Origin of the sequence: Pseudomonas sp. AF03-9 (assembly GCF_020515815.1) — a bacterium.
Lineage (GTDB): Bacteria > Pseudomonadota > Gammaproteobacteria > Pseudomonadales > Pseudomonadaceae > Aquipseudomonas.
Window position 1 is genome coordinate 221,848 of the sequence record NZ_JAHPJF010000011.1, and the last position, 44,074, is coordinate 265,921.

35 protein-coding genes are annotated in these 44,074 nt (G+C 62.9%); 22 read left to right on the forward strand and 13 right to left on the reverse strand.

The window, feature by feature from the left end; translation table 11 throughout:
• Positions 1-405: 405 nt before the first annotated feature.
• The 5 genes from LIY36_RS15080 to bglX all read right to left on the reverse strand — a co-directional run bounded on the left by LIY36_RS15080 (position 406) and on the right by bglX (position 7,767).
• Entirely contained in the window at positions 406-1,311 is a 906-nt protein-coding gene (locus LIY36_RS15080) for a hypothetical protein (RefSeq protein ID WP_226456154.1), read from the reverse strand.
• A gap of 167 nt (positions 1,312-1,478) precedes the next feature.
• Positions 1,479-3,875 (reverse strand): TonB-dependent siderophore receptor, encoded by a 2,397-nt coding sequence (locus tag LIY36_RS15085; protein WP_226456155.1) that lies wholly within the window; start codon positions 3,873-3,875, stop codon positions 1,479-1,481.
• A gap of 97 nt (positions 3,876-3,972) precedes the next feature.
• Positions 3,973-4,923, reverse strand: a complete 951-nt coding sequence (locus LIY36_RS15090) for a FecR family protein (RefSeq protein ID WP_226456156.1) — start codon at positions 4,921-4,923, stop codon at positions 3,973-3,975.
• Between the two features lie 14 nt (positions 4,924-4,937).
• Positions 4,938-5,438, reverse strand: a complete 501-nt coding sequence (locus tag LIY36_RS15095; protein ID WP_226456157.1) for a sigma-70 family RNA polymerase sigma factor — start codon at positions 5,436-5,438, stop codon at positions 4,938-4,940.
• Between the two features lie 73 nt (positions 5,439-5,511).
• On the reverse strand, positions 5,512-7,767 hold the full coding sequence (gene bglX, locus LIY36_RS15100) for a beta-glucosidase BglX (RefSeq protein ID WP_226456158.1): 2,256 nt from the start codon (positions 7,765-7,767) through the stop codon (positions 5,512-5,514).
• A 184-nt stretch (positions 7,768-7,951) separates the two neighbouring features.
• On the opposite strand from bglX, the gene LIY36_RS15105 reads away from it, so the two are divergent.
• The 4 genes from LIY36_RS15105 to LIY36_RS15120 are packed head-to-tail and all read left to right on the forward strand — an operon-like array spanning position 7,952 to position 11,649.
• On the forward strand, positions 7,952-8,752 hold the full coding sequence (locus LIY36_RS15105; protein WP_226456159.1) for a glucose 1-dehydrogenase: 801 nt from the start codon (positions 7,952-7,954) through the stop codon (positions 8,750-8,752).
• Positions 8,745-10,571 (forward strand): glycoside hydrolase family 15 protein, encoded by a 1,827-nt coding sequence (locus LIY36_RS15110; protein WP_226456160.1) that lies wholly within the window; start codon positions 8,745-8,747, stop codon positions 10,569-10,571. The genes LIY36_RS15105 and LIY36_RS15110 overlap by 8 nt, the downstream gene beginning before the upstream one ends.
• Positions 10,572-10,612: 41 nt before the next feature.
• On the forward strand, positions 10,613-11,092 hold the full coding sequence (locus tag LIY36_RS15115) for an isochorismatase family protein (RefSeq protein WP_226456161.1): 480 nt from the start codon (positions 10,613-10,615) through the stop codon (positions 11,090-11,092).
• Positions 11,089-11,649 (forward strand): GNAT family N-acetyltransferase, encoded by a 561-nt coding sequence (locus tag LIY36_RS15120; RefSeq protein WP_226456162.1) that lies wholly within the window; start codon positions 11,089-11,091, stop codon positions 11,647-11,649. The genes LIY36_RS15115 and LIY36_RS15120 overlap by 4 nt, the downstream gene beginning before the upstream one ends.
• A gap of 201 nt (positions 11,650-11,850) precedes the next feature.
• On the opposite strand, the gene LIY36_RS15125 is transcribed toward LIY36_RS15120, so the two are convergent.
• Positions 11,851-12,858 carry a GlxA family transcriptional regulator gene (locus LIY36_RS15125; RefSeq protein WP_226456163.1) on the reverse strand — a complete coding sequence of 336 codons (1,008 nt, stop codon included), beginning with the start codon at positions 12,856-12,858 and terminating at the stop codon, positions 11,851-11,853.
• A 90-nt stretch (positions 12,859-12,948) separates the two neighbouring features.
• On the opposite strand from LIY36_RS15125, the gene inhA reads away from it, so the two are divergent.
• Positions 12,949-13,629 (forward strand): isonitrile hydratase, encoded by a 681-nt coding sequence (gene inhA / locus LIY36_RS15130; RefSeq protein ID WP_192300311.1) that lies wholly within the window; start codon positions 12,949-12,951, stop codon positions 13,627-13,629.
• A gap of 149 nt (positions 13,630-13,778) precedes the next feature.
• Here the strand turns inward: inhA and LIY36_RS15135 are convergent, their stop codons facing one another.
• Positions 13,779-14,408, reverse strand: a complete 630-nt coding sequence (locus LIY36_RS15135) for a LysE family translocator (RefSeq protein ID WP_226456164.1) — start codon at positions 14,406-14,408, stop codon at positions 13,779-13,781.
• A gap of 160 nt (positions 14,409-14,568) precedes the next feature.
• On the opposite strand from LIY36_RS15135, the gene LIY36_RS15140 reads away from it, so the two are divergent.
• The 15 genes from LIY36_RS15140 to LIY36_RS15210 all read left to right on the forward strand — a co-directional run bounded on the left by LIY36_RS15140 (position 14,569) and on the right by LIY36_RS15210 (position 34,413).
• Complete coding sequence (locus LIY36_RS15140; protein ID WP_192300309.1) at positions 14,569-15,084, forward strand: sigma-70 family RNA polymerase sigma factor; 516 nt, start codon at positions 14,569-14,571, stop codon at positions 15,082-15,084.
• The gene (locus LIY36_RS15145) at positions 15,071-16,021 is read left to right on the forward strand and encodes a FecR domain-containing protein (RefSeq protein ID WP_226456165.1); all 951 of its coding nucleotides are present in this window, start codon (positions 15,071-15,073) and stop codon (positions 16,019-16,021) included. Before LIY36_RS15140 ends, LIY36_RS15145 begins: the two co-directional genes overlap by 14 nt.
• A gap of 107 nt (positions 16,022-16,128) precedes the next feature.
• On the forward strand, positions 16,129-18,615 hold the full coding sequence (locus tag LIY36_RS15150; protein ID WP_226456166.1) for a TonB-dependent siderophore receptor: 2,487 nt from the start codon (positions 16,129-16,131) through the stop codon (positions 18,613-18,615).
• Between the two features lie 430 nt (positions 18,616-19,045).
• Positions 19,046-20,485 carry an undecaprenyl-phosphate glucose phosphotransferase gene (locus LIY36_RS15155; RefSeq protein WP_192300306.1) on the forward strand — a complete coding sequence of 480 codons (1,440 nt, stop codon included), beginning with the start codon at positions 19,046-19,048 and terminating at the stop codon, positions 20,483-20,485.
• On the forward strand, positions 20,485-21,945 hold the full coding sequence (locus LIY36_RS15160; RefSeq protein WP_192300305.1) for a mannose-1-phosphate guanylyltransferase/mannose-6-phosphate isomerase: 1,461 nt from the start codon (positions 20,485-20,487) through the stop codon (positions 21,943-21,945). Before LIY36_RS15155 ends, LIY36_RS15160 begins: the two co-directional genes overlap by 1 nt.
• Position 21,946: 1 nt before the next feature.
• Positions 21,947-22,858, forward strand: coding sequence for a glycosyltransferase family 2 protein (locus tag LIY36_RS15165; protein ID WP_226456167.1), 912 nt, complete (start codon positions 21,947-21,949; stop codon positions 22,856-22,858).
• 29 nt (positions 22,859-22,887) lie between these two features.
• Complete coding sequence (locus tag LIY36_RS15170) at positions 22,888-23,664, forward strand: polysaccharide biosynthesis/export family protein (RefSeq protein ID WP_192300422.1); 777 nt, start codon at positions 22,888-22,890, stop codon at positions 23,662-23,664.
• Positions 23,665-23,678: 14 nt separating this feature from the next.
• Positions 23,679-25,670: a GumC family protein gene (locus LIY36_RS15175; RefSeq protein WP_226456168.1), complete on the forward strand. Its 1,992-nt coding sequence runs from the start codon at positions 23,679-23,681 to the stop codon at positions 25,668-25,670.
• Positions 25,670-26,860, forward strand: coding sequence for a glycosyltransferase (locus tag LIY36_RS15180; RefSeq protein WP_226456169.1), 1,191 nt, complete (start codon positions 25,670-25,672; stop codon positions 26,858-26,860). Before LIY36_RS15175 ends, LIY36_RS15180 begins: the two co-directional genes overlap by 1 nt.
• Positions 26,850-28,178: a GH39 family glycosyl hydrolase gene (locus LIY36_RS15185; RefSeq protein WP_226456170.1), complete on the forward strand. Its 1,329-nt coding sequence runs from the start codon at positions 26,850-26,852 to the stop codon at positions 28,176-28,178. Before LIY36_RS15180 ends, LIY36_RS15185 begins: the two co-directional genes overlap by 11 nt.
• 6 nt (positions 28,179-28,184) lie before the next feature.
• Complete coding sequence (locus LIY36_RS15190; RefSeq protein WP_226456171.1) at positions 28,185-29,402, forward strand: glycosyltransferase family 4 protein; 1,218 nt, start codon at positions 28,185-28,187, stop codon at positions 29,400-29,402.
• Positions 29,393-30,496, forward strand: a complete 1,104-nt coding sequence (locus LIY36_RS15195) for a glycosyltransferase family 4 protein (protein WP_226456172.1) — start codon at positions 29,393-29,395, stop codon at positions 30,494-30,496. Before LIY36_RS15190 ends, LIY36_RS15195 begins: the two co-directional genes overlap by 10 nt.
• Positions 30,493-31,926 carry an O-antigen ligase family protein gene (locus tag LIY36_RS15200; protein ID WP_226456173.1) on the forward strand — a complete coding sequence of 478 codons (1,434 nt, stop codon included), beginning with the start codon at positions 30,493-30,495 and terminating at the stop codon, positions 31,924-31,926. The genes LIY36_RS15195 and LIY36_RS15200 overlap by 4 nt, the downstream gene beginning before the upstream one ends.
• Positions 31,926-33,335, forward strand: a complete 1,410-nt coding sequence (murJ, locus tag LIY36_RS15205) for a murein biosynthesis integral membrane protein MurJ (RefSeq protein ID WP_226456174.1) — start codon at positions 31,926-31,928, stop codon at positions 33,333-33,335. Before LIY36_RS15200 ends, murJ begins: the two co-directional genes overlap by 1 nt.
• 22 nt (positions 33,336-33,357) lie before the next feature.
• Complete coding sequence (locus LIY36_RS15210) at positions 33,358-34,413, forward strand: acyltransferase family protein (protein ID WP_442962215.1); 1,056 nt, start codon at positions 33,358-33,360, stop codon at positions 34,411-34,413.
• A 57-nt stretch (positions 34,414-34,470) separates the two neighbouring features.
• Here LIY36_RS15210 and LIY36_RS15215 read toward each other — a convergent pair whose 3' ends face one another.
• The 3 genes from LIY36_RS15215 to LIY36_RS15225 form a co-directional block, all read right to left on the reverse strand.
• The gene (locus tag LIY36_RS15215) at positions 34,471-35,046 is read right to left on the reverse strand and encodes a DUF4174 domain-containing protein (protein WP_226456175.1); all 576 of its coding nucleotides are present in this window, start codon (positions 35,044-35,046) and stop codon (positions 34,471-34,473) included.
• A gap of 165 nt (positions 35,047-35,211) precedes the next feature.
• Positions 35,212-35,844, reverse strand: a complete 633-nt coding sequence (locus tag LIY36_RS15220; RefSeq protein WP_192300294.1) for a glutathione S-transferase N-terminal domain-containing protein — start codon at positions 35,842-35,844, stop codon at positions 35,212-35,214.
• Between the two features lie 65 nt (positions 35,845-35,909).
• Entirely contained in the window at positions 35,910-38,267 is a 2,358-nt protein-coding gene (locus LIY36_RS15225) for a DNA polymerase II (protein ID WP_226456176.1), read from the reverse strand.
• Between the two features lie 181 nt (positions 38,268-38,448).
• Between LIY36_RS15225 and LIY36_RS15230 the strand changes: the two genes are divergently transcribed.
• Positions 38,449-40,674 carry a TonB-dependent receptor gene (locus LIY36_RS15230; RefSeq protein WP_226456177.1) on the forward strand — a complete coding sequence of 742 codons (2,226 nt, stop codon included), beginning with the start codon at positions 38,449-38,451 and terminating at the stop codon, positions 40,672-40,674.
• Between the two features lie 141 nt (positions 40,675-40,815).
• On the opposite strand, the gene LIY36_RS15235 is transcribed toward LIY36_RS15230, so the two are convergent.
• Complete coding sequence (locus tag LIY36_RS15235; protein ID WP_192300291.1) at positions 40,816-41,274, reverse strand: SRPBCC family protein; 459 nt, start codon at positions 41,272-41,274, stop codon at positions 40,816-40,818.
• Positions 41,275-41,569: 295 nt separating this feature from the next.
• On the opposite strand from LIY36_RS15235, the gene LIY36_RS15240 reads away from it, so the two are divergent.
• Positions 41,570-41,971 carry a GFA family protein gene (locus tag LIY36_RS15240; protein WP_192300290.1) on the forward strand — a complete coding sequence of 134 codons (402 nt, stop codon included), beginning with the start codon at positions 41,570-41,572 and terminating at the stop codon, positions 41,969-41,971.
• Position 41,972: 1 nt separating this feature from the next.
• Here LIY36_RS15240 and mrdA read toward each other — a convergent pair whose 3' ends face one another.
• Complete coding sequence (mrdA, locus tag LIY36_RS15245; protein WP_226456178.1) at positions 41,973-43,865, reverse strand: penicillin-binding protein 2; 1,893 nt, start codon at positions 43,863-43,865, stop codon at positions 41,973-41,975.
• A gap of 2 nt (positions 43,866-43,867) precedes the next feature.
• The coding region (locus tag LIY36_RS15250) for a hypothetical protein (RefSeq protein ID WP_226456179.1) at positions 43,868-44,074 on the reverse strand (207 nt) is incomplete at its 5' end.

Below are 44,074 nucleotides of genomic sequence, written 5' to 3' on the forward strand. Positions count from 1 at the left end.
ATTTGTAACCGCCTGGGCTTCAGTCCTCCTGAAGCGATGATTACCCTCGAAGGGACAACTTGCTCCAGAAGCTCGAAAGTCTTGAAAACAATGGATCGCCGACCGGCGTATCGCCGAGCATGTGAGCGCCTCTGTCAAAGTCTGCAGCCGTCGGCGCCTTGAAGCTGCATTTGGGTGAAGAGGTAAGGTTGAGACTCGGCTGCTGCGCGTTTTGGCAGGGTGCCTCAGGCAACGCAGTCATCAGCGCGGTGACTGAGCTTGGGCAGTGACGAGAGGCAGAGGATGTCGAGTTCATGGGTCCGGTCCTGATCCAGTAGATAAAGACTCCCACAGGCCGTCAACCACCAGTGGGTGTCTTCTTCGTGGCAAATCTGCGTAAACGGTTCCCCATATGCAGTGCCGGATTTAACCGAGCAAAGCCAACAGCCTGTGCAGTTCTTTGCGCGAAATCTTGCCATCGCGCTGCGAGCCAAACACGTTGTCCATCAAGTCCTTGACGTCCGAACGGCCCATCACGGCATTGGCCAACTGGATGAGATGGTCTTTTCGGGGGATGCCCGTCAGGTTTTTATTAGCGAGTGCCTGCAGATCGCTGATATTGATGTCGCGGTTCCAGAAGCCACCTTTCAACGCATCGAAATTCCGGAGCATCTCCTCAACGAGTTGTTTGTTGTCCAAGCGCTTCAACGGGTTATCGGAATGCACGAAACTTCTGATGTCGGCCTTGGAAAAGCGATTGTTTGTCGCCCCGGTGGAGCGGTCCCGATCCAGGGCTTCCATCAGTCCAGGACGACGCTGCAACTCCCTGGCCAGTTTGATATTGGCGTCGGTCCGGGGATTGCCGGTCAGCTCCTGCCTGGCAATTTCCCCCAGGCTCTGGCGCGTGACGTCACGTGAAGGCCAGGGGCCCTTGAACGCATTGAAGTTATCCAGAAGCATCTGCGCCAGTTGTTCATCGCTACGCCTGGAATAGTGAGGGTCCGGTAGCGTAGGGTTTGGGCGCGCAGGCGGGCCAGGTTGCGCAATTGGCCGGTGGGGAGGACGGTGATAGTGGCCAGCAACTTTTCCCTGTGGCGTATCACCAAATATCGGGCCGGACTGATATTGCGGTTGCGCAAAGCCCACACTCGCCGAGTACTGTGGAGGTAGCGACCTGGCAGGGAATGCCGCCTTTGGGTCAGCATGGGTGGGATTCGGCAAGATGGGCGCGGTGGTCGAGGTGGACGCGGATGTTGACATTGGGATCTCCAGTTCGTTTCCAAGCGGCTCGCCTGACTGCGCCAGGCTCAATAGTGGAATCAGCGCGAGCAAGCCTCACCTATGTGGCTGGACACCTGAGGTCAGTTCCGCCTAGAAACCGAAAACTGCTCGCTACTGGTAGGAAGATCCTCTGGGGGAAACAGGAAAATACAGAATGAAACGTAAATCGTCGTGCATCCCCAGATAGGAAACACGACGAAAGTGGTCGTTATACCGGATCAGAATCCAACACTGGCCTGCACAAAAAACGTACGCGGTTCGCCCAGGTACAGCCCGGCGTTGTTGTCGCTGGAGCGCGTGTAGTGCAGTTGGTCGAAGAGGTTTTTCACACCCACGCCCAGTTTCAGGTTCGACAGTTGCGCGCCGAAGTCATAACCACTGCGCACGTTGACCGAGACATAGCCGGGAATATCGCCGTACTGGCCGTCGGCAGTGCCCTGGGTGATGTAGGTGGTGCCGGTGCCCGGCGCACGTTGGCCGGACTGGGCGTAGACGTCCAGATTGTGGGTCCAGTGGTTGACGTCATAACGCAGGCCCAGGGTCGCCACTTCACGGGAGTACAACGGCAGGTCACGGCCTTTGAAGGCAACGTCGCCTTCCGCTGTAGCCTTGGTGTAGGTGAAGCCGGCGTTGGCGGTCAGGCCATCCAGACGCGCATCCAGGTTCGACAGGTCGTAGTGGGCCGAAGCTTCGATGCCGCTGTGTTTGGTTGCGCCGAGGTTGGTCCAGCCCACGGCATTGCTGACGTATTGCAGCTCATCCGAGAAATCGATGTAGAACAGCGTCACTTCGCCGCCCCACACGCTGTCGTTGTAGCGCGTGCCCACTTCGTAGGTCTTGGCCTTCTCCGGGTTCAGGCCACTGGCGGTCTGATCGCCCGTACCGCCCTGGCCTAGCTGGAAATACTGCAGGCTGCCGAAGGACGTTTCGTAGTTGGCGAACAGTTTCCACGCATCGGACACGTGGTACATCACGCTCAACGCCGGCAACGGTTCGTTGTTGTGGACCTCACGGCGTTTTTCCAGGGTGCGCGCGCCGGTCAACGGGATCACCGGGCGGTCGTGCCATTCGGTGCGGATGTCTTCGAAGCGGATACCGGGGGTAATGGTCCACTTGCCGATGTCGATCTTGTTATCGACGTAGAAGGCGTTGGCCTCGGTGCCGCCAGTGCGGTCCTGGTAGACGTGACCGTCGCTGCGCCCGCCGGGGGTGGGCACGTTGTTGACCAGATTGAGGCTGGTGGCCTGCTCGTGCATGCCTTCCTTGAGGTAACGATAACCGACGCTGACTTCCTGGGTGCTCGGGCCCACGTCAAACACATGGCTCACACGGGGCTCGATGCCAAAGGTGTAATAGGTGCGCGGGTACGAGCCGAGGGTGAGCAAGTCGCGGTTGGCGATGTTGCTGCCACGGAAGCTGTCGGAGTAGTAGGTCAGCACTTCGGCCTGGGTGCGGTCGTCGATCTGTCGGATGTACTTGAAGGACACATCCTTGCGACGCCCGGTGAAATTGTCCCAGTCGCGTACCGACTGATACGGGTTGGCGTCGAATTGCTTCTGGGTCAAGCCGCCGGGCATGTCGGCCGTGGCGTCGAAGTAGTGGAAGTTGAGTGAGAGGTCGTCGCTATCGGTCGGCGCCCAGTGGGTCTTGAGGATCACGTCGTTGATGTCATTGGCGTTGTTGCTGCTGCGATAGCCGTCCCCTTTGACCCCGGAATACAGCAGCGCCGCACCGATGCCGTTGTCTGCGGTGCCGCCGACAAAGGCGTTTTCCAGATGTTTCCAGCCGCCGTGGGCCGAGGTTTGCAGGGTGGTGCCGACTTCACCGGAGAATTTCTCCGGGATGGCGCGGGTGACAAAGTTGATCACGCCACCGACGTTTTGCGGCCCATAACGCACGGAACCGGCGCCGCGTACCACGTCGATGCTGTCCAGGTTACCGGCGGAGATCGGCGCCATCGACAGTTGCGGCTGGCCATACGGGGCGAAGGCGGCCGGTACGCCGTCGATCAACACCGTGGAGCGTGGCGACAGGCGCGAAGTCAGACCCCGTACGCCGACGTTGAGGGAAATATCGCTGCCGCCGGTGCCGTTGGACTCCTGCACCTGCACGCCCGGGACCCGGCGCAACACGTCACCGACGTTCATCGCGCCCTGCTCCACCATGGCCTCGCGGCGAATCACGGTGCGTGCGCCGGGGTGGTTCTGCACCACTTCGGCGTTGGCGTCGCCCAGCCAGTCGCCGACCACCTTGATGTCGGTGGTACCCAGTTCCAGGGGCGAACCGGCTTCACCGGCACCGCTGCCCAGCGGACGCAAGGTCACGGAACCGGCGTCGACCTGATAGTCCAGGCCACTGCCTTGCAGCAATCGACGCAGGGCTTGTTCCGGCGAAAGGTTGCCATCCACCGCCGGGGCTTGCTTGCCGGCGACCATGTCGGGGCTGAAGAACACTTGCAGGGAGGTCTGCTGGCCCAACTGGCTCAGCGCTGCACCCAGCGGTTGGGCCTGGATATGGAGGGTGTCGGCAGCATACGCCGAGGTGCTGACAGCCATGGCCAGGGCCAGTGGCGCCCAGCGGGAGATTTTATTGTGGTGGCAGGCAAGTTTTTTCACGTCAAATCGGGTCCTGTGATCGCAAGCGAGTGCGGCCGTTAATGCAAACCAGTTGCAGTTGCAGGAGGAGACGACGAACGCGAAAAAAACCTGACTGTCAGCGCGAAATAATTTCCTGGCTGCCGTCCGGCAAGGCGCGCACGGCCACCGGCAGAATGTGCGGCAGGGCCTTGAGCAAGGCGTCGGTGTCGTTGGCGTTGAACACGCTGGTCAGGCGCAGGTCGCTCACCGCCGCCGAACCGACCCGCACTGGCTGCTGGCGATAACGCGACACTTCCCGTGCCACGTCACCCAAGCTGGCGTTGTTGAACACCAGTTTGCCGCGGCGCCAGGCGGTCAGTTCTGCGGCGTTCACCGCGTAGGCCGGCACCACGTTGCCCTGGCTGTCGATGTGCGTGCCACGGCCCGCCGTCAGCGTGACGCTTGCATCTACCGCCCGCCCTTGCACCTTGACCGTCCCGGCCTCGACCACCACGCGGGTGCTGTCGTCATCGCGGCGCACATCAAAGCGCGTGCCGGTCACCGTGACCTGCCCGGCCCCGGCGGCGACCACAAACGGGCGAGTGGTGTCGTGCTCGACATTGAACATCGCCTCGCCCCGCTTGAGCACCACGCCGCGCCTGCCCTTTTCGAACTGCACCGCGACCACGCTGCGGCTGTTCAACTCCATCACCGAACCGTCGGGCAGCGTCACCTGGCGCTGTTCACCGAGCCGCGTGCTGAACTCGGCGCTGTAGGGTTTTGGTTGAAGGATGCTGAGCACGCCCAGGCCAACGGCAACCGCCACCACACTGGCCGCGACCGCGTAACGCAGCACGGCGCGCCGCTTGGGGCGCTCAGCCGGTGCATCGCACAACGCACGCAAACGCGCCGCCGGCAACAGGTCCGTGGCGCTCCACAGGCCTTGCAGCACATCGAATTCGTATTGGTGGTCGGGATGCTCATGGCGCCACGTCTCAAACTGCTGGCGCTCGGCGGCCCCCAGTTCGGCGTCTTGCAGGCGCACAAACCATTGCGCAGCCTCGTCTCGGGCACGGTTATCCATCATGGAAGATCCTTGGTTCATGGGGCCAGCACGTCCAAGCGGTCACGCAGATGCCGCAGGGTGCGGATCATATACTTTTCCACCATGTTCTTGGACAACCCCAGGCGTTCGGCGATTTCCTGCTGGGTGAGACCTTCGATTTTCTGCCAGATGAAAATCCTGCGGCAGTTGAGCGGCAACTCGGCCAGCGCCCGCTCGATGGAATCCGCCAACTGGATCGCATGCATGACGTGCTCCGGGTCGCCACTGTGCGGCGAACGCAGGTCGAAGGTCTCCAGCGCCAGCGCCTCGCGCCGGTCTTCACGGCGATGGGCGTCCACCGCAATGTTGCGTGCGGTTTGGTGCAGATAGGCGCGCGGCTGCTCAACCTCGGTGGACCGTGCCTCAAGCACCCGCACAAACGTGTCATGGGCCAGGTCTTCGGCCTGCTGGCGGTTTCTCAGGCGGCGCGTCCAGGTGCCGATCAACTCTTCGTAATACTCGAAAAAGCCTGTTCTGCGGGGCGGCTGGGGCATCATCGCGGAGGCACTGGGGAGGCGGGGCGTGAATAGTAATGCTTCCTATTAAGTCGGGCAATTGCTTCCCGTCGTGTCAGCGCAGTTCGAAGCGTTGTTCAATGACCTTCCGAGAATCCAAGCCTATCTGCAGCCTGAACTCGCCAGGCTCGGCGACGTGTCGCAAGTGAACGTCGTAGAATTTCAGGTCATCTTCACCCACGGTGAACTCGATTCGTCGACGCTCACCGGCCTTGAGCATGACCTTCTGGAAACCCTTGAGCTCCTTGACCGGACGGCTGACGGATGCCACCGGATCACGGATATACAACTGGACCACGGTTTCGCCATCGCGCTCACCCGCATTGGCCAGCGTGACACCCACCCGCAGAGACTGACCTCGGTGCAACACTGCGCTGGACAACTGCAAGTCTGACAGTGCGAAACGGGTGTAGCTCAAGCCGAAGCCGAAGGGAAACAGCGGCCCCTCCTGCTCATCAATATATTGGCTCATGTACTTGTTCGGCTGATCGGGGATGAAGGGGTGGCCCGTGTTGAGGTGGTTGTAGTAAATCGGGACCTGGCCCACCGAACGGGGAAACGTCATGGGCAGCTTTCCCGAAGGGTTGTAACCGCCAAACAAGACATCAGCGACAGCGTTACCGCCTTCCATCCCGCTGAACCAGGTTTCCAGCAGCGCATCGGCCTGCCCTTGCACTTGGGTCAATGTCAAAGGCCGACCGTTCACCAACACCACCACCAGCGTTTTACCCAAGGTTCTCAATGCACTGAGCAGGCGCTGCTGGCTATCTTCAAGGTCAAGGCGCGTTCGGCTGATGGCCTCATCGCTGAAATTCCACGCCTCCCCCACCACTGCCACGATGACATCGGCTTGGCGTGCCACCGCCATCGCCTCTTCCAGCAGCGCTTCAGGCGATCGGGGATCAAGGTCCAAGGGCGAGCTATAACGTGCCAAGCGATCAGACAACGCCCTGTCGTCTGTGACATTGGCGCCCTTGGCATACAGCAGCGTGGCCTTGCCTTCCACCGCACGCGTCATGCCCTCACGGATGCTCACAACTCTTTGTGCTGCGCAATCGCCACAATAGCTCCCGAGCAAATCACGGCGGCTGTTGGCGAGTGGGCCTACCAGCGCGATACGACCGTGCTTGCTCAACGGCAGGGTGTGCTGGCGATTCTTCAACAACACCAGGGTCCGGCGCGCCACATCCCGCGCCGCCGCCCTTTGCAACCGGCGCTCCATGGGTTCCGGAGGCAATCGGGAGAGGTTGCGATAGGGGTCTTCGAACAGCCCCATCTCGTACTTCATCCCGAGCACGCGACGAACCGCCTCGTCCAGGACCGCAACATTCACTGCTCCCGATTTGACGAGGGCGGGCAACTGGCGAACATAGGCATCGTCACTCAACTCCATGTCGAGGCCCGAGAGAATCGCCAATGAAGCCGCGTGGCGCTGATCAATCGCCACACCGTGCGTAATCAGGCCAGTCACGGCATTGGAGTCACTCAGGGTGACGCCGGCAAACCCCCACTCATGGCGCAGCACATCCTTGATTAGCCAGGGGTTGGCGGTTGAAGGAACGCCGTTGATTGTGTTGAACGCAAGCATCGCGACCTGCGCGCCGGCCTCGACAGCCGCGCGGTATGGCGGGAAATAGTACTGATACATCTGTGCCCGGCTCATATCGACACTGTTGTAGTCCTTGCCGCCCTCCACAGCCCCATACAGGGCCACATGCTTGACGCCGGCCATGATGCTGCCCGCCGCGCGATAGTTGCCGCCCTGATACGCGTTGATCATGACCCGAGCAATGCGCGACACCAAATAGGGGTCCTCGCCGTAGCCCTCCGACACCCTGCCCCAGCGAGGATCGCGGGAGATGTCCAGCATTGGGCCGTAGGTCAGGTGCACACCATCGGCGCTCGCTTCCTGCGCGCTGATCCGCCCCACCAGCGCCAATGCCTGCATGTCCCAACTGGCCGCCAACGCCAGGCTGACCGGAAATACGGTGTGCAAGCCATGGATAACATCCATGCTGAAAAACAGCGGGATTTTCAATCGGCTGCGCTCAACGGCCATTTGCTGCAACGCGTGCCCATAGGGCGCAGGCGGAACTACGGCCACCCCGCCAATCAGTCCGCCGGCCAGATGTTCCCGGACGCGCGTATCCGGCGCCACAGGGTCGAGATAGACGATGTCGAGTTGCCCGACCTTCTCGGCAACCGTCATTTTGCCCATCAGCTGATTGATGAACGCGGCTTTATCCAAGGGTGCCTGCGCCACAGCAACCGCGCTACCAAGACTCGCCAGCAACCCGACAACCCAGTGCATGTTCACGCGCTCATCCCCTGACCACCTGCAAGCCGGTAGCCTCACCTCGGGAGCGAAAGACGTCTACTGTCAGAAATGACAGTTCCCCCTGCCTGCCCCGCTGCGCCCCGTCGAATCCCACGCTGAACTTACACGTGGCCCCGCCAGTCAGCTGAATGAACCCTCTGACAGTGGTGGTTGGCCCATGCACCTCTCGCTCCAGCAACAAGTCGCCCTCATCACCGGCGCCAGTTCCGGCATCGGTGCAGGCGCCGCCAAGGCCCTGGCCGACGCCGGCGCGGCCGTGGTGCTCAATTACAACGCCCAGGCCGCCCCTGCTGAAGCGCTCGCCGCACAGATCAACGCCAACGGCGGCCGTGCGCTTGCCATCGGCGGGGACGTGTCAAAAGAGGCCGATGTGGAACGCCTGTTCGCCCAGACGCTCGACGCCTTCGGCCACTTGGACATTCTTGTCGCCAACTCCGGCCTGCAAAAAGACGCCAACCTGGTCGATATGAGCCTTGATGACTGGAACACGGTGATCGGCGTCAACCTCACCGGCCAGTTCCTCTGTGCCCGCGCGGCCGTGCGTATCTTCAATCGCCAGGGCGTGCGCGAAGGCGTGTCGCGGGCGGCGGGAAAAATCATTCATATGAGCTCGGTACACCAGTTGATCCCTTGGGCCGGCCATGTGAATTACGCCGCCTCCAAAGGCGGTGTCGAGATGTTGATGCGCACCCTCGCCCAGGAAGTCAGCGCGCAGCGCATCCGTATCAACGGCATTGCGCCGGGGGCGATCCGCACGCCGATCAACCGGGCGGCCACCGAAGGCGCGGCAGAAAAGGAACTGCTGAAACTGATTCCCTACGGCCGGGTCGGCGACGTCGAAGACGTGGCCAACGCCGTGGTCTGGCTGGCCAGCGATGCCTCCGACTATGTAGTCGGCAGCACCCTGTTCATCGACGGCGGCATGAGCCTTTATCCGGAGTTTCGTGGCAATGGTTGAGCTAAAGAACGAACCCCAAAGCGCCATCGACGCCCACGGCATCATTGGCGACATGCGCAGCGCGGCACTGGTCAACGACACGGGCAGCGTAGACTTCTTCTGCTGGCCGGAATTCGACAGCCCGTCGATCTTCTGCGCCCTGCTCGACAGCCCCGAAGCGGGCATTTTCCAGCTCACTCCGGACCTGCCAGACGCGCGCCGCGAACAGATCTACCTGCCCGACACCAACGTGCTGCAAACCCGCTGGCTCAGCGACGAAGCCGTGGTGGAGATCACCGACCTGCTGGCGATCAGTGATGACCTCGATGACCTGCCGCTGCTGATCCGTCGGGTGCGGGTGATCAGCGGCACGGCCGACATCCACCTGCGCTGTGCAGTGCGCCACGACTACGCGCGCGCGCCGACCCGCGCCAGCCTCGACAACCGCAGTGTGTACTTCAACGCCGATGGCCAGCCCGGCCTGCGTTTGTCCAGCAGCCAAGCCTTGCACATCAAGGATGGCGCGGCGGTTGCACGCTTCACCTTGAACCAGGACGAAGGCGCCGAATTCGTCCTCGGTGGCCAGGATGATGAGCGGGTGGACAGCGCTTGCACCGACCTCGCCCTTGCCCACACCCTGACGTTCTGGCGCAGCTGGATCGCCCAGTCGAACTACCGTGGACGCTGGCGCGAAATGGTCAATCGCTCGGCCCTGGCCTTGAAGCTTCTGACCTCGCGCAAACACGGCGCGATCATCGCCGCCGCCACCTTCGGCCTGCCGGAAAGCCCCGGCGGCGAGCGCAACTGGGACTATCGCTACACCTGGATCCGCGACGCTTCATTCACCGTCTACGCCTTCATGCGCCTGGGTTTTGTCGAGGAAGCCAACGCCTACATGCGCTGGCTCAAGGGGCGGGTCAGTGACTGCTGCGGGCAGCCAACCAAACTCAACATCCTCTACGGTATCGACGGCCGCCAGGAGCTGCCGGAAACCGCACTGCCCCACTTCAAAGGCCACGGCGGCGCCACGCCGGTGCGCATCGGCAACGGCGCGGTCGGGCAGATCCAGTTGGACATCTATGGCGAACTGATGGACGCGGTGTACCTGGTCAACAAATACGGCGAAGCCATCTCCCATGACGGCTGGAAACACACGGTGGAAGTCGCCGACCAGGTCTGCGATATCTGGAACACCAAAGATGTGGGCATCTGGGAAATGCGCGGCGAGCAGCATCACTTCCTGCACTCGCGGCTGATGTGCTGGGTGGCGCTGGACCGCGCAATCCGTCTCGCCTCCAAGCGCTCGCTGCCAGCACCGTTCGCCCGTTGGGACCAGACACGCCAGGCGATCTACGCCGACATCTGGAGCAACTTCTGGAACGAGGAGCGTGGGCATTTTGTGCAGCATATCGGCAGCACGGCGCTCGACGGTTCGATGCTGCTGATGCCGCTGGTGCGTTTCGTCGCGGCCACCGACCCACGCTGGCTGTCGACGCTGGAAGCGATCCAGAAAAGCCTGGTACGCGACGGCATGGTCTATCGCTATCGCAACGACGACAACCCAATCGACGGCCTGCAAGGCACCGAAGGTGCATTTACCGCGTGCTCGTTCTGGTACGTCGAATGCCTGGCCCGCGCCGGGCAAGTGGAAAAGGCCCACCTGGAGTTCGAACAACTGCTGCGCTATGCCAACCCACTGGGTCTGTACGCCGAAGAGTTCGACAACCAGGCCCGCCACCTGGGCAACACGCCCCAGGCCTTGAGCCACCTGGCGTTGATCAGCGCGGCGTCGTTCCTGGACCGCAAGCTCAGCGGGGAGAAGACGACCTGGCAGCCCTGAGGCACAATGACCGCCCCACCCCGGCTACGGACTGCAACCCCATGCGCCAGGTACTGCTGATCATCGACGTGCAACCCTGCTTCAACCCGCCGGCATGGCTTGTGGACGGCATCCATGCCCTGCTCGGCCGCCTGCCCAGCGTCGCCACCGTCGAGCGCCACGACGAAAGCATCACCCCCTTCACCCGCCAACTCGGCTGGCAACCGGCGCCGGATGACGACAGCCTGGTGGCGGCGGATCGCATCTTCGTCAAGCACGGTTATGCGCCGACGCCCGAGACGATTGCCTACCTCAAAAGCCTCGAGCCGCAGCGTGTGTTGGTGTGTGGCATACAAACCGACACCTGCGTCCTGGCGGCGGGGTTTGCCCTGTTCGATGCAGGGTTGCAGCCGACGTTGATCAGCGATTTGACCGTGGGCTCGTCGCTGGATCGGTCAGGGCAGCTGGGGGTGGATTTGTGGCGACATCACTTTGGCAAGGTGGTGGATCGGGAGCAGATTTTTGCGGCAACCGCGCCATGAGCCCTTTCCCTACCCTACACACCCAACGCCTGTGCCTGCGTGAGCTTGTAGCAAACGACGCACCGGCACTGTTCGACATCCACAGCGATGCCGACAGCATGCGCTGGTTCGGCGCCGACGCGATGACCGAGCTTGCCCAGGCCCAAGCCCTGATCGAAACCTTCGGGCACTGGCGCACCCAGCCCAACCCCGGCACACGCTGGGGAATCGAATGGGAGGGTGAACTGATCGGCAGTTGTGGTCTGTTCAAGTGGAACCAGAAGTGGAACAGTTGCGCACTCGCCTGTGAGCTGGCGCCCGACGCGCGTGGCCAGGGACTGATGAGTGAAGCTATGCAGGCAATGCTCGACTGGGGCTTTGAACAGATGCAATTGCATCGAGTGGAAACCTGGGTGCATCCGCAAAATACCGCGTCGCTCAAGCTGTTGGAGCGACTGGGTTTCAAAGCCGAAGGAACGTTGCGCGACGCGGGGTTCTGGAATGGCCAACGACACGATCTGGGTGTATTGGGGTTGTTGAGCCACGAGTGGCTGAACAGGAAAACCACAGGTATTTAACGAACCCTACTTTACACATTGCGCCTGATATTCCAGGTGAGAATATGACCTCACGCCTCCTACAAGACATCAGCACCCCCCTCGCCCGCCGTTGAGCTGGAGTGAGACATGGGAGAATCACGACCAAGGTTTGATCAAGTGCTGGGAAGTTGGTCGAGAGCTCGCAATCAAACGACCTGATCTGGTGAGCCGTGCCAGTTGCTATGGGCGCTGTGCGGTGCAGACGACGGGGTGACTGCTGGAATTGCTCGGCGAAAACCGCTCGCGGTAGGCCTGGGGCGTCACCGACAAGACGCGCAGAAAACTGCGGCGCAGGGTTTCTTCACTGCCAAAACCACATTGCACGGCGATGCGTTTGATTGATGCCGTGCTGTCGGCCAACTGCCTGCGTGCGGTTTCGACGCGGATCAGTTCCACGGCGCGCGCCGGGGTCTGGCCGGTTTCGTTGCGGTAGTGGCGCACAAAGCTGCGTTCGCTCATGCCAGCCTGGGCGGCGAGGGTCGGGATGTTCAGGTCGAGGGTGAGGTTTTCCGCCATCCAGGCGTGGAGTTCGGTGAAGCGGCTGTCGGCCTTTTGCAGGGACAGGGTCACACTGAATTGCGATTGCCCGCCCGGGCGCTTGAGGAACACCACCAAGTGGCGCGCCACTTCCAGGGCTACTTCGCGGCCCAGGTCTTCTTCAACCAGCGCCAGGCACAGGTCGATGCCGGCGGTGACGCCGGCGGAGGTCCACACCGCGCCCTGGCGAATGAAGATCGGGTTGGACTCCACCGTCAACGAAGGAAATTTGCGCGCCAGTTCTTCGCAACGCGTCCAGTGGGTGGCCACGCGGCAGCCATCGAGCATGCCGCTGGCGGCCAGCAAAAACGCGCCGGTGCACACCGAGGTCATGCGCCGCGTATGCCTGGCTTTTTCGCGCACCCAGTCCACTAGCGCCGGGTCTTCGGCGGCGCCGTAGACGCCCCAGCCACCGGCGATCACCAGGGTGTCGCACGGCGCGTCGATGGCCGGCAACGGCTCGGCCACCAGCGCCAAGCCAGCGGAGGTCATCACCGGGTCCGCCTGCGCAGCGACTACCGAAACCGCGTAAGGCAACGGCAGACCGCGCTGGCGCGCCAGGTCATTGGTGGAAGCGAACACCTGCAACGGCCCGGTCACGTCGAGCACCTGGGCGTTGTCAAAAGCGAGGACATGGACGATTCGAGGCATGATTGGCGTGATCTGTGGGCTGAATGGCGTATCCGCCAAAGCCTAGGCCCCTAGAGTGGAGTCGTCCACCCCTTTCTCGGAGCGCTGTCCATGACCTTGCAAATCGGCTTTGTGTTGTTCCCCGGCATCCAGCAACTGGACCTGACCGGCCCCTATGACGTTCTCGGTTCGCTGCCGGACGTGAAGTTGCACCTGGTGTGGAAAGACCTCGCGCCGGTCACCTCCAGCACCGGCCTGGTGTTCACCCCGACCGTGACTTACGCCGATTGCCCAACGCTGGATGTGATCTGCGTGCCCGGCGGTTCCGGGGTAGGCGCGTTGATGGAAGACCCACAGACCCTGGACTTCCTCAGCACCCAGGCGCAGACCGCGCGCTACGTGACCTCGGTGTGTACCGGCGCGCTGGTGCTCGGCGCGGCGGGCCTGCTGCGCGGGCGCAAGGCCACCACCCACTGGGCCTACCACGACATGCTCGCCCCGCTCGGCGCGATCCCGGTGCAGGATCGTGTGGTGCGTGACGGCAACCTGCTGACGGGTGGCGGCATCACCGCCGGCATCGACTTTGCGCTGACATTGGCGGCGGAGTTGTACAGCGAAGCGGCGGCGCAACTGGTGCAGTTGCAGATCGAATACGCGCCGGCGCCGCCCTACCACTCAGGCAGCCCGGACACCGCGCCCCGGCATGTGCTGGAAGAAGCACACAAACGCACGGCGCAATCGCGCCGGGTGCGCGGCGAAATCGTCGCACGCGCCGCCGCACGACTCGGCTGACTCTCCCTTGATCCCACCAACTTGCCCGCGCTGGGGGGCGAAGCCGCCCTAAACCCCGGCTGCTCGGTGTTTCAGGAAGACCGAGGTGTCTGGTTTTGGGGCGGCTTCGCCACCCAGCGCGGGGCAAGCCCGCTCACTACAGGGGCGAGTCAGGTGGGGCGCGACATCACTGCCAGGCGCACGGCCAGCAGCGTGAGCACCGTCGCCAGTCCCCATTTGTGCAGCCAGGCGCTTTTCGAGCGTTTGGCAAAGAACCGGCTCAACACCCCGCCAAACGCCCCCAGCAAGCCGTGAAACACTGCGGCGATCAACGTCAACACGCCGCCCAGCAGCATCAACTGCACGGCAATCGAGCCTGCTTCGGGCCGGACGAACTGCGGCAAGAACACCACAAAAAACAGCAACGCCTTGGGATTGAGCAAACTGTTGAACATCGCTTGCAGAAACACCCGTCCCAGGGGCACGCGGTTGGCCGGGGCCGCCTCCAGCCCCGGGCTTTTCTGCAAGGTCTTGAACACCAGCCACAGCAGGTATACCACCCCGGCATAGCGGATCAGGTCAAAGGACGGCGGCCAACTGGCCACCACCGCCGTCACCCCGGTGGCGGTCAACGCGGTCAGCAGCAGGTCGGCCACACCGATGCCCAGGGCCGAGGCCATGCCACCGCGCCAGCCGTGGGTCACGCCGTGGCTGATGACAAACGCCATGTTCGGCCCCGGCGATAACAGCAACAACAACACCGCACCGCAAAAAACCGCCAGGGTCGCCAGGTCGATCATGCTCAAGCCCTCCACCGGGAAAAGCCTGCAGACTAATCCGCCTACCGCATGCCGACAAAAAATTGTGCTGGATACATTGCCCAGCGGTGATTGCTCATTGCCATAGCCAACGTCTAGAATGCGAAACATTATCAATTAAGACTGTTGCGCCGGGATGCCCATGTCGAGCGATCACCCACTGGACCCTGCCGCCATCGGCCAGCTTTACCAGGCGCATCATTCCTGGCTGAACGGCTGGTTGAAGCGGCGCACCGGCTGCCGCGAGCATGCCGCCGACCTGGCGCAAGAAACCTTTGTGCGCCTGCTCAACGCGCGCAAGCAGCAAACCTTGCTGCAACCGCGTGCGTACCTGAGCAGCATCGCCCGCAGCCTGATGATCGACGGGTACCGCCGCCGCGAGCTGGAACGTGCCTACCTCGAAAGCCTCGCGCATTTCCCACAGGTCGAGGTGCCGTCGGAAGAAACCCGCCTGCTGATCCTCGACAGCCTGGAACGCATCGATCGCTTGCTTGATCAACTTAAACCCCGCGTACGCGAAGCCTTCCTGCTCGCGCAACTGGACGGCCTGACCTGCGCGCAGATCGCCCAACGCCTGGACGTATCCAAGGCCACCGTGGAACGCGACCTGTCCAAGGCGCTGCACGCCTGCTATCGGTTACGTTATGCCGAACGCTGACCAGCGCCTGGTAGACCAGGCCATCCAATGGATAATCACCCTGCGCTTCAACGTCGCCGACGACGCCAGCACCGCCGCGTTTGAACGCTGGCTGCACAGCAGCCCCGAACACCAGCGGGTGTGGCACCGGGTCGCGACGATGAATGACGACTTCAACCATCTGCCCGCCCAGGTCGGGCGCCGCACCCTCAGCGGTGCGCGGCAACGCATCAGCCGCCGCGAAAGCCTCAAGCTGCTGGGCCTGGTGGCCGGTGCGGCCGGCTTGAGCTGGTTCGGTCGCGACTACACACCACTGCCAGCGATGATGGCCGACTACCGCACCGCCACCGGCGAGCGGCGCTGGGTCGCGCTGAGCGATGGCAGCAAGCTGCAACTCAACAGCGCCACGGCGATTGATGCGACGTTCACCCCAGAGCGACGCAAGGTCCAACTGCGCCAGGGCGAGATACTGGTGAATCCCAGTGTCGATACCCGCCCCTTCTGGGTGCTGACCCGCCACGGCGACTTGCGCGTCGAAGGCTCGCGCTTGCTGGTTCGCGAAGAGGCCCAAGGCACCTCTCTTGCGGTGCAACAGGGCACGGTGGCGATATTTGCCGACCGCCATGACCCCAGCGCCCGGCAGGTGATCCAGCCCGGCGCGTCGGTGTTGATCGACCGCACAGGCATCCGCACACCCATCGCCAACGGCCTCGACCCGTGGGCCTGGAGCGACGGCGTGATCAGCGCCCACAACATGCGCCTCGACGCCTTCCTCAGCGAGCTGGCCCGCTACCGCCACGGGCTGCTGCGTTGCAGCGAAGCGGTGGCCGGACTGCGGGTTTCAGGGACTTATCAGTTGAGCGATACCGATCAAGTGCTGGCGCTGGTCGCGCAATCACTCAACGTCGATGTCACCTACCGCAGCCGCTATTGGGTGACGGTAACGCCCCGGGTTTAATCGTCCGAAAAAATAAATGAGGTGAATTCCCATTGCCGCTCGACCTGTAAGGAAAGGCCGATCAACAGGCCAGTACTTTTCACTTCCTTCAGGAGCATCCCGCGGTCATGCAAGCGTTCCCCTCCCCCCGTTCCCCTCTCAAGCGCGCAGTGCAGGCCGCCTTGCTCGGCGTCTGCCTGAGCGGCGGCGCCCTGCCCCTGGCCGTGCTGGCCGATACGCCGGCCAGTGACAACCAGGCCCAGGACTGGAACATCGCCGCCGGCCCCCTGGCCCACGCCCTTGACCAGTTCGCCCGCCAGGGCGGTATCAGCCTGTCGTATGACGCGACAGGCGTCGCCGGCAAGACCAGCCCGGGCCTGAGTGGCCGTTTCGACCGCGAGCAGGCGCTCGGCCAATTGCTCAGTGGCCAGGGCCTGCAAGCCCAGCGCCAGGGCAACAGCACCTGGCTGCTACTGCCGCAAGTGGCCGACAGCGGCGCGCTGAACCTGGGTGCAACCACGATCACGGGCGACCGCCTGGGCGCCACCACCGAGGGCACCGGTTCCTACACCACCGGCGCGGTGACCATCGGCAAAGGCCAACACAGCCTGCGGGAAACACCACAGTCGGTCAGCGTGATGACCCGCCAACTGATGGACGACCAGAACGTCACCACCATCGACGACGTGATGGAACGCACACCCGGCATCACCAGCTACGAATCGCCCATGGGCGGCAAGTATTTCTATTCCCGTGGTTTCAAGATGCTCGGCCAGTACCAGTACGACGGCGTACCGCTGGACATGGGCAAGGACTACGCCCAGGCCGACAGTTTCAGCGCCAACATGGCGATTTATGACCGCGTGGAAGTGCTCAAAGGTGCCGCCGGCATGCTCAAGGGCGCCGGCACCGCCAGCGGCGCGGTGAACTTCGTACGCAAGCGGCCCCAGGCCAAGCCCACTACCAGCCTGTCGCTGTCCGCCGGCACGTGGGACAACTATCGCGCCGACGTCGACGCCGGTGGCCCGCTCAATGACAGCGGCACCGTGCGTGGCCGCGCAGCGATCAGCCAGCAGGATCGCGGTTCCTACATGGACATTGCCAAGCGCAAGGACCAGGCATTCTACGGCGCACTCGACGTTGACCTCAGCCCCGACACCACCCTGGGCATCGGCGCCAGCTATGAAGATGTCGACGCCACGCCATGCTGGGGCGGCCTGCCGCGCTACGCCGACGGCAAGAGCGCCAACCTCAGCCGCTCGACGTGCCTGGGACAATCCTGGAACGACTGGCAAAGCCGGCGCGCCACGTACTTTGTCGACCTCACCCACGCGCTCAACGATGACTGGAAACTCAAGGTCGCGGCCGTGCACAGTCGCAACCTGCAAGACACCAAGTACGCTGCCAGCGAAGGCACCATCAACTACGGCGACCCAGCGCCCACTGCCCTCTCCTACGCCGCGTTGATGGACTACGATCACCGCGACTACGGCCTCGACGCCTACCTGGACGGCAAGTTCGAAGCGTTCGGCCTGGAACACGAACTGATCCTCGGCGCCAACGGCAGCCGTGGCACCCAGGACGATGTGTACGCGATCCAGAACCTGCCCACGCGCCAGGGCATCTACACGCCCAACCACCACTTGCCGGAGCCGGCCGACAACACCTTCTGGCCGAACATGTACCGCGGCAGCACGATCAAGGAAACCGCCACCCAATACGGCGCCTACGCGACCTTGCGCCTGCGCCTGGCCGAACCGTTGATGTTCATTGCCGGCAGCCGCGTGAGCTGGTACGACAACCGTCGCCAGTCCTACAGCCTGGGCTGGGGCGAGTGGTCGCTGCAGGATGCGCGCTCCAGGGAAACCGGCGAAGTCACGCCGTTCGCCGCGCTGATCTATGACCTCAACGAGCACCTGTCGGTATACGCCAGCTACGCAGACATCTTCCAGCCGCAAAGCGCCTATGCCACCGCCGATGGCGCCGCGCTCAAGCCGAAGATCGGCGATAACTATGAGCTGGGCATCAAGGGCGAATGGTTCGACGGCCGCCTCAACAGTTCCCTGGCACTGTTCCGCGCCATCGAGAAAAACGGCGCCGAAACCGATTACGCCAGCTTCTGTGCAACCTCTGCCGATGGCTTTTGCTACACCGACACCGCCAGGGTGCGTGCCCAGGGCGTGGAGGCCGAAGTCAGCGGTGAATTGCTCGAGCGCTTGCAGGTATCTGGCGGTTACACCTACACCCAGACCAAGTCCCTGAAAAACATCGACAGCGCCCTCGAAGGCGGCTCATCCAACACCTACGTGCCCAGGCATATGCTGCGGGTCTGGGGTGACTACCAGCTCGACGGCGCGCTGTCGAAATGGAGCGTGGGCAGCGGCGTCAACGCCCAGAGCAGCAACTACCGCATGCAGACCATCAAGCTGGAGCAGGCCGGTTACGCGACTTGGGACGCCCGCGTGGCGTACCGCATCGATGACACCTGGACCGTGGCACTCAACGGCAAGAACCTATTTGATAAAACTTATTACAACACCGTCGGTACCGCCTCCTGGGGCAACTTCTACGGTGAACCACGTAATTTCACCGTTAGTTTGAAAGGTAACTTCTGATTCCGCGAAAGTCCCGGTGGCCGGGCACTTAACGTGCCCTGCCCCTCCCTTATTGCCCCCCCTTCCTACGTCTGTTCGAAAAAGGTTTTACCGGCTGGCAGGAAAATTCCTGCATTTGTTCCTACACTCAAAATCACACACCCAAACCGAGTGCACGGACAAGGACTGTCAACAAAATGCCGCTAAAAAAACCATTAAGACCGCCTAAAAAGCCAATCCGCACCATCGTCAATTCGTTGACAAGGCTTACCAAGGAAACACTCCTTTAATTACGACCCTGCAAGTTCCATTCAAACAGATAGTGCTGTTTGAATTGAACAGTTGCGTATTACCCAGAGTGGCCGTCGTTCGACTTGGCTCTATAAGCAGCATGCTGCCTTATTGATCCAACAACCGAGCAGAAAGTCTGGAGTGCAATGAGGGATGTTTTATGCGAGAGAAGTCGCGCGTCGACAGTTTGTTTTTAACACGTGCAGGTTTTGTTGAATTTTTTGTTGTTTTCGTCAAATTCATCCATGGCCTGAGTGCCATCCTTCCGCCGTTGGTCCTGGTGCTGTTCCTCGACCCGATGGACCCCCAATTGCGCCCACACTTCATCGGCCTGCTGGTATTTTTCGCGGTCCTGACGATCATCCTGTTCCAGGCCCTGGGCATCTATTCCGAAGAATTGTTCAGCAACCGCCTGCGCCTGAAAACCAAGATCAAAGCCTGGTCGGCCGCGTTCTGCATCCTGCTGTTCATGTACCAGATCCTGCAGATGTTCCCCCAATTGACCCCGCGCAATCTGCTGGCGTGGTACATCATCAGCCTGGGCCTGTTCTGCCTGGAACGCCTGATGATGCTGCGCCTGTATCGCAACCTGATGCGCAAGGGCAAATACCTGCAACGCACGGTGATCCTGGGCTTTACCGACACTGCCGTGCACGTCGCCGACCACCTGCAACGCAACGGCGACATCCGATCTGGCCTGATCGGTTTTATCGACGACCGCACCGAGCGCATCCCCAAGGAGCTGAGCAACCTGCCTTTGCTGGGCAACACCCGTGACCTGGAAAATCTGATCCGTGCCGAGCAGGTCAACCAAGTCATGATCTGCCTGCCGTGGGCCGCCGAGCAGCGTATCCACGGGCTGGTCAACCGCTTGCGGCAGATGTCGGTGAACGTGATGCTGGTGCCGGACATGGCCGCCCTGCGCTACGGGCACAGCAAGATTACCGACGTGGGCGGCATCCTGATGTTCAACACCTCGCAGTTGCCACTGCGCGGCTGGTCGCCTGTCATCAAGCGCCTGGAAGACCTGCTGCTGGCCAGCCTGGCGCTGGTGTGCCTGTCGCCGGTGATGGTCGCGACGGCGATTGCAATCAAGCTCGACTCCAAAGGCCCGGTGCTGTTCCGCCAGAACCGCTATGGCTATAACGACAACGAGATCCGCGTGTTCAAGTTCCGCTCGATGTTCACCGACCAGAGCGACTTCACCGCCGAACGCCAGACCACCCGCGAAGACCCGCGCATCACGCGCGTCGGCCGGATCATCCGCAAGACCAGCATCGACGAGCTGCCGCAGCTGTTCAACGTGCTGCTGGGCAACATGTCGATGGTCGGCCCGCGTCCCCACGCCACCGCCACCAAAGCCGCCGGGGTGCCGTTCGAAGTGGCGGTGAGCGAATACAGTTCACGCCACCGGGTCAAGCCGGGGATCACCGGCTGGGCGCAGATCAACGGCTACCGGGGTGAAACCGATACCCTCTTCAAGATCCAGAAACGTGTCGAATATGACCTGGAGTACATCTCCAAATGGTCGGTGTGGTTTGACCTGTACATCGTCTTCATGACGGTCCCGGCCGTTCTTTCCACCAAGGAAGTCTATTGATGAATGCCCTCAACGGATTAATCCCCTGCATCATTTCCGGTGGTTCGGGTACGCGGCTGTGGCCAGTGTCGCGGCAGAACATGCCCAAGCCCTTCATGCGCATGCGTGACGGCCAGAGCCTGTTGCAAAAGACCTTCCAGCGCGCCGCCAAACTGCCCGGCGTGGAAAGCGTATTGACGGTGACCAACCGCGACCTGCTGTTTCGCACCCTCGACGACTACCGTGGGGTGAACAAGGCCCACCTGCCCCTGGACCTGTTGCTTGAGCCGTTCGGGCGCAATACGGCTGCGGCCATCGCGGTGGCGGCGCTGCATGTGCAGGAGCATTTTGGCGATGCCGCGCAGTTGCTGGTAATGCCCGCCGACCACTTGATCCTCAACGAAGTGGCGTTTGCCGCTGCCGTGACCCAGGCCCGCGACCTGGCCGAAGCCGGCTACCTGGTGACCTTCGGCATCCAGCCCGACCACCCGGAAACCGGCTTCGGCTACATCGAACAAGGCGACGCGCTGGACACCGGCTTCCGGGTCAAGCGCTTCGTCGAAAAGCCCGACCTGGCCACCGCCCAAGGCTACCTCGACGGCGGCAAGCACCTGTGGAACGCCGGCATGTTCTGCTTCAAGGCCAGCACCCTGGTGGACGAACTCAGCACCCACGCGCCGGACGTGCTCAGCGCCGCCAGCGCTGCGCTGGAACACAGCCAGAGCCTGCAAAACAAAACCTCGCGCCAACGCGAACTGGAGGCACAGGCATTCGGCAGCGCGCCGGACATTTCCATCGACGTGGCCCTGATGGAGAAATCCCGCAAAGTCGCGGTGGTGCCCTGCGACATCGGCTGGAGCGACATCGGCTCGTGGGAAGCCCTGCGCCAGCTCACCCCCAGCGATGCCCATGGCAACCAGGTCAATGGCGAAGCGATCTTGCACGACGTGCATAACTGCTACATCGACTCGCCCAAGCGCGTGCTCGGCGCGGTCGGCGTGCGTGACCTGATCATCGTCGACACCCCCGATGCGTTGCTGATCGCCGACGCCCACCGCAGCCAGGACGTGCGCTACATCGTCGCCGAGCTCAAGCGCCAGAACCATCCGGCATACAGCCTGCACCGCACCGTCACCCGGCCATGGGGCACCTACACCGTGCTGGAGGAAAGCAGCCGCTTCAAGATCAAGCGCATCGTGGTCAAGCCCCAGGCGTCGCTGTCGTTGCAGATGCACCACCACCGCAGCGAACACTGGGTGGTGGTCAGCGGCGCGGCGCAGATCACCAATGGCGAGCGTGAATTCCTGATCAACGCCAACGAGTCCACCTACATCCCTGCCGGGCACAAACACCGACTGACCAACCCCGGCATCATCGACCTGGTGATGATCGAGGTGCAGAGCGGCGAGTACCTGGGCGAGGACGACATCGTGCGTTTCGACGACATCTACGGGCGCGCACCGGCCGAGGTGAAAAAATGATATGCGCACGTCACTGATCATCCCGACCCGCAACGCCTCCAGCCACCTGACGCGGCTGCTGCCGGCGCTGGCCATGCAAACCCTGCAACCGGACGAGATGCTGGTGGTGGACAGCGCCTCCAGCGATGACACCGTGGCACGCTTTCGTGCGTTCGGCGCACGGGTCGAAGTGATCGACGCCCGCGACTTCAACCACGGCGGCACGCGGCGCTGGGCCAGCGCGCAAGTGGACGGCGACGCCTTGATCGTGATGACCCAGGACGCCATCCCCGCCGCCCCTGAAACCTTCGCCAACCTGCTCGACGAGCTGCAACAAGACCCGCTCAACGGGGTGGCCTACGGTCGCCAGTTGCCACACCCCGACGCTGGGGTGCTGGGCGCACAGTCACGGCACTTCAACTACCCCGCGCAGAGCCGCAGCAAAAGCCTGGCCGATGCGCCGGAGTTGGGGATCAAGACCTGCTTCAGCTCCGACTCGTTTTCCGTGTACCGGCGCAGTGCGCTGGAGGCGGTGGGTGGTTTTCCCAGGGACGTGATCGGCAGCGAAGACGCCTTCGTCGCCGCCCGCATGCTGCTCGACGGCTACAAGGTGCGCTACGCCGCCACGGCGCTGGTGCATCACTCCCACGATTACAAACTCATGGATGAGTTTCATCGCTACTTCGACATTGGTGTGTTCTACGGCCGCGAGCCGTGGATCAAGCAAGCCTTTGGCGACGCCGGGGGCGAAGGCAAGCGCTACGTACTCGCCGAGCTTGCCGCGTTGCGCAAGGCAGGCGCCTTGCACCGTGTCCCCGAAGTTCTGGTGCGCAGCGCCTTCAAGTTGCTCGGCTACCGCCTGGGCCACCTGGAACGCCGTCTGCCCCTCGCCCTCAAGCGGCGCATCAGCATGTTTCCCGGTTATTGGAGGTGAGCAGCATGACCCAGAGGAAGTCCCCCGTGATGAAACGAACCGTGCTCGCCCTGGCCATGCTGGCCCTGGCCGCCTGCAATACACCGGCACGCATCGTCGCGCCAGACAGCAAGGCGGTCGAGGACGGCAAACGCGCCCTCGAACAGCTTGCGCAACTACCGCCGGCGGTGGAGCGCATCCGCGTCGGCGATCAGTTGCGCATCGTCCGCGATGCCGGCGAGATGCCGACGCTGTCGGCGTTCAACGTCAGCACCATCTATGAGCTGACGCTGTACACGGTGCAGACCGACGGCAAGATCAACTACCCGTTCCTGGGGCCGATCCATGTCGCCGGGCGCCAGCCTTCGGAACTCGCCACCGAACTGACCGGCAAGCTCGCGCAGACCTATCGCGAGCCACGGGTGACGGTGAACATCAACCAGGCACCGGGCAACTCGGTGATCGTCGGCGGTGCGGTGAACAACCCGACGGCGGTGCAGATCGCCACGGCCAACACCCTCGAACAGGCCATCCTCGGCGCCGGCGGGGTCAGCCCGGCGGGCAATGCGAGCATGGTCGCGTTGCTGCGCGAAGACGCCCAGGGCGCCTATCGCGCGTACTTCCTGGACTTCAGCCAGTTGCTCAACACCGGCCCCAACGGGCGCAAACCCGTGCACCTGCAACGCGGTGATGTGGTGTTCGTGCCCAAATCCAACGTGGGCGAGCGCATCCAAGGGGTGGATACCTACATGAACCAACTGATCCCGTTCACCAAGTCGATCGGGGTTGGCTACAACTACACCCGAACCAGCGGCGGCAATAACTAAAGGAGCGACATCCCATGATCGAGATCCGTTCTTTTCGTGATCTTCTGCGCCTGTTCTTCATCTTCCGTCGCGAGTTCAAGCTGGCGGCGATTGCCGCGCTGGTGATCATCCTGCTCGGCGCGTTCCTGTTGCCGGCCAAGTACGAATCCACCGCGCGCCTGCTGGTCAAGCCGGGGCGCGATTCAACCTTGCCGATCGAGATCAGCAACCGTCAGGCGCTGGTGATGCCCAGCACCCAGCGCGACCCGATTGTCGACGAAGAGCGCCTGCTCACCGGGCGGCCCATCGTGCGCGCAGTCGCCGAGCACTACCTGGAAGTGATCGATAACGCGCCGCCGCCGGAAGGCTTCTTGAAAGTCACCAAGCACTACGTCAAGAAAGGCATCGGCGCAGTGTTCGACGGCATCCGCGTGGTGCTGGAAACCATCGGCATCATCGAAAAAACCACCCCGGTGGAACGCCTGGCCGCCAGCCTGGAAAAGAGCTTCGATGTCAGCCACGCCGCCGGCTCCACGGTGATGGACATCAGCTTTACCTGGGGTGATCCGGAGATCGCCCAGGCGGTGGTCAAGGACTGGGTCGAAACCTACATCAACGAACGCACCGAGGCCTTGGGCCGCAAGAGCCTCTACGTGTTCTACGAAGGCCAGGTGAGTAACAGCGCCAGCGAGATCAAGAGCTACAAGGAGCAGATCCTCAAGCACCTCAACGAGATCGGTGCGGCGAGCATCACCGACCGCCTTGAAGACTTGTCCGAGCGCATCAACGTATTACGCGGCGAGACCTTCAACACCACGCGCTTGATCGCCTCTTCCGACAGCGCCATCGAGAGCACGCGCACCCAGCTCAAGAGCCAGCCCAAGGAAGTCACCACCGTTCGCCAGATCGCCCTGAACCCGCAGCAGCAGGACTTGCGTCGCCTGCTCAACCAGAAGCTGCTGGAGAAGGCCGACATGATGCGCACCTACACCGACAACGCGCCGCCGGTCAAAGCCCTGGACGCCTCGATCCAGGCGATGCGGGTCCAGGTCGCCAGCGAAAGCAACACGGTGCAAGCCTCGGAAAACCGCGCGCCGAACACCTTGGAAATCCACTTGCAGCGCGTGCTGCTGGATGAAACCAGCAACAACAAGGCACTGCGCACGCAGCTGGTGCAACAGCAGAAGCAATTGCTGAACCTGGAGACGCAACGCACCCAAGCCCTGGAGGTTGAACCGGAGCTGGCGCGCCTGTCCCGCGAGCTGAACGCCACCGAGCGCAACTACGCGCTGTACGTGGACAACCTGGAAAAATCGCGCATCGACCGAGAGCTGGACAACAGCCAGATCAGCAACATCGCGGTGATCGAAGAAGCCACTCTGAACCCTGGGCGAATCTTCCCCAAAACCCTGGTGATGCTGGTGTTGGCGGTTCCGTTTGCCATCGTCGTCGGCCTGCTGGTGATCTACCTGTGCTACCTGCTTGACCAGCGTATCCACGATGGCGGCCTGGTGGAGCGCAAGTTCGGCCTGCGGCTGTGGACCACCTTGCCGGAGCTGGATACCAGCACTGTGCAAAGTACCAACGCATTCCACGCCAGCATCTACCGGCTGTACAGCCAGCTCAAACCCGATCGCATTGCGCAGAACGGCCTGACCCTGGGGCTGACCTCGGCGCGGCACGGCGAAGGCGTGACCTTTGTGGTCGAGCAACTGCGCCATCTGCTGCTGGAAAACGGCGTGAACGTACGGGTCGGCGGCCTCGCCCCGGCGGAGCCTGGCGAAGTGGTGCTGCTGGATGCCTCGGGCCTGCTGGATAACCGCGACGCGTTTGTCACCCTGCGCCGCGCCGACCTGATCGCACTGGTGGTGGAAGCGCATAAAAGCACGGTGCCAGTGGTGGAGCACGCGTTGTCGATCCTCAACACCGCGTTCGGCAAGGTCGATGGCATCATCATCAACCGGCGTAAATTCGAAGTACCGGCCAAGGTCCTGCGAACCATCGCCAAGTACCGGGGGGCGTTCTGATGCGCATTGCCCTGCTGGCTCCTTTGCCGCCGGAAAAAAACGGCATCGCCGACTATGCGAACCATTTCAAGACGGCGCTGGAGCAGTTGGGCGTGACGGTGGCGACACCGTTGAGCGGCGCGCAGGGAAGTACCCAGGCGATCCAGCAGGCCATCGCCGCGTTCAATTGGCAGAGCGTCGACCTGGTCCACGCCGAATTGGGCGGCGGGCGGCTCGGCGAGTTCCTGGCCCTGCGCGAATTGCGCAAGGCTCATCCGACCCTACCGTTGACCGCCACGGTGCATGACCCCGAGCGTATCGTCTGGCGGCGCGAGCGGCTGCCCTTCCCGCTGAACCTGCTGGAACGCCTGCCCAGCCCGTTGCCACAAGCAGCGGTGGTGCTGGCCGACCCACTGACCTTGCGCGAAGAACGCCAAGTCGCCAGAGGCCTGACCCGCCTGATCACCCTCACCCGCCTCGGCGCCGACTGCCTGACCCAGCGCATGCAATTGCCACCCGGCAAAGTCGCGGTGATCAACCACGCCAACCTGGCGACCCCACCCGCGCCGCTGCCGGCGTTGGACACCCTACACCTGCTGTACTTCGGCTTTATCTACCGCGGCAAAGGCATTGAAGACCTGCTGCAAGCCCTGGCCGACATGTTCAAGCAAGCCCCCGAATTACGCGGCCGCGTGCGCCTGACCCTGGCCGGTGGCACCGCCGCTGAGATGGCGTTCGGCGCAGGCGGCAATTACCTGGAGCAGTTGAACAGCCAGATCGCCGCACTGGGCCTCACCGACACCCTCGACTGGCGGCTGAACCTGCCGGCGGCCGAGATTGCGCAGACGATCCAGGCGCACCATGTGATGGTGTTGCCGTATCGCGAATCGAAAAAACTCGGCCTGCTCGGGCGCCAACGTGGCACCAGTGGCGCCCTGTCCTGGGCCGCCGCGTGCGGGCGCGGGGCGATCACCTCGGATGCGCGGGCGTTTGCCGAAGAGGTCGCCAGCGGCAACGGCGCGATCTATCCACAAGGTGACGTCGCGGCCCTCACCGCGCAATTGCTGCGCCTGGCACGCACGCCGTCGTTGGTCCGGGACTGGGCCGAACGTGCCGGGGAAATCGGCCGCGAACGCCTGTGGCCGCTGACCGCGCAGCGCTTCAAGCAGCTGTTTGAACAGGCGATTGCGGGGGCCCCGTATGGCACGTAGATACGCCTACCTGGCGAGCCTTGCGTTGATCGCCGCCCTTGGCCTCGGCGTGTTTATGTGGGGGCGCCCAGCCGACGCCGAGAACCATGTGCTCAAGGGCAGCAAGGAGGTGGTGTGGAAGGATTTCCTGGGGGTGAACGCACAGTTCCTGTGGTTCAGCCCCGCGCGCTACCAGCTGCAGATCGACCGCCTCAAGGCCCTGGGCCTGCAATGGGTGCGCCTGGATCTGCACTGGGATCAACTGGAACCCGTGGAAAACCAGTACCAGATCGCGACCCTCGATCAGTTGGTCGGCAAGCTGCAAGACAACCAGCTCAAGTCGCTGTTCTACCTGGTCGGTTCGGCCCCTTTCGCCACCACTGCGCCCGCCGGCGCGCCGTATCAGGACCAGTACCCGCCGGCCGATCCGAACATGTTCGCCACACGCATGGCGCTGCTGTCCCAGCGCTACCCCAGCGTTGACGCCTGGCAGGTGTGGAACGAGCCCAACCTGCTCGGCTTCTGGCGTCCGGCGGCCGACCCGGCGGGTTATGCCAGCCTGTTGACCGCCACGGCGAGCGCCTTGCGCGGGGTGAATCCGGCGAAACCCGTGGTGGCCGCCGGCATGGCGTTTTTCAGCGAAATGCCCAACGGCCAGACCATGTTCAACGCCCTCGGCGCCCTCGGCGTGGCCAGCCTGAACACGGTGGTGTCCTATCACCCCTACACCCAGTTGCCCGAAGGCAACGACCCGTCCAACCTGGATTTGATTGCCAAGACCAGCGCGCTCAACCAGGCCCTGCGCAACGGCGGCGTGCAGGCGCTGTGGAGCACCGAGTGGGGCTGGTCGACCTACCCGGGGCCGAAAGACGCGCAAGACCTGATCACCCCGCAACAACAGGCCGATTACGTGGTGCGGCGCGTGGCGCTGATGAGCGCGATGGATTTCGACAGGATCTTCCTGTTCACCCTCAGCGACCTGGACCAACGCGCCAGCGTGCGCGACAGGTTCTACGGCTTGCTCGACATCGACGCCAACCCCAAGCCGGTCTACACCGCGCTGAAGTATTTCCTGGATGTCAGCGGCCCCAGCCTGAGCCCGGCCGACCCACCGGCCGCCGACCAATTGCCCGACGGCCTGTTCAGCATCGGCTGGACCCGCGCCGACGGCCACAAGCTATGGTTCTTCTGGGCGGCCGAGGGCGGCAACGCGCACTTGCCCGGGCTGACCAGTGCGACCCTGTACGACCCGCTACGCGGCACGCAAACCCCGGTAAGCGGCACCAACGGCCTGACCGTGACGGTCAAGCCGAACCTGCAAATTCTGTTATGGGATTAAGTGACCATGCGTATTTTATGGATCCTGCCCTACTCGCCCTGGCCCGCCACCAGCGGTGGCAAGACGCGCCAGTTCCACCTGCTGCGCAGCCTCGCGGCGCGTGGGCACCAGATCACGCTGTTGCTGCATGACAAGCACCCGGTGGCAGCGGCCGATCGCGCGGTGCTCGAAGCCTTCCTGGAACAGCTGATCGTGCTGCCGCGTCGCCCGCTGCGCAGCGTCAAGACCCTGGTCGCCGGGCTGCTCGCGCCCTATCCGCTGCTGGCCAGCGTGAATGGTCTGTCGGGGCAATTGCAGGACACTTTCGAGTGGCTGCTGGGCGAACAGTGGGACGTTGTGCAGATCGAACACAGCTACACCTTCCAGCCCTACGAAAGCGCACTGGCGCGCAAGGCCCAGCCGTTCGTGCTGACTGAGCACAACGTCGAATCCGCCCTTGGCGCCGCCACCTACGACCGCCTGCCGCGTTGGGCGCTGCCGTTCATTCGCTATGATCAGTGGCGCTATGCGCGCTGGGAACGCCGGGTGATGCGCCAGGCCACTCAAGTGATCGCCGTGACCGACAGCGATGCACAGGTCCTCGAAACCATCGCCGGCAAACCGGTGCCGGTGGTGGTCAATGGCGTGGATTGCGACCACTTCGCCCGGGCCCATCCCGACCCGTCGGCGCGCCGTGTGCTGTTCCTCGGCAACTATGAATACGCACCGAATGTGGACGCCATCGAGTGGGCCCTGGATGAAATCCTGCCCAAGGTCTGGGCGCGTTGCCCCGATGTGCGCATGAGCGTGTGCGGCTTTGGCATGCCCGACAGTTGGCGCACGCGCTGGCCGGACCCGCGCATCGAATGGCAAGGCTTCGTGCCGGACCTGCTGGCGTTGCAATCGAGCAGTTCGGTGTTCCTCGCGCCGTTGCGCCATGGCGGCGGTTCCAAGCTCAAGGTGCTCGAGGCCCTGGCCGCCGGCCTGCCGTTGGCAAGCACCGCGCAAGGTGTGTCGGGCCTGGACCTGGTGGAGGGCCTGGACTACCTCGGCGGCCAAAGCGCGTCCGCCCTGGCGGATGCCGTGGTGCGCCTGCTGCAATTTCCCGAAGCGGCCGCGCCCATGGGGGAATCCGGACGTGCGTATGTGCGCCGGGCCCATGACTGGAGCGTCGCCGCCAGCCAATTGGAGCAGGTGTACGCCAGCCTCGTGCCGCTCAAACGCAAGGAGCCCACATGCGTATAGGCCTGGACTACCGCACCGTCGGCACCTCGCCGCAATCGGGGATCAGCCGCCAGGTATATGCCCTGGAAACCGCCCTGCGCGCCTTGCCGCAGGTCGAACTGGAGCGCTTTACCGTGGCGCCCCTGGGTGACGCCAGCCGCTTGCAGGCCCACTGCCCAAGCTGGGGCTGCGCGAAAACCGCGATGCACCAACCGCACAATCGCCTGCGCTTCGAGGCCGGTTTTTTGCCGCGTGCACTGCGCGAGCAACACATCGACCTGTACATCAGCACCTTCAACATGGGCCTGCCGCTGCCGCCCAAACCCAAGGGCCTGCGCACGGTGGTGCTGTTGCACGACTTGTTCCAGATCACTTTGGACAACTACCACGCCAACCGCCTGAAGGCGCTGATCTACAAGACCAGCGATCGGTTGTCGATTGCCTGGGCAGTGCGCAGTGCCGACCGGGTGTGGACACCGTCGCAGTACAGCGCCGATGAGACCGCGCGTTTGTTTCCCGAGGCAAAGGCCAAGATTCGTGTGCTGCCCAATCAGGTCGATGGGTTCGCCGGGCTGCCCGCAGACCTCAGCGCACGCCAACTGCCCAAGGATTACTGGTTGCTGGTGGGCACTCGGGAGTTGCGCAAAAACGTGCCGTTTTGGGTCGACGCCTGGCAACGGGCGCGGCGCCAATCCCCAGCCGTGCCGGAGTTGGTGCTGGTCGGCAGCCTCGAGCATTTGCCCGCGGCCCAACGCAGCTTGCCGGGGATTCGCGCACTGAGTGGCGTGTCGGATGCCGAATTGCACGCGCTGTACCGCCAGGCCTCGCGCTTGTGGCAACCGTCGTATGCCGAAGGCTTCGGCTTGCCGGTGATCGAGGCCCTGAGCGTCGGCACGCCGGTGGCCGTGGCCAGCGGTACGTCGCTGGATGAAATCACCCCACCGTCGGCGCCGCGTTTTTCGCCCACCGATGGCCCGGCGTTGGTGCAATTGATGCTGGACCTGGCGCAGCGCCCCGCCGAAGACGCGCCGGAGCAATGCCGCCAATGGGCCGAACGCTATAACCCCGGCGCCTATCGTCGGCGCCTGGCTGAATTGATCGAGGAGCTTCAATGAGAGTAAGCCTGCCAAGCCTCGTCCCGGTGTTCTTTGGTGCGCTGTTCGGCGCCCTGGCGTTGTTGCTGTCCCCGGCCAAGGCATTTGTCGCGGTGCTGGGCCTGGCGGGCGCATTGACGATCCTGCGCTTTCCGCTCTGGGGTCTGTTGCTATTTGGGGTGGCGGCGACGTTCATGCCGTACTCAACGGTCAACCTGGGCATCCGCACCACCGTCAGCGAAGCGATCCTGGCGCTGACCTGGGGCGCGGTGCTGTGGCAACGTTTTCTGTCGCGGCTGCCCGACTCGCCGCGTTTCACGCAGCGCCCCACCGACCAGATGCTGCTGTGGCTGATGCTGTTCAGCGTATTGCCGTTTATCGTCGGCCAGGTCATCACCCACGCCGAGAGCAGCGGCCTGGCCAACTGGCTGCGCTGGTTGCTGAACCTGTCGGGGGTGTTTCTCGCGGCCAAGTTGCTGGTGGAACAAAAGCACCGCGAATCCCTGGTGATCGCCCTGCTGCTGGGCACCTTGGCGATGCTATTGCTGTCGATCGGGGTATTCGTGCGCACCCGCTCGGGGGCCGGGATTGCGCCGATCCTGGGGCTGTTCAACTACGCCAACTTCGACACGCTGAAGTTCGGCCTGGAGGCCATGTCCTCGCGCATGGGCTCGCCGTGGACGCACCCGAATGCCATCGGCGGGATCATGGCGCTGCTGCTGCCGCTGGCGTTCTGCTACGGCATGACCGAACAAGGCTGGAAGCGCGGCCTGGGCCTGAGCGTGGCGTGCCTGGGCGCGGCAGCGCTGTTGTTGGCCAGCAGCCGTGGCGCGATGGTCAGCCTGGCGCTGGTGCTGCTGTGGATGGCCACGCGTCGCGTGCCATACACTGGGCGTTTGCTGATGATCGGCGCAGCCTTGACCGTGGCGCTGGTGATCGCATACCCACCGTTGCAGGACCGCCTGGCGACGATTTTCTCGTCGAGCAACGCCAGTACCGAAGTACGCCTGGATGAATATCGCCTGTTCCCGCAGGCGGTGGCCGCGTATCCCCTGGGCATTGGCTTCAAGGTCGACCCGCCGGTGCCGGGCACACATCTGTTGGGGATCTCCAACCTGTGGCTGAACTACATCTACAAGGTCGGCATTGTCGGCATGCTGCTGTTTGTCGCGGTGACCGTGCGCTGGTGGCGTGAAGCGCGCCCGGAAAAAGGCCCGATCCGCCTGACCAAGGACAACGCCCTGTGGCTGGGCACCACGGCGGGGATTCTGTCGGCGCTGGTCAGCGGCTTGTTTGACCACTACTTCAGCTTTGCGGTGGTGATGGTGGCGTTGTTCTGGCTGATGGTGGGGATCAACGTGCTGGAGGCGCGGCGGCTGTTTCCGGCGCGGCTGCCGCAGGTCAAACGCGTGGCGGCACACGCGCCTTTGCTCAACGGCGTACGTCCCTGATGTTCGGCTCCGCCGCCTGGCTGACCGTGGCGACGTTGCTCGGCTTGTGCCTGGGTTTTGCGCGCGAATGGCTGCTGGTGGCGGCCTGGGGTGCGGGCGAGCGCAGTGATGCGTTTCTGATTGCGTTGTTCTTGCCCGAAGCCTTGCGCATGTCGCTGGCCGGTGGCGTGCTGAGCGCCGCCGCGCTGCCGCTGTACTTGCAACGAGACGACCGTGGGAGGCTGGACTGGCTGGCAGTGATGTTTGCAGCCTTGCTGCTGATCGCACTGGTGACCAGCCTGTTGCTGACCTTGTTGGCGCCGTGGCTGGTGCAACTGCTCGGCCCCGGGTTGGCGGCAAGTGCCACGGCGTTGGCGGGTAGCAACCTGCAAGTCGTCGCGTGGTGCGTGCCGGGTTTACTGCTGCATGCGCTGTTCAGCATTCCATTGCAGGCGGGCGAGCGCTTTGTGCTGGCGGGCCTGGGCTCGCTGCTGTTCAACTTGCCGCCGGTGACCTACCTCGCCCTGGCAGGCACCGCCACGCAACCGCACACCCTGGCCCTGGCCTGCCTCGCTGGCAGCCTGTTGATGCCGCTGGCGCTGCTGCCGTCGATCTGGCGCCAGGGCTGGCGGCCGTGGCGCTGGCAGCTGGCGCTGGCGCCGTTGCGCGAGTTGGGCCAGCGCATCGGCCCGCTGCTGTTGAGCAATGCTGCCAGCCAGGGCTTGGCGTTGATCGAACGGTTGGTGGCGTCGCTGCTGGGCGAAGGCGCGGTGACCTGGGTCAACCTCGCGCGCAAACTGATGAACCTGCCGTTGATTGCGCTGATGAGCCTCAACCAGGTGCTGTTGGGCATGATGAGCCGCCGTCAGGGCGATGCGCGCCTGGCGCTGCTCAAGCGCGGCCTGGAAACCGCCAGCGTGCTGACCCTGCCCGCCGGTGTCGGGCTGGTGGCCGCCGCGCCGAGCCTGGTGGCGTTGCTGCTGCCCAAGCAATCGGCGGATTCGCCGTTGCCGTTGTTGTTGGCCTGGTTTGCCGTGCCCTTGGTGTTCGGCGCCTGGAACGCCTTGCTGGCGCGTTACGCCTACGCCGCCGGTGACACGCGCCAGCCGTTGCGTTGCGAGTTGCTCGGTAGCCTGGTCAACGTACTGTTGCTCGGCGCGCTGCCGTTTGTCTTCGGCCTGGCGGGCATTGCGCTGGCCGCACTGGCCGGGGTGATCTGCACTGCGTTGCTGCTGATGCAACGCCAGTCCTTGCTCACTGCCCTGCCCTGGGCACGGCAATGGCTGTTGAGCGCGCTGTTGATGGGGCTGGCGGCGCTGTGGCTGTTTGGCATTGAAGACGTCTGGCGGCAACTGGCGCTGAGCACCCTGGTCGGCGCGCTGGTGTTGCTGGGAATGGGGCTGTGGCTGAAGCCGTGGCGCAAGGCATGAACGATTGTTCAGGAGTGATCAGGTGAAACATCGCTGGATTCAAATGGATATTGCCAAAGGCATCGGCATCCTGGTGATCGTGTATGCCCACAGCTGGTTTGTGGCCACGTCCCTGGACCTGATGTACCCGATCCTGGCGTCGTTCATTCTGCCGCTGTTCTTCTTTTTGTCTGGCGTGCTGTTCAAGCCGGAACAGCCCTTTGTCGAGATGGCCGTGCGCAAGGCCGACGGCCTGCTCAAGCCGTTTTTCTTCACCATGCTGGTGTACGTGGTCGTGCGCGATGTGCTGCGCGGGCAACCGCTACTGGCGGATGTCGGCGGCGTGCTATACGCCTCGGTGGACACCATCCCGTGGCAGGCGCTGTGGTTTTTGCCGCATTTCTGGGTGGTGATTCTGTTCAGTTGGTGCGTGCTGCGTTTGATCCAACGCCTGCCGTTGGCGCTGAGTTGCGTGCTGACCGGACTGATTTTGGTGGTGGGCACCTGGATACTGCCGTGGTTCTGGCAACTGCCGGTGACCGTCGGCGGACACACCTGGGTGCTGCCGGGTTTGCCCTTCAGCCTGGACGTCACGCTGATCAGCAGCGCGTGTTTCATCCTCGGCTACCTGCTGCGGGACTGGCTGCGCCGGCATGAGGGGTCACTGCTGACCCTGATGATATCGGCGGCGCTATTTGCGGCGGTGTTTCTCTGGCGCGGCGACACCATGGACCTGGCGCAACGGCGCTATGACCACTGGTTGTGGACCAGCCTGCTGGCATTGATCGGGGTTTACCTGTGCTGGGCGCTGGCGCGAGTGCTCATGGTGTCGAGCGTGTTGACGCGGGCGATGACCTACATTGGTCAGTCCACGTTGATCCTGTTGATCTTCCATGGCGAGATCCAGCACAAGACCGTCGACTTGATGGAACGCCTGGGGCTGCATGCGTTTGTGGCGGCGAGTATCGGGTTGGTGGTGGCGGTGGTGGCGCCGTTGTTGATCGGGGAAGTGATCAAGCGGGTGGCGTTTCTGCGGTTTTTCTACTTTCCGTTGCCGGTGCGCAAGAAAATTGAAACGCCAACTCCAGCACGCAGTTGAACCCAAATGTGGGAGCGGGCTTGCGTGGGAGCCGGTGGGTCCGGCTCCTGGCGTGGGTCAATCGTCCAGTTGTTGCGGGGCGGGCTTGCTGCCGGCTTTGGTCGGTTTGGCGCCCTTGGCCGGCGCCGGTGCAGCCGGTTCGGGTTCTGCGGCGGCGGCGGCTTCTTTTTCGGCCATGGGCATCTGGTCGATGGTGCTGAAGAATTCCTTGAGGTCGAGGGTATCCGGTGGCACGGTCTTCTCGAGTTTCTTCTCGCCGTCCTTGCCCACCAGGATCACCTTGGTGCCGCTGCCAGCGCCGAGCTTGAGGGCACGGATCAATGCGTTGGTTTCCGGTGGCGTGAGCTTCTTGTTGTCTTTGGCGTCCTTGGCGAACTTTTCCCCTTCGGCGCCGATGCTGCCGAATTTCACGGTGTAGAGCACCATGCTGCGCTCTTCAAACGCCTGCTTGGTGGCCGCTTCGTCGAGTTGTTTCTTGAGCGTCGCCAGGGTGGCATTACCCGAATCCAGCTCTACCACCACCAGCGGGCGGGCTTTGCCCAAATCCTGCTTGAGTGGGTTGGTATCATCAGCGGCCAACAGCGGCCCCGTAAAAGCCATCAAGGTAGCCAGGGTCAGCGACCGGATGAGCATGCGCACCTCCTTCTAGTTCCATGCAGGGTTCTTGAGTTTCATGTCTGCGACAGTCAAATTCAAGGATGATTCCTACACCGCTGCAAGAAAGCGTAGGTCAGCACGCCCGCTACGCAAGGGGTTGAGACGCTTTTGCGGTGATTGTTTCCACTGATTGCGGAAACATCATGAGACCTTCCAATCCGGCCAATGCCGCGCAAATACGGGGGCGACGATAGGGTCGGCGTCCACCTGCACCAGGCTTTGGGCAAAACCCGGGGCCAGGCCGTGCAATGCCTCCCGCGACTCATCCCAGCGCGACACCGCCGCCGCCATCAGGCCCAGTGCATTCGGCGTGTCGTTGGGGGCAAACAACTGCCCGGCAAACTGATCGGCAAACACCACCCAGGCCTGATGCAGGTAGCGCCGGGTGCCGGTGACCAATTGCGCCTGCACGGTTTCATTGACATTGCCGAGCCAGCGTTGCGGGTAATCGATGATGCCGATGGCCGAGTAGCAGTTGGCGGCGATGTACACCAGCCCGCGGATGATCTGCGCGCGGTTGCCGGCCAACAGTTCGGACGCGGGAAATTCCAGGCCGAGGTGGATCAGGATCGCCGCGCTTTCGGTCAGCACCTGGCCATCGGGGGTGAGCAACGTGGGCACCTGCTTGAGCGGGTTGATGCGCGCCAGCTCATCGCTGCCCTCACCGATGGCCCATGAGGCCGCATCGATCCGTCGCCACGGCACCGCGCACCGCTGCAGGGCGATTTCGATCATGCAGGAGCCGGACTCGTCGATGCCGTAGAGCGTGTACATGGGCTTGCTTCCTATTGCCAAACTGAGCCCAAGATTGCGGGCCTTCGCCGTATCGAATCAAGCGTTTAAAACAGGCCCATCTGCCCACCGACCAGGGTGCTGAAATCGTCGTTGACGAACGGCAGGATAGCATCGGCCACCGGCTGCAATTGACGGGTGACGTAGTGGTCGTAGTCGATGGGCGCCTGACTGACTTCCAAAGGCTGCGGACCGTTGACGCTGATTACGTAGCTGATCCAGCCACCGCGCTGGTACTGGCGCGGGCGGCCGAGGCGGTCGTTGTAGTCGTCAGCCAGGCGCGCAGCGCGTACGTGGGGTGGCACGTTGCGTTCGTAGTCGTCGAGCGGGCGACGCAGGCGCTTGCGGTAGATCAGCAGCTCGTCGAATTCGCCGCTGAGGGTGCGCTGCACGTAGTCGCGGATGTAATCCTGGTGCGGCAGGCGGTGGAAGATGCGCTGATAGAGTTCCTGCTGGAACTGGCGGGCCAGGGGCGACCAGTCGCTGCGCACGGTTTCCAGGCCTTTGTAGACCATTTCCTCGCTGCCGTCGCTGCGCGTCACCAGGCCGGCGTAACGTTTTTTGCTGCCCTCCTCCGCACCGCGAATGGTCGGCATGAGGAAGCGGCTGAAGTGGGTTTCGTACTGCAGTTCCAGCGCACTTTGCAGACCGAATTCGCTGCGCAGGTGCTCGCGCCACCAGTCGTTGACGTGCTGCACCAACGCCTGGCCGATGCGGCTGGCGTCGTTCTGGGAATGGGCGCTGCCGAGCCAGACGAAGGTGGAGTCGGTGTCGCCGTAGATCACCTCATAACCCTGGGCTTCGACCAGGGCGCGGGTCTGGCGCATGATCTGGTGGCCGCGCATCGTGATGGAGGACGCCAGCCGTGTGTCGAAGAAGCGGCAACCACTGGAGCCGAGCACGCCGTAGAAGGCGTTCATGATGATTTTCAGGGCCTGGGACAGCGGCGCGTTATGTTCGCGCTTGGCCTCTTCGCGGCCCTCGGACACCCGCGCGACGATGGCCGGCAAGCAGTGCCGGGTACGCGAGAAGCGGGCGCCGCGAAAGCCTTCCACGGACAGGTTGTCGTCGGGGTACTTGAGGCCTTCGATCAGGCCCACCGGGTCGATCAGGAAGCTGCGGATGATCGATGGGTAGAGGCTTTTGTAGTCGAGCACCAGCACCGATTCGTAAAGACCGGGACGCGAGTCCATCACGAAACCGCCGGGGCTGGCCTGGGGCGGTTTGTCGCCCAGGTTCGGCGCGACGAAGCCCTGGCGGTGCATCAGCGGCATGTACAGGTGGGTGAACGCGGCGACCGAGCCGCCGTTGCGATCCGCCGGCAGGCCGGTGACGCTGGCGCGTTCGAGCAGGAACGTGAGCAGTTCGGTCTTGGCGAAGATCCGCGTGACCAACTCGCAGTCCTTGAGGTTGTAGCGCGCCAGGGCGGGCTTGTCTTCGGCGAACATACGGTTGATTTCGTCCATGCGCTGGTACGGCGTAGAGATGTCCTTGCCTTCGCCGAGCAGGGTTTGCGCGACGTTTTCCAGGCTGAAGGATTCGAAACTCCAAGTGGCCGAACGCAGGCCTTCGATACCGTCAATGATCAAGCGCCCTGCCGCTGCCGCGAAGTAGTGGTTGCGGCTGCCGTGTTCGCGCCAGGTCATGGCTTCGCCGCCACGACCGAGCAGCAGCGGTACGTTGAGGCGTTGGGCGTGTTCGTGGAGCACGCGCAGGTCGAACTGCACCACATTCCAGCCGATGATCGCGTCGGGGTCATGGATGGCGATCCATTGGTTGAGACGTTCGAGCAGTTGGGCGCGGGTGTCGCAGTAGTCGAGCTTGAAGTCCACCGCGGTGGTTTTGTTCGGCGGGCCGAGCATGTACACCTGGCGCTCGCCGCAGCCTTCGAGGGCGATGGAGTAGAGATCGCCCTTGGCGGTGGTCTCGATGTCGAGTGACACCAGTTTCAGCGGCGGGCGGTAGTCGGGCGCAGGTTTCATCTGCGCATCGGATAGCACGCCGGTGGCGTCGGGCGTACCGCCGAACCACACCGGCGCGGTGATGAAGCGCTCCATCATGTAGCGCTCGGGCGGGCGAACGTCGCCTTCGTAGACGTCGACACCGGCGGCGCGCAGGCGTTTTTCCAGGTCCATCGCCTGGCGGTGCTGGCGGGTGTAGAGGCCCAGCACCGGGCGGTGATGGAAATCGCACAGTTGCAGTGGGCGCAGTTCGATCTCGCGCTCGCCCTTGAGCAGCCAGTCGAGCGGCTTGCGATGGGCTTCGGGGATGAACATCACCGAGGTCTGCACAGGGAGGCGGACGAGCCTGGGGCCCTGGTCGGTGGCCAGCCAGAAGCTGACCTCCGTACCCGCCGGGGTGTCGCGCCAATGCCGGGTCAGGACAAAACCCTGCTGTAAGTCCACCGTACCGCACCTCAGGAATCGCTTTCAGGGCGTGATTCTACTCGGCATCTCGCGCACGCAGACCGCGGAAGTAAATATTTGTTGCGTGACGCTAATAACAATTACTATCATTTGTGTTGGAGTCGTATCCGCGCAGTGAGGACGCGCAACGTTTGTTGCCCTTTTCCTCACTGGATCGACCATGCCCTTCCCTATTCCGTTTCGCCCGACCCTGCTCGCCCTGTGCTGTTCCCTGAGCGTCACCGCTCACGCTGCCCCCCCCATCCCCCCGCAGGATGCAAACAACCGTCAGGACGGCGACACGCTGGAATTGGGCGCCACCAACATCAACGCTGACGCGCCGACGCCAGGCGCCCTGCCCCCGGTGTATGCCGGCGGCCAAGTGGCGCGTGGCGGCCAGTTGGGGGTGCTGGGCAACCAGGACATCATGGATGTGCCGTTCAGCATGTCCTCTTACACCGAGAAACTGATCCGCGACCAGCAGGCCGAAACCGTCGGCGATGTGCTGCTCAACGACTCGTCCGTGCGCCAGGCGTCGGGCTATGCGAACCAGGCGCAGACGTTCATGATTCGTGGTCTGCCCCTGAACGGTGACGATATTTCCTATAACGGCCTCTACGGCATCCTGCCACGCCAGATCATCTCCACCGACGCCCTGGAACGGGTTGAAGTGTTCAAGGGCCCGAACGCCTTCATCAACGGCGTGAGCCCCACCGGCTCGGGGATCGGTGGCGGCGTGAACCTGCAACCCAAACGCGCCGATGATCTGCCGTTGCGTCGTTTCAGCACCGATGTCAGCAGCGACGGCCGGGTGGGGGAGCACTTGGATATTGGCCAGCGCTTTGGTGAAGACCATCAGTTTGGCGCACGGGTGAACCTGTCCCAGCGTGAAGGCGACACTGGCATCGATGATGAAAACCAGCGATCGAAACTGTTTGCGGTCGGCCTGGACTACCGTGGCGATGCATTGCGGTTGTCCGGTGACTTTGTGTATCAGAAACAGCACATCAATGGTGGTCGCAATTCGGTCTTCACGGGCACCGCCACCCACATCCCGGATGCGCCTTCGGCACACACCAATTACGCACCGAGCTGGAGCAGTACCAACCTTGAAGACACCCTGGGCATGCTGCGCGCCGAGTACGACCTGAACGACAACTGGACCGCGTACGCGGCGGGCGGGGTCAAGCACAGCCGTGAAATGGGGCGCTACTCATCGGTGACCCTGACCGACAACCTCGGCAATGCCACTGCCAGCGGTTCGACCATCGCCCACGAAGAAGACAACAGTAGCCTGATGAGCGGCCTGAACGGCAAGTTCCAGACCGGCGCGGTCAGCCATCGCCTCAACTTCGGCCTGGCCGGGATCTGGACCCAGGTGCGCAACGCCTATGTGTTCGCCAGCGGCAAGACCGCGACCAATATCTACAACCCGGTGACCGGCGCACCACCGGCCCTGAACACCCCACGCAACACGCCAGGCACCGACTTCAGCGACCCGCAAATCACCGCCAAGACCTTCGTGCGCAGCGCGGCCGTTTCCGACACCGTTGGCTTCTTCGATGACCGCCTGCTGGTGACCGTCGGCGCACGTCGCCAGCAGATGGTGGTGCAGGGCTACAACTACATGAGCGGTAGCCGCACGGCCAACTATGACGAGTCGATCACCACGCCGGTCTACGGCCTGGTGTTCAAGCCGTGGGAGCATGTGTCGGTGTACGCCAACCGCATTGAGGGCCTCGCACAGGGCCCGACGTCACCGCTCAAGGTCGGTCCCCGGGCGGTCATCGGCGGCGGGCAGGCCTATGCGCCGGCGCGTTCCAAGCAGATCGAAGCGGGCGTCAAGGTGGACATGGGCAGCTATGGTGCGACGCTGGGTGTGTACCGTATCGAACAACCTGGGGCCGGTTACTCCGAAATCGTCGATGCCGACACTGCGCGCTACGTGCGCGAGGGCCTGCAAATCAACAAGGGCGTGGAACTCAATGTGTTCGGCGAACCGCTTAGCGGCTTGCGTCTGCTCGGCGGCGTGACGCTGATGAAGACCGAGCTCAAGGACACGGAAAAAGGCGCCAACGATGGCAACCGTGCGATCGGCGTGCCTTCGTTCCAATTCAACGCCGGGGTGGACTGGGATGTACCGGGCCTGCAAGGCGTGAGCCTCAACGGGCGCATGCTGCGTACTGGTGGGCAGTACGCCGACGCGGCCAACACCTTGAGCCTGCCGGCGTGGAACCGCTTTGATGTGGGCGCGCGCTACAACTTCAAGGTGGCGCAACGTGACGTGACGCTCGGTGCGACCGTGGAGAATGTTGCCAACGCGAAGTACTGGGAGTCGGCGCAGGGTGGTTTCCTGAGTCAGGGCGATCCGCGTGTGGCCAAGTTATCTGCTTCGATGGATTTCTAGTTCATTTGTGTAGTGAGCGGGCTTGCCCCGCGCCGGGGGGGGGGGCGAAGCCGCTCCAAATCCGGACATCTCGGTTTACTTGAAACACCGCGGTGTCCCGTTTGGGGTGGCTTCGCCACCCAGCGCGGGCAAGCCCGCTCACTACAGAGCAGTGGTGTAGGTTTCGATGTTGGCCATTTGTTCGTCCCAGCCACGGGAGTTCATCTTGAAGGCTTTCTGGCGGCGGGATTCGGGGATGGCGTCGAAACCGGATTCAACTACCCGCAGCAGGATGCCAGGGGCGCGGTCTTCGAGGGTGAACTCCACGAGGGTTGGGGTTTCCTGGTCATAGTCGACCCCCTCCTCTACCGCGAATGGATGCCACCGGAACGAGAACAGGGTTTGCGGCAGAATGCGTTCGATCCTAGCCTTCCACACCACGTGTTCATAACCGGGGTAGGTAATCGGTGCTTCGATGGTTTGCCCGGCCACAAAGGTTTTGCCCTTGAGGGCGATGCCAAACCAGCTGCCGAATTGCTCGGCGTCGGTCAATGCGTCCCAGACCTGTTTGCGTGATGCGTTGAGCAGGACTTTTCGTTCAATTCGATCTAACACGTGCATAAGTCACCTCCTGCATTGACAGTAGGCGACATCAACCAATGCGCAACCCTTTCGGTCGCGCAGTGGTGTTGCTACTTATCTCAGGATTTCCATTTGGCATTGATCGTTCCATGGTGCGGCTCCCGTGGCGCCCGTCCCACAGACGAATACTCGTCCACCAGATAACTGCCCAACGGGTTCGCAAGGTGAACGGAGCAAAACTGATCCAGGCCCAAGGGCAATGATGTGTATCTACGTGATGCGCCGGGTAGCTGTGAACGGTAGATTGTCCCTCTTCTCCCTGAGGTGACGCTCTATGACTCAACAACTCCATGGAAGTTGTTTCTGCAAGGCCGTGCGGTATGAACTGGACAGCCTGGATATGCCCATCAGCCACTGCCATTGCCAAAGCTGTCGCAAGGTCCACGCTGCGGCGTTCGTTTCGACAGCGGGCGTGATGCGCGAGCACTTTCGTTGGACCCAGGGCGAAGCGCTGTTATCGTCGTATGAATCTTCGCCGGGGAAGCTCAGGCATTTCTGCTCGCGCTGCGGCTCACATCTGATCGCAGAACGTCCGCATCAACCCCACGTGATTGTGCGTGTGGCAACGCTGGATGATGATCCGGGGGTCACGCCGAGCTCACACATCTGGACCGCCCACGATGTGCCGTGGCTGGCACATGAGGGCGTCGAGCAGTGGGCCGAATGGAAGGCGTGATTTAAACGTGCGGGTCACCTGGAGCTTTGGCCGGCGTCGCATATTGCGGCTTGAGGTGGCCTTCCTGGTCGAGTAACCAGGCATCCATGATCTGGCGCACCACAGGACCGGCAACCCGTCCGCCGGCCTCACCGTTTTCGATCATCACCGAGATCACGATTTTCGGGTGTTCGGCCGGCGCAAAGCCGACGAACAAGGCGTTGTCGCGGTGACGCTCCAAGGTCTTGTTGCGGTCGTAGCGTTCGCCCTGCTTGATCGCGACCACCTGCGCCGTACCACTCTTGCCAGCAATCCGGTATTGCGCGCCTTGCGCTGCGGCGCGAGCGATGCCGCGCGGGTCGTGCATCACCAATTGCATGCCGTGGTTGACTTGTTCCCAGTCACGCGGGTCCTTGAGCACAACATTAGGCATAGGATTTTCGTCCACCGGCGGCACGCCGTTGATGGTTTTGGCCAGGTGTGGACGGTTCCACACACCTTTGTTGGCGATCAACGCGGTGGCTTGGGCCAGTTGCAGCGGGGTGACCTGCATGTAGCCCTGGCCGATGCCGAGGATCACGGTCTCGCCGGGGAACCAGGGTTGGCGGCGTGTTGCGCGCTTCCAGGCCTGGGATGGCATCAGCCCGGCTGACTCTTCAAACATGTCGAGGGAGACTTTCTGGCCGAGGCCGAACTCGGCCAGGTAATCATGCAGCCGGTCGATGCCGAGCTTGTGGGCCAGGTCATAGAAGTAGGTGTCGTTGGAACGCATGATGGCCGCGTCCATGTCTACCCAGCCATCGCCGCTGTGGTTCCAGTTACGGTATTTGTGGTCGAAGTCGGGCAGTTGGTAGTAGCCGGGGTCAAACACGCGGGTCTGAGCGGTAACTAAGCCGCTGTCGAGACCGGCGATGGCGACTTCGGGCTTGATGGTCGAGCCTGGCGCGTAGAGGCCGCGCAGTACGCGGTTGAACAGCGGACGGTCGATGGAGTCGTGCAGCGCCGCGTATTCCTTGAAGCTGATGCCGGTGACGAACATGTTCGGGTCAAAGCTGGGCTTGCTGACCATGGCCAGCACCTCGCCGGTCTGCGGGTCGAGGGCCACCACCGAACCGCGACGGTCGCCTAGGGCTTCCTCGGCAGCTTCCTGGAGGTGGACGTCGAGGCTGAGGACGATGTTTTTGCCGGGGACCGGATCGGTATGCTTGAGCACGCGCAGTACGCGGCCTTGAGCGTTGGTCTCGACCTCTTCGTAACCTACGTGACCATGCAATTCGGATTCGTAGAAGCGCTCGATGCCGGTCTTGCCAATGGACTGGGTGCCGCGGTACTCAACCGAATCGAGGGCCTTGGACTCCTTTTCGTTGATCCGACCGACGTAGCCAATGGAATGGGCGAAGTGTGCACCCAACGGGTAGTGACGCACGAACTGTGGCTCGACATCCACGCCAGGCAGGCGGAACTCGTTTACGGCCAGCACGGCGATTTGCTCTTCGGTCAACTCGTAGAACAATGTCACGGGAACGAACGGGTGCCGGGCTTGCTTGAGCGCCTTATCGAACACGGCACGGTCTTCGGCAGGCAGGTGCAGCAGGTTCACGATCGCGTCCAACTCGCCCTTGAGATCAGCGGTGCGTTCGCGGGTGATCGTCAGGTTATAGCTGGGCCGGTTGTCGGCCAGTACCACGCCGTTGCGGTCATAGATCAAGCCACGGGTTGGAGTGATCGGCAGGACGTGAACGCGGTTGTTTTCAGAAATCGTGGAGTGGTAGTCGAACTGCACGACTTGCAGGAAGTACATGCGGCCCACCAGGGCGCACGTGATGCCAATCACCAACAGCGCGCAGGCAAGCAGGCGCTTGTTGACCAAGCGGTTCTCGTTTTCGTGATCTTTGATGGGTATCGGTTCAGGCATTTCTACAGCATCTCGTTGAAGAAGGTCGACGCCGCTTCCTGCGGGTGAAAGATCAGTCCTTGTGAAAATGTGCTGCACCATACCAAAAATGCGGAAACACTTTGCATCGATTTCCCCAACGGCATGTTATTTGGCGCCTGGGGAGGCGAGATTGTTTCTTCGCACTTTTCGACCGCCCAAAACAAAACCCCTGTTTGCGTTAGCAAACA

What these genes read in the sequence shown, in the direction of transcription:
- LIY36_RS15090 (WP_226456156.1), bottom strand. Translation starts at nt 4,923, where the DNA reads ATGATGGATAACCGTGCCCGAGACGAGGCTGCGCAATGGTTTGTGCGC.
- LIY36_RS15095 (WP_226456157.1), bottom strand. Translation starts at nt 5,438, where the DNA reads ATGATGCCCCAGCCGCCCCGCAGAACAGGCTTTTTCGAGTATTACGAA.
- bglX (WP_226456158.1), bottom strand. Translation starts at nt 7,767, where the DNA reads ATGCACTGGGTTGTCGGGTTGCTGGCGAGTCTTGGTAGCGCGGTTGCT.
- LIY36_RS15105 (WP_226456159.1), top strand. Translation starts at nt 7,952, where the DNA reads ATGCACCTCTCGCTCCAGCAACAAGTCGCCCTCATCACCGGCGCCAGT.
- LIY36_RS15110 (WP_226456160.1), top strand. Translation starts at nt 8,745, where the DNA reads ATGGTTGAGCTAAAGAACGAACCCCAAAGCGCCATCGACGCCCACGGC.
- LIY36_RS15115 (WP_226456161.1), top strand. Translation starts at nt 10,613, where the DNA reads ATGCGCCAGGTACTGCTGATCATCGACGTGCAACCCTGCTTCAACCCG.
- LIY36_RS15120 (WP_226456162.1), top strand. Translation starts at nt 11,089, where the DNA reads ATGAGCCCTTTCCCTACCCTACACACCCAACGCCTGTGCCTGCGTGAG.
- LIY36_RS15125 (WP_226456163.1), bottom strand. Translation starts at nt 12,858, where the DNA reads ATGCCTCGAATCGTCCATGTCCTCGCTTTTGACAACGCCCAGGTGCTC.
- inhA (WP_192300311.1), top strand. Translation starts at nt 12,949, where the DNA reads ATGACCTTGCAAATCGGCTTTGTGTTGTTCCCCGGCATCCAGCAACTG.
- LIY36_RS15135 (WP_226456164.1), bottom strand. Translation starts at nt 14,408, where the DNA reads ATGATCGACCTGGCGACCCTGGCGGTTTTTTGCGGTGCGGTGTTGTTG.
- LIY36_RS15140 (WP_192300309.1), top strand. Translation starts at nt 14,569, where the DNA reads ATGTCGAGCGATCACCCACTGGACCCTGCCGCCATCGGCCAGCTTTAC.
- LIY36_RS15145 (WP_226456165.1), top strand. Translation starts at nt 15,071, where the DNA reads ATGCCGAACGCTGACCAGCGCCTGGTAGACCAGGCCATCCAATGGATA.
- LIY36_RS15150 (WP_226456166.1), top strand. Translation starts at nt 16,129, where the DNA reads ATGCAAGCGTTCCCCTCCCCCCGTTCCCCTCTCAAGCGCGCAGTGCAG.
- LIY36_RS15155 (WP_192300306.1), top strand. Translation starts at nt 19,046, where the DNA reads ATGCGAGAGAAGTCGCGCGTCGACAGTTTGTTTTTAACACGTGCAGGT.
- LIY36_RS15160 (WP_192300305.1), top strand. Translation starts at nt 20,485, where the DNA reads ATGAATGCCCTCAACGGATTAATCCCCTGCATCATTTCCGGTGGTTCG.
- LIY36_RS15165 (WP_226456167.1), top strand. Translation starts at nt 21,947, where the DNA reads ATGCGCACGTCACTGATCATCCCGACCCGCAACGCCTCCAGCCACCTG.
- LIY36_RS15170 (WP_192300422.1), top strand. Translation starts at nt 22,888, where the DNA reads ATGAAACGAACCGTGCTCGCCCTGGCCATGCTGGCCCTGGCCGCCTGC.
- LIY36_RS15175 (WP_226456168.1), top strand. Translation starts at nt 23,679, where the DNA reads ATGATCGAGATCCGTTCTTTTCGTGATCTTCTGCGCCTGTTCTTCATC.
- LIY36_RS15180 (WP_226456169.1), top strand. Translation starts at nt 25,670, where the DNA reads ATGCGCATTGCCCTGCTGGCTCCTTTGCCGCCGGAAAAAAACGGCATC.
- LIY36_RS15185 (WP_226456170.1), top strand. Translation starts at nt 26,850, where the DNA reads ATGGCACGTAGATACGCCTACCTGGCGAGCCTTGCGTTGATCGCCGCC.
- LIY36_RS15190 (WP_226456171.1), top strand. Translation starts at nt 28,185, where the DNA reads ATGCGTATTTTATGGATCCTGCCCTACTCGCCCTGGCCCGCCACCAGC.
- LIY36_RS15195 (WP_226456172.1), top strand. Translation starts at nt 29,393, where the DNA reads ATGCGTATAGGCCTGGACTACCGCACCGTCGGCACCTCGCCGCAATCG.
- LIY36_RS15200 (WP_226456173.1), top strand. Translation starts at nt 30,493, where the DNA reads ATGAGAGTAAGCCTGCCAAGCCTCGTCCCGGTGTTCTTTGGTGCGCTG.
- murJ (WP_226456174.1), top strand. Translation starts at nt 31,926, where the DNA reads ATGTTCGGCTCCGCCGCCTGGCTGACCGTGGCGACGTTGCTCGGCTTG.
- LIY36_RS15215 (WP_226456175.1), bottom strand. Translation starts at nt 35,046, where the DNA reads ATGCTCATCCGGTCGCTGACCCTGGCTACCTTGATGGCTTTTACGGGG.
- LIY36_RS15220 (WP_192300294.1), bottom strand. Translation starts at nt 35,844, where the DNA reads ATGTACACGCTCTACGGCATCGACGAGTCCGGCTCCTGCATGATCGAA.
- LIY36_RS15230 (WP_226456177.1), top strand. Translation starts at nt 38,449, where the DNA reads ATGCCCTTCCCTATTCCGTTTCGCCCGACCCTGCTCGCCCTGTGCTGT.
- LIY36_RS15235 (WP_192300291.1), bottom strand. Translation starts at nt 41,274, where the DNA reads ATGCACGTGTTAGATCGAATTGAACGAAAAGTCCTGCTCAACGCATCA.
- LIY36_RS15240 (WP_192300290.1), top strand. Translation starts at nt 41,570, where the DNA reads ATGACTCAACAACTCCATGGAAGTTGTTTCTGCAAGGCCGTGCGGTAT.
- mrdA (WP_226456178.1), bottom strand. Translation starts at nt 43,865, where the DNA reads ATGCCTGAACCGATACCCATCAAAGATCACGAAAACGAGAACCGCTTG.